At 46.4% G+C, this 57,671-nt stretch carries 53 protein-coding genes, 1 tRNA gene and 1 riboswitch (2 of these 55 cut by a window edge); of the genes, 10 read left to right on the top strand and 44 right to left on the bottom strand.

All coding sequences use genetic code 11. The annotated features are described in order from the left end of the window. The 5 genes from dat to QRD89_RS05100 all read right to left on the bottom strand — a co-directional run. Positions 1-40 carry the beginning of a D-amino-acid transaminase gene (gene dat / locus QRD89_RS05120; RefSeq protein WP_286096442.1) on the bottom strand. 851 nt of this gene lie to the left of the window's left edge, so 40 of the gene's 891 nt are visible here — the first part of the coding sequence; its start codon is at positions 38-40; its stop codon lies off the left edge, out of view. 169 nt (positions 41-209) lie between these two features. Then, positions 210-929 carry a hypothetical protein gene (locus QRD89_RS05115; RefSeq protein ID WP_062512807.1) on the bottom strand — a complete coding sequence of 240 codons (720 nt, stop codon included), beginning with the start codon at positions 927-929 and terminating at the stop codon, positions 210-212. A 15-nt stretch (positions 930-944) separates the two neighbouring features. Further along, positions 945-2,354 carry a SpoVR family protein gene (locus QRD89_RS05110; protein WP_008634638.1) on the bottom strand — a complete coding sequence of 470 codons (1,410 nt, stop codon included), beginning with the start codon at positions 2,352-2,354 and terminating at the stop codon, positions 945-947. Positions 2,355-2,578: 224 nt separating this feature from the next. Further along, complete coding sequence (locus tag QRD89_RS05105) at positions 2,579-3,124, bottom strand: YhcN/YlaJ family sporulation lipoprotein (RefSeq protein WP_008634629.1); 546 nt, start codon at positions 3,122-3,124, stop codon at positions 2,579-2,581. Positions 3,125-3,236: 112 nt separating this feature from the next. After that, the gene (locus QRD89_RS05100; protein WP_062512803.1) at positions 3,237-3,704 is read right to left on the bottom strand and encodes a hypothetical protein; all 468 of its coding nucleotides are present in this window, start codon (positions 3,702-3,704) and stop codon (positions 3,237-3,239) included. A 186-nt stretch (positions 3,705-3,890) separates the two neighbouring features. Between QRD89_RS05100 and QRD89_RS05095 the strand changes: the two genes are divergently transcribed. Further along, positions 3,891-4,124, top strand: coding sequence for a YhdB family protein (locus tag QRD89_RS05095; RefSeq protein WP_008634626.1), 234 nt, complete (start codon positions 3,891-3,893; stop codon positions 4,122-4,124). A 41-nt stretch (positions 4,125-4,165) separates the two neighbouring features. Here QRD89_RS05095 and QRD89_RS05090 read toward each other — a convergent pair whose 3' ends face one another. Further along, entirely contained in the window at positions 4,166-5,713 is a 1,548-nt protein-coding gene (locus QRD89_RS05090) for a GNAT family N-acetyltransferase (protein ID WP_008634622.1), read from the bottom strand. 158 nt (positions 5,714-5,871) lie between these two features. On the opposite strand from QRD89_RS05090, the gene QRD89_RS05085 reads away from it, so the two are divergent. Continuing rightward, the gene (locus QRD89_RS05085; protein WP_286096441.1) at positions 5,872-6,474 is read left to right on the top strand and encodes a TetR/AcrR family transcriptional regulator; all 603 of its coding nucleotides are present in this window, start codon (positions 5,872-5,874) and stop codon (positions 6,472-6,474) included. Positions 6,475-6,549: 75 nt separating this feature from the next. Here QRD89_RS05085 and QRD89_RS05080 read toward each other — a convergent pair whose 3' ends face one another. The 4 genes from QRD89_RS05080 to sigI form a co-directional block, all read right to left on the bottom strand. Beyond that, positions 6,550-7,971 carry a dihydrolipoyl dehydrogenase family protein gene (locus QRD89_RS05080; protein ID WP_286096440.1) on the bottom strand — a complete coding sequence of 474 codons (1,422 nt, stop codon included), beginning with the start codon at positions 7,969-7,971 and terminating at the stop codon, positions 6,550-6,552. Then, a complete protein-coding gene (locus tag QRD89_RS05075; RefSeq protein ID WP_008634618.1) occupies positions 7,968-8,363 on the bottom strand; it encodes a DUF1499 domain-containing protein in 396 nt (131 codons plus the stop codon). Before QRD89_RS05075 ends, QRD89_RS05080 begins: the two co-directional genes overlap by 4 nt. 72 nt (positions 8,364-8,435) lie before the next feature. Beyond that, on the bottom strand, positions 8,436-9,596 hold the full coding sequence (locus QRD89_RS05070) for an anti-sigma-I factor RsgI family protein (protein WP_286096439.1): 1,161 nt from the start codon (positions 9,594-9,596) through the stop codon (positions 8,436-8,438). Further along, positions 9,593-10,333, bottom strand: coding sequence for an RNA polymerase sigma factor SigI (sigI, locus tag QRD89_RS05065; RefSeq protein ID WP_008634616.1), 741 nt, complete (start codon positions 10,331-10,333; stop codon positions 9,593-9,595). Before sigI ends, QRD89_RS05070 begins: the two co-directional genes overlap by 4 nt. Before the next feature lie 424 nt (positions 10,334-10,757). On the opposite strand from sigI, the gene QRD89_RS05060 reads away from it, so the two are divergent. After that, on the top strand, positions 10,758-11,351 hold the full coding sequence (locus QRD89_RS05060) for a flavodoxin family protein (protein WP_008634615.1): 594 nt from the start codon (positions 10,758-10,760) through the stop codon (positions 11,349-11,351). 46 nt (positions 11,352-11,397) lie between these two features. On the opposite strand, the gene QRD89_RS05055 is transcribed toward QRD89_RS05060, so the two are convergent. After that, positions 11,398-12,222: a S1C family serine protease gene (locus tag QRD89_RS05055; protein WP_062512799.1), complete on the bottom strand. Its 825-nt coding sequence runs from the start codon at positions 12,220-12,222 to the stop codon at positions 11,398-11,400. Between the two features lie 157 nt (positions 12,223-12,379). Next, the gene (locus QRD89_RS05050; protein ID WP_286096438.1) at positions 12,380-13,396 is read right to left on the bottom strand and encodes a TIGR00341 family protein; all 1,017 of its coding nucleotides are present in this window, start codon (positions 13,394-13,396) and stop codon (positions 12,380-12,382) included. Between the two features lie 96 nt (positions 13,397-13,492). Between QRD89_RS05050 and QRD89_RS05045 the strand changes: the two genes are divergently transcribed. The 3 genes from QRD89_RS05045 to QRD89_RS05035 are packed head-to-tail and all read left to right on the top strand — an operon-like array spanning position 13,493 to position 17,203. Then, complete coding sequence (locus tag QRD89_RS05045) at positions 13,493-14,971, top strand: spore germination protein (protein WP_286096437.1); 1,479 nt, start codon at positions 13,493-13,495, stop codon at positions 14,969-14,971. After that, entirely contained in the window at positions 14,968-16,092 is a 1,125-nt protein-coding gene (locus QRD89_RS05040; RefSeq protein ID WP_286096436.1) for a GerAB/ArcD/ProY family transporter, read from the top strand. The genes QRD89_RS05045 and QRD89_RS05040 overlap by 4 nt, the downstream gene beginning before the upstream one ends. Continuing rightward, positions 16,070-17,203: a Ger(x)C family spore germination protein gene (locus QRD89_RS05035; RefSeq protein WP_286096435.1), complete on the top strand. Its 1,134-nt coding sequence runs from the start codon at positions 16,070-16,072 to the stop codon at positions 17,201-17,203. The genes QRD89_RS05040 and QRD89_RS05035 overlap by 23 nt, the downstream gene beginning before the upstream one ends. A gap of 41 nt (positions 17,204-17,244) precedes the next feature. Here the strand turns inward: QRD89_RS05035 and QRD89_RS05030 are convergent, their stop codons facing one another. The 5 genes from QRD89_RS05030 to murG all read right to left on the bottom strand — a co-directional run bounded on the left by QRD89_RS05030 (position 17,245) and on the right by murG (position 21,152). After that, positions 17,245-17,595, bottom strand: a complete 351-nt coding sequence (locus QRD89_RS05030) for a hypothetical protein (protein WP_286096434.1) — start codon at positions 17,593-17,595, stop codon at positions 17,245-17,247. 7 nt (positions 17,596-17,602) lie between these two features. Further along, a complete protein-coding gene (locus QRD89_RS05025) occupies positions 17,603-18,025 on the bottom strand; it encodes an ATP-binding protein (protein WP_062512789.1) in 423 nt (140 codons plus the stop codon). Positions 18,026-18,170: 145 nt separating this feature from the next. After that, positions 18,171-18,473: an STAS domain-containing protein gene (locus QRD89_RS05020; protein ID WP_008634600.1), complete on the bottom strand. Its 303-nt coding sequence runs from the start codon at positions 18,471-18,473 to the stop codon at positions 18,171-18,173. Continuing rightward, positions 18,448-19,857 (bottom strand): methyl-accepting chemotaxis protein, encoded by a 1,410-nt coding sequence (locus QRD89_RS05015; protein ID WP_286096433.1) that lies wholly within the window; start codon positions 19,855-19,857, stop codon positions 18,448-18,450. Before QRD89_RS05015 ends, QRD89_RS05020 begins: the two co-directional genes overlap by 26 nt. Before the next feature lie 218 nt (positions 19,858-20,075). Further along, entirely contained in the window at positions 20,076-21,152 is a 1,077-nt protein-coding gene (murG, locus tag QRD89_RS05010) for an undecaprenyldiphospho-muramoylpentapeptide beta-N-acetylglucosaminyltransferase (protein ID WP_286096432.1), read from the bottom strand. A 111-nt stretch (positions 21,153-21,263) separates the two neighbouring features. Here murG and QRD89_RS05005 point away from each other — a divergent pair, with 111 nt between their 5' ends. After that, positions 21,264-22,625 carry an MATE family efflux transporter gene (locus QRD89_RS05005; protein ID WP_026578311.1) on the top strand — a complete coding sequence of 454 codons (1,362 nt, stop codon included), beginning with the start codon at positions 21,264-21,266 and terminating at the stop codon, positions 22,623-22,625. Between the two features lie 52 nt (positions 22,626-22,677). On the opposite strand, the gene QRD89_RS05000 is transcribed toward QRD89_RS05005, so the two are convergent. From QRD89_RS05000 to QRD89_RS04920, 17 genes are all read right to left on the bottom strand, one after another. After that, positions 22,678-23,865, bottom strand: coding sequence for a NupC/NupG family nucleoside CNT transporter (locus tag QRD89_RS05000; RefSeq protein WP_062512784.1), 1,188 nt, complete (start codon positions 23,863-23,865; stop codon positions 22,678-22,680). 415 nt (positions 23,866-24,280) lie between these two features. After that, positions 24,281-25,399 carry a Ger(x)C family spore germination protein gene (locus QRD89_RS04995; protein WP_286096431.1) on the bottom strand — a complete coding sequence of 373 codons (1,119 nt, stop codon included), beginning with the start codon at positions 25,397-25,399 and terminating at the stop codon, positions 24,281-24,283. A 4-nt stretch (positions 25,400-25,403) separates the two neighbouring features. Beyond that, positions 25,404-26,555, bottom strand: a complete 1,152-nt coding sequence (locus QRD89_RS04990) for a GerAB/ArcD/ProY family transporter (protein ID WP_286096430.1) — start codon at positions 26,553-26,555, stop codon at positions 25,404-25,406. Further along, complete coding sequence (locus QRD89_RS04985) at positions 26,494-28,068, bottom strand: spore germination protein (RefSeq protein WP_286096429.1); 1,575 nt, start codon at positions 28,066-28,068, stop codon at positions 26,494-26,496. Before QRD89_RS04985 ends, QRD89_RS04990 begins: the two co-directional genes overlap by 62 nt. A 107-nt stretch (positions 28,069-28,175) precedes the next feature. After that, the gene (locus QRD89_RS04980) at positions 28,176-29,468 is read right to left on the bottom strand and encodes an NCS2 family permease (protein ID WP_286096428.1); all 1,293 of its coding nucleotides are present in this window, start codon (positions 29,466-29,468) and stop codon (positions 28,176-28,178) included. Between the two features lie 139 nt (positions 29,469-29,607). Continuing rightward, positions 29,608-31,068: a PH domain-containing protein gene (locus tag QRD89_RS04975; RefSeq protein ID WP_026578307.1), complete on the bottom strand. Its 1,461-nt coding sequence runs from the start codon at positions 31,066-31,068 to the stop codon at positions 29,608-29,610. Continuing rightward, complete coding sequence (locus QRD89_RS04970; protein WP_008634584.1) at positions 31,058-31,537, bottom strand: PH domain-containing protein; 480 nt, start codon at positions 31,535-31,537, stop codon at positions 31,058-31,060. Before QRD89_RS04970 ends, QRD89_RS04975 begins: the two co-directional genes overlap by 11 nt. 58 nt (positions 31,538-31,595) lie before the next feature. Continuing rightward, positions 31,596-32,408 (bottom strand): pyrroline-5-carboxylate reductase, encoded by an 813-nt coding sequence (gene proC, locus QRD89_RS04965; RefSeq protein WP_008634582.1) that lies wholly within the window; start codon positions 32,406-32,408, stop codon positions 31,596-31,598. Between the two features lie 281 nt (positions 32,409-32,689). Continuing rightward, the gene (gene yhbH / locus QRD89_RS04960; protein WP_008634580.1) at positions 32,690-33,847 is read right to left on the bottom strand and encodes a sporulation protein YhbH; all 1,158 of its coding nucleotides are present in this window, start codon (positions 33,845-33,847) and stop codon (positions 32,690-32,692) included. Positions 33,848-34,020: 173 nt separating this feature from the next. Then, positions 34,021-34,764, bottom strand: coding sequence for a membrane protein insertase YidC (yidC, locus tag QRD89_RS04955; protein WP_026578305.1), 744 nt, complete (start codon positions 34,762-34,764; stop codon positions 34,021-34,023). A 33-nt stretch (positions 34,765-34,797) separates the two neighbouring features. Continuing rightward, the gene (locus QRD89_RS04950) at positions 34,798-35,085 is read right to left on the bottom strand and encodes a hypothetical protein (RefSeq protein WP_008634576.1); all 288 of its coding nucleotides are present in this window, start codon (positions 35,083-35,085) and stop codon (positions 34,798-34,800) included. A gap of 188 nt (positions 35,086-35,273) precedes the next feature. After that, the gene (odhB, locus tag QRD89_RS04945) at positions 35,274-36,560 is read right to left on the bottom strand and encodes a 2-oxoglutarate dehydrogenase complex dihydrolipoyllysine-residue succinyltransferase (protein ID WP_008634575.1); all 1,287 of its coding nucleotides are present in this window, start codon (positions 36,558-36,560) and stop codon (positions 35,274-35,276) included. After that, entirely contained in the window at positions 36,557-39,367 is a 2,811-nt protein-coding gene (locus QRD89_RS04940) for a 2-oxoglutarate dehydrogenase E1 component (RefSeq protein ID WP_051348973.1), read from the bottom strand. Before QRD89_RS04940 ends, odhB begins: the two co-directional genes overlap by 4 nt. Positions 39,368-39,621: 254 nt before the next feature. Continuing rightward, positions 39,622-41,721 (bottom strand): RNA degradosome polyphosphate kinase, encoded by a 2,100-nt coding sequence (locus tag QRD89_RS04935; RefSeq protein ID WP_286096427.1) that lies wholly within the window; start codon positions 41,719-41,721, stop codon positions 39,622-39,624. A 31-nt stretch (positions 41,722-41,752) separates the two neighbouring features. After that, entirely contained in the window at positions 41,753-43,285 is a 1,533-nt protein-coding gene (locus QRD89_RS04930) for a Ppx/GppA family phosphatase (protein ID WP_286096426.1), read from the bottom strand. Between the two features lie 85 nt (positions 43,286-43,370). Continuing rightward, a complete protein-coding gene (locus QRD89_RS04925; protein ID WP_008634571.1) occupies positions 43,371-45,266 on the bottom strand; it encodes a PrkA family serine protein kinase in 1,896 nt (631 codons plus the stop codon). 212 nt (positions 45,267-45,478) lie between these two features. Further along, positions 45,479-45,658 (bottom strand): hypothetical protein, encoded by a 180-nt coding sequence (locus QRD89_RS04920; RefSeq protein WP_026578302.1) that lies wholly within the window; start codon positions 45,656-45,658, stop codon positions 45,479-45,481. 200 nt (positions 45,659-45,858) lie between these two features. Between QRD89_RS04920 and lipM the strand changes: the two genes are divergently transcribed. Further along, positions 45,859-46,674 carry an octanoyltransferase LipM gene (gene lipM, locus QRD89_RS04915; RefSeq protein WP_008634570.1) on the top strand — a complete coding sequence of 272 codons (816 nt, stop codon included), beginning with the start codon at positions 45,859-45,861 and terminating at the stop codon, positions 46,672-46,674. A 17-nt stretch (positions 46,675-46,691) separates the two neighbouring features. Continuing rightward, positions 46,692-47,636, top strand: coding sequence for a lipoyl synthase (lipA, locus tag QRD89_RS04910; RefSeq protein ID WP_008634569.1), 945 nt, complete (start codon positions 46,692-46,694; stop codon positions 47,634-47,636). A gap of 41 nt (positions 47,637-47,677) precedes the next feature. On the opposite strand, the gene QRD89_RS04905 is transcribed toward lipA, so the two are convergent. From QRD89_RS04905 to QRD89_RS04860, 10 genes are all read right to left on the bottom strand, one after another. Continuing rightward, positions 47,678-47,905 carry a hypothetical protein gene (locus QRD89_RS04905; protein ID WP_008634568.1) on the bottom strand — a complete coding sequence of 76 codons (228 nt, stop codon included), beginning with the start codon at positions 47,903-47,905 and terminating at the stop codon, positions 47,678-47,680. Positions 47,906-48,228: 323 nt separating this feature from the next. Continuing rightward, positions 48,229-48,705: a tRNA (uridine(34)/cytosine(34)/5-carboxymethylaminomethyluridine(34)-2'-O)-methyltransferase TrmL gene (gene trmL, locus QRD89_RS04900; protein WP_008634566.1), complete on the bottom strand. Its 477-nt coding sequence runs from the start codon at positions 48,703-48,705 to the stop codon at positions 48,229-48,231. A gap of 51 nt (positions 48,706-48,756) precedes the next feature. Further along, positions 48,757-49,620, bottom strand: coding sequence for an amidase domain-containing protein (locus QRD89_RS04895; RefSeq protein WP_286096425.1), 864 nt, complete (start codon positions 49,618-49,620; stop codon positions 48,757-48,759). Between the two features lie 75 nt (positions 49,621-49,695). Then, positions 49,696-50,250 carry a methylated-DNA--[protein]-cysteine S-methyltransferase gene (locus QRD89_RS04890; RefSeq protein WP_008634562.1) on the bottom strand — a complete coding sequence of 185 codons (555 nt, stop codon included), beginning with the start codon at positions 50,248-50,250 and terminating at the stop codon, positions 49,696-49,698. 73 nt (positions 50,251-50,323) lie between these two features. After that, positions 50,324-51,457, bottom strand: coding sequence for a tRNA epoxyqueuosine(34) reductase QueG (queG, locus tag QRD89_RS04885; RefSeq protein WP_286096424.1), 1,134 nt, complete (start codon positions 51,455-51,457; stop codon positions 50,324-50,326). Between the two features lie 16 nt (positions 51,458-51,473). Continuing rightward, positions 51,474-53,183, bottom strand: a complete 1,710-nt coding sequence (locus QRD89_RS04880) for an ABC-ATPase domain-containing protein (RefSeq protein WP_286096423.1) — start codon at positions 53,181-53,183, stop codon at positions 51,474-51,476. A 131-nt stretch (positions 53,184-53,314) separates the two neighbouring features. Next, positions 53,315-53,388 (bottom strand) — tRNA-Gly (locus tag QRD89_RS04875). 185 nt (positions 53,389-53,573) lie between these two features. Further along, positions 53,574-54,026, bottom strand: coding sequence for a hypothetical protein (locus QRD89_RS04870; protein WP_008634557.1), 453 nt, complete (start codon positions 54,024-54,026; stop codon positions 53,574-53,576). Positions 54,027-54,196: 170 nt separating this feature from the next. Next, positions 54,197-54,700 (bottom strand): hypothetical protein, encoded by a 504-nt coding sequence (locus QRD89_RS04865; RefSeq protein ID WP_008634555.1) that lies wholly within the window; start codon positions 54,698-54,700, stop codon positions 54,197-54,199. Between the two features lie 177 nt (positions 54,701-54,877). Further along, positions 54,878-56,050 (bottom strand): TraB/GumN family protein, encoded by a 1,173-nt coding sequence (locus QRD89_RS04860; RefSeq protein WP_286096422.1) that lies wholly within the window; start codon positions 56,048-56,050, stop codon positions 54,878-54,880. A gap of 133 nt (positions 56,051-56,183) precedes the next feature. Then, a riboswitch (purine riboswitch) is annotated at positions 56,184-56,285 on the top strand. A 94-nt stretch (positions 56,286-56,379) separates the two neighbouring features. On the opposite strand from QRD89_RS04860, the gene ade reads away from it, so the two are divergent. Next, a protein-coding gene (ade, locus tag QRD89_RS04855) for an adenine deaminase (RefSeq protein ID WP_286096421.1) crosses the window boundary here: on the top strand, positions 56,380-57,671 show its 5' portion. Its footprint extends 454 nt past the window's final position; only the first 1,292 of its 1,746 coding nucleotides appear in the window; its start codon is at positions 56,380-56,382; its stop codon lies beyond the right edge, outside the window.

The raw sequence follows: 57,671 nt of genomic DNA, 5'->3' as shown, positions 1-57,671 counted from the left end.
CAAAGCCGCCTTCTGTCAAAACATGGTCATAGATCGTCATGAATAAGCATCCTCCACTCCTAATATCGATTAACGAATAGTGTATCAGAAAACAGAGAAGTTAGGGACATTATTTACGAAATATTTGCACAAACAGCATTTCCGATACCAGTCCGTCTCCGTCCTCCGTCTTAAACTAACCTATGCAGGAGGAAGCCATTCCTTGCTCGTTACTCTACCGGAATCGATGTTTCCAGCCACGCATGGGGATAGGGCTCCTTTCCTTCCTCCCCTTCCATCAATGGGTAGAAAGCGAGGGTGATGGACTCCAGTTCATCATCATAATGGAAATCATCGAACTTCACATACCGGAATGTGGAGAAAGTGCCTCGGATCACACCATTCATTTCACCGTTGAAGGTTGTTCCGTTCGTATCCACGGCCTGTACAAGAAAATCGATTTCCCCGTCTTCCATCAGCCAGTCGTTTTCAGCAGCATTCATTTTATTATTACCCTTTCCATACCAGATGCCCATAAAAAGCCCTTTAGAAGCATTGGTACTGTACAGTCTCGTTACGTGGATTCCCGTATTCCCTATATCTACCGACGACGCTGTCAGCGGCTGTGGATGCTGTGTAGGTTCGCCTGCCATAGGATACAACTCATCACCAGCCAATTGATTTAACTTACGATTATCGAAATAAAAGAAACAGCAGATGATCAGAAGGACAACGAGACCTGCAATCGCCAAACGAACACGTTTCAAATTCCACGCCTCCCCCGAATGGTAACGTTTACCGCCATTATAGCAGAGAAACCCTTCTGATAGAGCGATCGTTGAACGTGAAAATCCGACGGCATCCTCCTCCTTGAACCCGCTTTCCCCAAGCGTCGGATCAGATGCTGTCGTTTGGAAGTCTCTTATGTAAAAAAACGACGGCCCTTTCACAGGGCCGTCCGGTACTTACAAGTATTTCTTTTGAATCTTTTTTCCTCCATAGCTGAACACGACGTCCCGTCCTTCTATGAGTGTTTCCATATGGACAGGGCGGCCCCAGAGCTGATGAATGTATGGGAGCGTCTTCTCCAAGTACCCAACATCAAGCTCCACCTCTTCAAAATGATGCTTAATATATAACTCGCCGCTCTTCATATAATCACCGTCCTGGACGGTAAGATAAGGAAACCCTCCATTGACACGCATCGTTACGAGCTGATCTCTTACCGATTCATGATCTTTATCGGTTATTTTATATTTCTGTCCCTGCTTTTGAAAAAGATATAAATCCTCCTGACGCACCAATTCCTTCGTTAAATAGTTCCGGATGAAGCTCTGATCGGACTCGATCTCCCGTACTTCGTACATCTTCTCTCGACCGCTTCCGGGCTCAATACCGTGTTTCCTCATTTCTGCTGTCGGATTATTATAACGCTCTTCTATGTCTTCAAAAATTTTCAGTCCGAGGTAATAAGGGTTCAACTGTGTCTTCGACGGCTGGACAACACTGGCATTCAACTTGGCGAATTCAATCGCTTCGTCACTTGTCAGGTCCATTTCTCTGATAATACGGGCATGCCAGAAGGACGCCCACCCTTCGTTCATAATTTTCGTTTCCAGTTGAGGCCAGAAATAGAGCATTTCTTCACGCATCATCGTCAGAATATCCCGCTGCCAGTCCTCGAGATCCCTGCTGTATTGTTCAATAAACAACAGCAAGTCCTTTTCTGGACGAGGCGGAAACTTCTTTTTCTTACGGAAGGCTGGCTGCTCTTCAGAGGAAGATTCATCCATTTTCCACAGATCATCGTAAACCGTACGCGGGGCCTTCTCTTCACTTTCCTCTTCATCCAAAGACCAGGCGAGTTTCGGCCTTACGAGCGAAGGATCGATATGTTCCTGTATAGCCAGAACAGCATCCAGGAAAGATTCCACTTCTTCCTTACCATATAATCGGTCGTATGCAGCAATCCTTTCGGCCGTTGCCGCCATGCTCTCGACCATATCCCTCTTCGTATTCTGAAACCTGGCGTTATTTTTGAAGAAGTCACAGTGTGCAAGAACGTGGGCAACAATCAACTTGTTCTGGATCAGGCTGTTGGAATTGAGCAGAAACGCGTAGCAGGGATTCGAATTAATGACAAGTTCATATATTTTACTCAGTCCTAAATCATACTGAAGCTTCATTTTATAGTACTGCTTACCAAAGCTCCAATGAGAGAATCGCGTCGGCATGCCGTATGCGCCGAATGTATAAATGATATCATCAGGACAGACCTCATACCGCATCGGATAGAAATCCAGTCCGAAACCTTTAGCAATCTCTGTTATTTCCCTGATGGCATATTCCAGTTTTTTTTGGTCATCTGGCTTCAAAGATGCCCCCTCCTTCAATTTCGCTTACTTAACTATATGAAAGGGGGACCGTGAACATGAAGGAATGAGCCAAGTTAGAACATCGACACGCATCCTTCTATCTGTTTTAAGTTTCTATGTACATGAGTATATCCTGCTCTTTCAGACTGCAGTGAAAATTTAGAGGACCCGCCCCTATGCAAAAAAAGAATGCCCAAGACCCACGAAGGGCCTTGGGGTTTTGCTTACGAGCGTTGGTCCGGGAAAACCCGGTCAACCATTTCTCCGAATTCACGGAAGAAACCACGTACAGGTTGTCCGTTTTCTACATCCTGTACATAGTTGTTCGTCAAATCAACGAAGTCCGGATTCGTGGAAATATAGACATTGTTAATATCCTGATCCGAATCCTTCACCGCTTTTTTGATCTGCTTCTCCATTTCATCGGAAACTTCGTTCTTGTCTCCGGTTGGATTATCAAGCTCTGCCGCTACATAGGCATTGTCACGTGTTTTCAACACATAAACATTCTTGACGCCTTTGACATTTTTCTCGATACGGTTTGCTGCATCTTTAGCTACATGGTAATTCGTATTATGCTGCATTCCGCGGTCATTGTCATACTGATTGGCATTGTTACCTTCTTCATACATATTGTCGGCGGAGCGTTCAAACCTTGTGTTCTGAACACCGTCATAATTGGCATCGTTATCTCTCGCTTCCTGTTCTGCTTGACAGGCTACAAGCGACGTTGCTGCCAACAGTCCGATAGCAAGTGCTTTTATTTTCATGCGTCTACCTCCTTCCATGGATTTATGGGTAGTATGTGTGGGTACCTTCTAAATATGCGACAGCAAACAGAGGCAAAAAAACCCGGCCTTCCGAAGAAGACCGGGGGTCGGCTTAAGAACCGAATGGCAGCAGCCACCATAGTTGAAGAAAAAGAAGGTAAACCAGCAGGATTCCGTTCACAAATAGAAGGACTGCCGGAATTAATTGATAAACACCGTGCATTTTAAAATAAAGCATGCGGATCAGGATGAAGCCCGCAATCAACAGAAGGTACAAACCGATAAACCAGGCCCAGACGTAAGGTGTCGATGCATCGAAACCGATCTCATGCCCGAGTGCATACAAAAGCCATGGGGCAAAAAAATACAATATAGATAATGGCACGAAACGGTGCTCATCTTTTAAGTAAACCAAAGAAATACCCGCCAATAGTATGGAAGCACCTCCAACACATTCCGTAATCGTCACCCATGTCTGGTGCGTTCCTTCCGCTTCCATCGTTGCAAAACTTATGAACAGACTGATGACGAATAAAGCGGTGATTCCTGTGTTTATGTACAGCATTACTCGATTATTCATTTACCCGACTCTCCCCCATCACAGCAAAACTTTTCCACTCCATCATAACAAATTTCGCTTTATTTTGCGGAAGAAATACGTAACAATGTGTCGGCATTCCCATAAATGTGACGAACTCACTCGAGTTAACACTCCCGGACAGGAGATAATAATCGTAAGCTTCATTAAACAGAGGATGTGTCCATCATGAATTACGATTATGACAAAGCACTTCACTTCATGATTTGGGGACAATGGGATGACTTACTTGTTTTGATGGTCCGCACACGAGACCAGTTCTTATCAAAAAAGATCGAATCATTCCTGCATTCCTGTTATTACCCGAGTGATCAAAGTGAAATGCTCGAAGCCCATGAAGCGTTATTGAGTTATATCGACCACGCCCAGACGAAGACGCTGGAGCCGAGTTTCACCATATAAATAAAGCTCTCCGGAGAAATCCGGAGAGCTTTCTTCTTACCTTATTCTGTTTCCACATTATACTCCAATCGGAACAGGTCGCGCCTGCGATCCCGAAGCTGACGGACCGTCCCGGACTTTCGCTGTCGGCGCAGAATCTCTAAATCAACATCACCGACGACAACCGTCTCTACATTGGCGTTACATTCCCCGATAATGCCATCACGTGCAAATTCAAAATCTGATGGTGTGAAGATACCAGACTGGGCATATTGAATATCCATGTTCTCCACCTGCGTCAAGTTTCCGACTGTCCCTGCAATGACGGTGTAAACCTGATTCTCAACGGCACGTGCCTGCGCACAGTAACGGACTCGTAAATATCCCTGGCGGTCATCCGTACAAAATGGAACAAAAATAATATTCGCACCCTGATCAACGGCATAACGCGCCAATTCAGGAAATTGGATGTCGTAACAGATCTGAATGGCAATCTTTCCACAATCGGTATCGAACACCTTGATGGCATCTCCCGGCTGGATACCCCACCACGTCCGCTCATTCGGCGTTACGTGAATTTTATACTGCTTTTCAATCGTTCCATCCCTGCGGAACAGGTACGATATATTGTAGATCTGTTCATCTTCTTCGACGAAATGCGAGCCGCCGATAATATTAACATTGTATTTTACCGCCAAGTCGGTGAACATTTCAATATAATCTTCCGTGAATTCACTCAGTTTGCGGACAGCTTTGGAAGGCACCTTTTCTTCCAGGAATGACATCAACTGTGTCGTGAATATCTCTGGAAATACGGCGAAATCCGAGCCGTAATCCGCTGCAACATCAACGTAATATTCACATTGCTTAGCGAACTCCTCGAAGGAATCAATATTTTTCATCATGTATTGAATGACCATGATCCGAACCGGGTGACTTGTCTTGAAATAACGTTTTGTTCTGGCACGGTAATCAATATTGTTCCATTCCATCAACGTCGCATATTTCATGGAAGCCCTGTCATCCGGAAGGTAGTCAGGGTTGATCCGCATAACCGTAAAACCATTCATCACCTGGAAAGTGAGGACCGGGTCGTAAATGTTCTGATTCCTTACTTCTTCTACGTACTCTCTCGGACTCAGCTCATTTTCATACTGGTGATAATTCGGAATTCTCCCTCCGATAATAATACTTTTCAAGTTGAGCTCTCTGGCCAGGTCTTTACGTGCCTCATAAAGTCTGCGGCCGATTTTCATCCCACGGTACTCCGGATGGACCATTACTTCAATTCCATATAAGTTATACCCATCAGGGTCGTGATTGGTGATATACCCTTCATCCGTAATATCATCCCACGTATGTTTATCGTCATATTCATCGAAATTGACAATCAGACTGGAACAGCTCCCGATGATTTTCCCCTCGTATTCGACGACAAACTGTCCTTCAGGAAAATGCTTCAAATGGCTTTCCAAATGCTCCCGCTTCCACGGATCCATCCCTGGGAAACACACCTGCTGCAATTCAAAAATCTGCTCTATATCTTTTTCCTGCATCGTTCTTACGATAATTTTCTTCTCGTATTGGGTCAGGTCTAACTCCTTCGACATCGTATATCGTCCCTTTCTAATCGATCTCTTGTCCACTTAATCGTACTCAACAGACATAACCCCTGTCTAGTCTGGAAGCGTTGAAGATAAATAAATGAAACCATTGAATTGAACCGTTTCAAAACCTCATGTATGATGGATGGGAAGAGGTGTAGCGAATGAATGGCTTTGAAAAACGAAAAGAACGAAAGAAACAGGCAATCCTCCATACCGCCCTCCGTTTATTCAGCGAATCCGGAGTTCAGAAGGTGAGTATTAAAGAAATTGCAGCGAAAGCCCAAGTATCTCAAGTAACGATTTACAATTATTTTGGCGGCAAAGACGAGCTCTTATTCGAAGCTGTCCAAATGTTTATAAAGGATCAAACCGAACAATTCCGTGCTACCGTTCAGAACACCGACCAATCGTTTCGTGATAAAATCCACAAACTTTTACAAGACAAAAAAGAGAACATGCTGCATCTGCACCAGGATTTCCTGCAAGCAGTGACCGGCAGTCATCCTGAGCTGAAAGATTGGGTCGACCGTTTTACAGCCCGGGAAACGATACCGATCCTGACGGAGTTGATTGAACAGGGGAAAGCGGAAGGATCCGTCCGTGCCAGCCTTTCCTTCCAGTCCATCCTGCTCTATATCGATATGTACTACAAAGCACTGCGGACGAATGCTGACTTCTTCACCGCTTCTCCTGAATCGCTCAGTGAAGAATGGTCGGACTTGTTTTTTTATGGTTTAGCAGGAATGGACAAGGATCACATATAAAAGTAACAAAAGGAAGAGACCCGGTATCGCCGGCGTTTCTTCCTTTTTAAATTTATCCTAATAAGAGGAAATTCATTAACGCAGTTTTCTTACATACCAGCGGATGACATCGTTGATGCGGCTGCCGAACAGCTTCTCTCTCCAATATAGATCCGCCGTCTGTGAAACGACGTTATTTCGTGCCGGATAAGGGTGGAGAACATTAGAAATGGACTGGAACTTCTTGTTCAGTGCCTGAACCGTCCCTACTTCCTGCATCCACTCCCCGGCACCGGCACCGATGGCATGGGCACCGACGATCTTACCACTCTCCGTAGTCAAAATTTTAACAAGGCCGTCTTTTCTGCGCTCGGCCATAAACCGATCGTTGTCGGCCAGTTTCATTTTAAACGTCAAAAGTTTATCTCCATATTGTTCTTTTGCTTCCGATTCTGTAAGTCCCAAATGGTATATTTCCGGATCGGTATAGACGACCCACGGCACCTTCGCATACGATGCTTTCCGCGAAAGTCCCAACACGGCATTCGAGACGGCAAGCTTCCCTTCCATCCCTGCGACGTGGGTAAACGGCATCGAGCCATTGCAGTCGCCGACGGCATAGATATGCTTGGCAGAGGTTCTCATTGCATGATCCACATCTATGTGTCCTTCCACTACATTCACTCCCGCTTTAGGCAGACTGAGCTTCTCTATATTCGCTTGCCGACCTGCAGCAACCAAAAGCGCTTCGGACTCAACCCTGAGGGTCCGGCCGTCTTTCCTGTAATGCACAATCGTTTTTCCATCTGCCTGCTCCACACGCTCAATCTTTGCGCCGGTAAGGACGGTCAATTCTTCCTCCATGATCCGGCAGGCTGTTTGGGAGATTTCTTTGTCCTCTTTGGACAAAATCTGATCCGCTCCTTCGATGATGGTAACATCAATACCGAGACGGCTCATAGCTTGTGCCAGCTCGGCGCCGATTACCCCACCACCGATCACGACTAGAGAATCCGGCCGTGTCTTAAGGGAGAAAATGGTCTCGTTCGTCAGATAGTCCACCGCATGCAACCCGTCTATCGGTGGAACGGCCGGTGAAGACCCGGTGGCGATGACAAAACGCTTGGCCGTTATTTTCTGATCTCCCACGCGCAGAGTATGTTCATCTTCAAACGCAGCCTCTGCTTCAAATATATCAATGCCGAGATCGATGAATCGTTCTTTGGAATCATGCTGCTGTACATCCTCCACCGCTTCGGACACACGGTCCATCACCTTTTTGAAAAGACGATCATACTCATTCGGTGTGAGTTCTTTGAAACGGGAATGGTCGTAGACCTCTTTGGCTGCCTGGATCAATGCTTTCGACGGCATACAGCCGTAATGTAGACAATCTCCTCCAAGCTCTGTCTTCCTCTCGATCAAAGCGACATCAGCTCCGAAGTTCGCTGCACCTGCAGCTACCGTTAATCCACCGGACCCTCCACCGATGACCGCAACCTGATAATCGAATGTCATAACTCCTGTCTCCTTACCTGCTCATATTTCTTTGATATCTCCTGCATCCGTTTCTTATTGACACCGAAGTCTGAGTACCCGACCCTCGATGCAGAGCGGAAATGGATGACACGTTCATCCGGATCGAAGTAAAATTCCACGTCATCCTTGAACTTTAATACCTTGGTAGTTACAACCGTATGAATGTAGTGGTCCTCCTCTATTTCCACCTTCGTCCGGTCCATATCCCCAAGGACATTCATGATATGTTTTTTTGATGTCTCTAAATCACGGGTGAACGGCAGCGGACTCATCCGTTTCTCTTCCTGATCCGCCTGGGTGGAAACACAGTTCGGCTTATCCGGGCATGCCGAAAGCCGTCCGCTTTTCACACCAATGTAAGAATCCTTCATTCGTCTTCCTCCTTTTCCAGCAGTTACCTATATATTCACTCAAATCCAAAGAAAAAAACACTCCTGTATAGATCAGGAGTGTTCATCGTTCCGGTTGTTAGGAGCCGGGTCCTTACTTTTCTCTTCTTTTTTCTGTTTTTTCAATTTGTCCGTTTCAGGTGCAGGATCATGGTCGTCTTTCTCCGGCTTCTCAGGATTACCTTCCGGACGATCCGCTTTCCCTTGTTTCCGCTCTGGAGATTTGTCTTTATCCTTCCGATGTTCCACCGAAGGTTCTTTTCTTTCCTTCTCCGGCACATTCGGATTGATGTCACGCCCCTTCACCTTTTCGTCAGGGGGATCTTGCGGTTGCGCGGGATCGGACAATGGTTTGTCAGCATTCATCCCTTCCGGTTCTGTTGGAGAAGTCGCATGAGGATTCTTCTTCTCTACATTCGGAAGTACTGGGATTTCCACAGGGACAACAGACTCTTCGCTGCCTTCAGAAGACTCATCGTCGTTATAAAAGGATTGAATAATTTCTTTATCGTCATCTTCGATGGCTACCGCCTGCGTCTCTGCTTCTTCCTCTGTAGAATCGTCACTCAACCGATCGGCAAGCAGTTCGTTCACCGTCTCTTTGCCTTTCTCTGCCTGACGCCTTAAATCGTCAGGGACAAGGAAAGTCGCTACAGACAAATGTTCTTCCTGCTCTGTTAAGTATTCTTCCATTTCTTCTGCATAATCATGATCATATTCAGACTGTAAATAACTGATTCCAATCAACACTTGATTGGCTTCATTGACATACCCCTTTTCGTGACTTTTATTGATTAAATCAAACGTCACTTCCGAGGCATCTCTCTTCTTCCAATCCCCAAGAGAAGCGACAATCTCTTCCGCTTCTGCATTCTGAGGGGTTATATCCAGCACCTGCATGTGGTCATTCAATTCAAGTTCCACACTCGGATTGATGTCAATATTCATATAGGCATACGCTTGATTGCTTCCGTACCAGGAATAGGCAGGAAACAACGCCAGAAGGAAAATAATAGCAAAAATGGCCACTTTCATATGATTATGACGCTTGACACAGGACCAAAGAACCATTCCCTTTCGAGGTTCCACTACAGAGAATTGGACTTCCATTCCGATCTCAGCGCCAGCCATTTTATGAGCACGATGGAACTGGCCATCTTTTGTCATGACAATCATGTAACGTTTGCTCTGCTCCATGACAATACCTTTTCTCACATACCCACCCCTTTCAGATAATCTTTGAGATAAATGTAATCCCCGTTCAATATGAGTACGAGTGCGATGATGAATTTACGGTTCCTTTCCAACGTTTTCTTGCTGACGTCGACTTGATGCACGAGGTCTTTGATAGGCAGTCGGCCTTTCACAATGACCTGGTTTCTCAAATGCTCATCTTCGAAGACGAGTCGTGCGACCTGGACTGCTGATTCTCTGGCATCCCGGTGCTTCGGCGACACGTCGATCAGTTCATCGAAGGAAAGTTTGTATTTCTTCAATTCTGCTTTGAATTCCAGGATTTCTTCCTTTCGATGCCACGCCTCTGTCTCTAGAATGTACCGATCTTTGGCCGCTGAGATCTCGATAGGATTCTCCATCTGTTCGTCGTCGTGAAAGTCTTCATCCAACGAAGTTACGGAAATCCTTTTCTGTTCATTACGGATATGATCAATAACTTTTCGTTTAATAACGAGACGGGCGAAAGAGAGGAAGGAGCTTCCCTTATCACACGAATAGGACTGGATCGCTTCGTTGAACGCAAGCAGTCCGATACTGAATTCATCATCTCTCGCAGGGTCGATATATCTCTTGCATACTTCAGAAACACTTTTGGCGATGAAAGGTTGATACTGTTTAAGCATTTCGTTCCGCGCTTCGTCATCCCCCTGCTTAGCCGAAGCTACTTGTTCATCCAGGGAGGTGTCGTCATTTTTGGAAAAAAGACGTTTGATCAACCTTTATCACCTCCAGCTACTACTATTTTCGTCTTATTTGTGTCTTTTCTGGGTGTCTCAAACCATTTTTATTTCAATTATGTTACAGCTTTGTATCAACCGGTGTTTCTGAAGTATGCCGTTCGTCAGGCAGGTAAAAAAGTATTGTAAGCAAGCATGACCATTTTACTGAATAAGTGTATGACGTTCCACCACATCTGGTTTACATTTTGTTAAATAAACATTTCAAAAAATAAGTCCTTTGTACCCAATCCACTCCATTATCATCCATGTGAAGAAAGGAATGCACAGCCTGGCATCGCCATTTCCATCCTTGAACACGACTTAACAGTTGGTTTATCTGTGGAAGAACTGGGTTATATCTTAAGTGTATCTATATCGGACATAACAAAAAAAACGACTCATAGAAAGGAGGAATCACTTTATGAGAGCGATACTCTTGAATTGCAGTTTGGAAAAAGGCAGCAAAGAAACCGACACGGAGCAGCTCCTTGATGCAGCGGCACGGATTTTCCAAAAAGAAAAAATTGACGTTGAACGGATTCATCTTCGAGATTTCCACATCGAATTCGGAATTACCCAAAAGCTGGATCAGGAAGAAGACTGGCCGTTCATATTCGAGAAGATCTTAGAAGCAGATATCATCCTGCTTGGGACACCGATTACAATGGGGGACAAGAGCAGCCTTGCCTCCCTCGTGCTTGAAAGACTCCAAGGCTACCATCAAATGACGAACCAGAAAGGCCAGGGGGTCTTCTACAATAAGGTAGGTGGAGCGATTATTGCCGACGGCGGCTACGGAGGATCCCAGGCCGCTGCTCAATCCATCCAGTACTATCTGTCGATGCTAGGTTTCACCCTGCCTCCCCACTCCAGTGCCGTCTGCCAAAAGCACGATCACAGCAAAGACCAAATCGACAAAATGACTTATAACCTCATACACTTCGCCGAAATACTAACCTTCCATCCGATTCCCGTTACAGGGAACCGGATCAGAAAACAGGTAACGGCGGAATAATTACACGGAAAAAAGGAACAGCCGGTTTCTCCTGCTGTTTCTTTTTTCATGGACTTTCCCCTTTTTCCAAATAGTATTCAATGGGAACGGCCAGGCCGACGCGTCCTTCCTCCGGATCATCAAGCGTCGCAAACACGACACCGATGACTTTCCCCTCCTGATTCAAAACCGGGCTACCCGAATTACCTCTGTAGACGGGAGCATCCATCATCCAAACCGGGACTTCCCAATTGGAGAGCTGTGTGTACCCGATCAATACTCCTTCATTCGCTATATTAGTGAAGCTGAGGGGATTGCCGATGAAGGATACCTTCTCATTCGTCCTGCCGGCACCTTCCTCCGCCAGTTCCAAATAAGGAAGCCCGGAGCCTTCGATTCTGAGCAGGGCCAAATCAATGTCCGGGTACCTTTTCACTACTTCCGCTTCAAATAACCCTTCCTCGGTGAATGCAACCGCGATCCGCTTTTCCCCTTCGATTACATGATGATTGGTAAGAATCAGACCTTTTTCTGATACAGCAAAACCAGTACCTCGACTCTCTCCCGCTTCCACGACGACAACCGCTTTCTTTCGGGCGGCAGTATCTTCGTCTGTGGACAATTTCGCTGAGGTGACTAAGAAATCAAGGGCCGGGATCGAGAAAGTATTGGGAAGAACGGCGATGATGTTAATGACCATCACCCCTGCTACCAGCCAGAAAATCCATTTTGGAAACGGACGTTTAGACTGATGGCTTTCTTTTTCCATTCTCGCCTTCTCCCAGGCCTTCCGCTTTTCCTCTTGAACCAGCTCGTACAACTCATCCTCATCTATCTCTTCATATAAATCTTCATCTATAATATCTATTTCATCTTTGTCATGCTCTTTCATGAGACGTCCTCCCATGTGCAGCAGTCAAGGCATTCCTTCCTATCATGGAATGCAAGTATCATTGTACCACGATTTACGAAAAAGACGTGCTCATTTATGCAGCTCTCGAAAATTCGACAAGAATTCAGGGTTTTTTGTATTACCCGGGAAATATGCCTTATCGCATACTCTTCCCGACCAGGATGACAACAGCTAAGAAAAACACGATCATGGAGACAAATACGATGGACAGCAGTCTCGATACATTCGCTCTCTTCACTTCACTCCAGCGCACCGGTCGGATACCGCTTATAGAGAAAATGAGGACAGCAGCAAGCAGAATGGACATAATATTAACCGCTACTAATAAGAAAGCTCCGTACGCAGCTTGAAATGCTCCATCACCAAGAGACATCCCCATTGCGACGGAAGGTGGCAGCAGTGCAACAGCGACCATAACACCGACAAGGTTACCGGACAGTCGATTCAGAAACGCGAGTGCACCTGCCGCTCCGGAAGCTACCCCTAGAAAAATGTCCAGGATTTCCACCTTTGTCCGCTCCAGATACTGAGCATTATGCATCCCCATATCGGTAAAATATCCGAAAGCCACCGATATGACCAATACAATTGCCACCCCGTACAAGGAGGTCAAACCGGAGATAAGAAGACGCTTATAATCTCCCAGGATCGAGCTGAAAGCTACAGCTATGACAGGACCAATCATTGGAGCAATCACCATCGCTCCGATGACCACTGCTTCACTGTCTTTCAGAAACCCAACCGTTGCGACAATGGCTGACAATATGATTAACAAAGTATAATTCAATGTGATTTTACTGCTCTTTTCCACACTATCCATCAGCTCCTGCCGGCTTGCACGAAGGAGAAGGCGTTTCTCCTCCTCCTTCGTCCCCTCATTCTCCCGATCCGCGTCCTCTTCAACTGTTTGCCTGGATATGTAGGTCTGTACGGGAAAAAGCATCGTTTCGAACCCATCAATAACATTGGAAATACTCTCCAAATAATTCAGGATGGACTCGACTTCATTCGTATCCGTCAGCATCCGAATCAGCTTTCTTTCTTCAGGCTCATCGGAAACCCAATAGGAACGGTGTGTATATTCTTTTAATTTCTGATCAACTTTTTGGAAATGACGATCAGGAATATAGGCTTCAATCAGTTGAAGACTCATGAGGAACCACTCTCCGATTTTACATTAATTTCTCATAATGTCCCCCTTATTCCACATACTAATTCCAACTAAGAGGAAGAGGCGGGTGAGTAAGAATTGGAGAAACTTTTGTTAAGCATAGAAGAATATAAGGAAACTATGAAGAAGAAATTCCATAATAGTACGGACCTTATTCAGAAGGTCTTCCACATAAAAGGACAGGCGATCGTCGTCCAGTTCGTTTCTTACCTTGTCGACAGAGAAAGACTGGAACGCGAAATCTTAAATGCCCTTACCTCCTCTCCTAAACGCTGGACAAATGATACCTTGATGAATAAGATACCGATCGCTGCATCGGAATGCGTAAGTTCTGTAGATCAAATTACCCAAAAAGTGCTGCACGGAAGTATATCCGTTTATATCGAAGGGGAAAAGGAAGCCGTAATTTTTGCGTTACCAAAACTGGACGATCGAGGATTGAACCGTGCTGAAACCGAGTCTCTCGTGTTCGGACCTCAAGTCTCTTTTACAGAATCATTGAACACCAATTTGAATGTCGTACGTTGGCGGCTGGACACGGACGATCTCGTTATGGAAAAGCTGATCGTTGGAGAAAGAATTCCTTCCGAAGTCCGCATTGTCTACTTAAAGTCGATGGCAGATAAGGAGAATGTAGCTACCTTCCGGGAAAGAATTAAAAACCTGCAAGTAGATCAGATTGAAGATTCCAGCGTACTGGGGCAGCTGATTGAGGACTCCTCCACCAGCGTCTTTCCTCAATTAATATTTACCGAATTACCGGACCGTTTCTGTAATTCGATCGTAAAAGGAAGAGTCGGGGTGATGGTGGATAAAAGCCCGACGATGCTGGTCGGGCCTATGTCTTTGTTCAGCTTCTTCGAATCGACCGAGGATCTGTATATGAGGTGGAACATGGGATCGTTCATTCGGATGCTGCGTTTTATTGCCATGGCCATATCCATCATCTTGACACCAATGTACGTTGCGGCCCTCACTTATCATTATGAGATCATTCCGAGTACTCTGCTCGTATCGTTAGGACAATCGAGAGCTACGGTTCCATTCCCGCCCGTACTGGAAGCACTACTACTCGAAATTCTCATTGAATTGTTAAGAGAGGCGGGAGCTCGACTGCCGACGAAGGTCGGACAAACCATGGGTATTGTGGGCGGTATTGTCCTTGGCCAGGCTGCCGTCCAGGCAGGGTTCACCAGTAATATCCTTATTATTATCATTGCATTAAGTGCCCTTGCTTCTTTCACCGCACCAAGCTATTTAATGGGGACGGCTGTAAGGATCATACGGTTCCCCATGATCATATTGGCTGGAATGTGGGGTCTCGTTGGAATCGTATTCGCCTTATCCTTCCTTATCATCCATCTCTTAAAACAAAAGTCTCTCGGCCGCCCTTACCTTGCTCCAATCTATCCCTTTCAGTGGAGAGACTTTAATGATTCCTTATTCCGGGTACCTTTCCAGAAGAACAGCCGGCGCCCGGTAAGTACCATGCCGCAGGATCCAACGAGATACAACAGCAGTAAAGCCGAAGAGCATAAAGATGTGAAGTCTCCATGAATATTCATATTCGATTAAATCCAGATAAAGCTGTCCATGCCTTCTACGTCTTTTTCATCATCCATACCTGTCAAATCGGTGCAGGGTTAATGGGTGTTCCAAGAATCTTATTTTTGGAGGCAGGAGTGGATGCCTGGGTTTCGGTACTGGTTACCGGTGCTTATATGCATGTGCTTGTCCTCCTGATGCTGACCATTCTTCGGAATTATGAGAACACAGACTTGATCGGTGTCCAAATGGATCTGTTTGGACGCTGGATCGGCAAAGGCCTCGGCGTCCTCTATATCCTGTATATATTTTTGTTACTGTTGACAGTCATGAAGAATTACATTGAAGTGGTTCAAGTATTTATTTTCCCGCAAATCCCTATATGGCTGATGAGTGCTTTCATGCTGATTCTGATGGTTTACAGCATTCTGGGAGGATTCCGAGTTGTCGTAGGTACCAGCTTTCTCTTCTTTTTCTTAACCATCTGGCTGGTGCTTCCCGTCTATAAACCAGTGACGTTTATGGATTGGAAGCACCTCACCCCTATTTTCATGAGCTCCCCAATGGAGATTCTCGCTGGTGCGAAACAAGTTGCTTATTCTGTATTAGGGCTGGAAATCTTGTTTTTCATCTACCCATACATCCAAAACAAGAAAAAAATTGCAGCGGCAGCTCATGCCGGTGTATTCTTTACGACGATCCTCATTCTGCTGGTGACGGTCGTTTCCATCGGCTACTTCAGTCCGGATGAATTGAAGGAGACGGTATGGGCGACGTTGTCGCTGTTCAAGATCATCAGCTTCTCCATTATTGAGCGTTTCGATTTTCTCGCTGTAGCCCTTTGGATGATGGTAATCATTCCAAATATCGTTCTGTTTGGATGGATCATCATCCACTCTTTGAAGCGGCTGTTCAGCTTCCCCAAGAAGCCGAGCCTCTATATAACCGCTCTGATGCTGTTCTTCTTTTCCGTCCTTATTGAAGAACGTATTGGCATCAACTTCCTTACCTCCATTACCGGAGAGGTTGGATTTTGGGTCGTATTTGTTTATCCTTGGCTGCTCTACGCGGTACTACTTCTAAAGAAAGTATTCAGGAAGGGGAATTCTAATGAAAAAATGGACCCTAATTAGCCTCGCCCTTCTTCTGTTATGCGGATGCATTCCTAAAAGCTATATTGAACAGCTAGGTATTATTACGGCCGTGGGATACGACTTACTTGATGACCAGCGGCTCCGAGGAACGATGGTTATGTATGAATTCGATCCGACGGCTACCGGCACTTCTCAAGTAGTTTCTGCAGAAGCGGAAACATCAAAGGGTTTGCGCGCGGCAACCGATCACATGACAAGTCATAAACTCGTTTCGGGGCAGGTCCGTTTAGAATTGTTCCAAGATAAGCTGGCAGCCAACGGCATGATGAAGTATATGGATACGTTGCAACGGGACGCGAAAATATCCGATATGGGATATTTGGCCGTCAGTACGGTCCCGACAAGCCAACTGCTCCAATCCAACAATTCTGAGGATAAACCTAATACAGGAACGTATATCCAACGCTTAATTGAAAAAAGCATAAAAGACGAAACCATCCCTAATGCTTTAATGACGTTTTTCATGAGGGAATACTACGATGATGGCATCGACCCGGTGCTTCCTGTTTTATCCATGAATCAAAACAAAGCCATTATTCAGGGGGTCGCTTTGTTCCAGGACGACCGCTTTGTTTCTATATTAAATGAAAAAGATGTCTTTTATTTGATGTTGATGAAGAACGAATTCGAATTCGGGGAATTTCAAATAGAGCTGCCGTCCGATTCACTGAATGATCACTTAAAGGAAACGGGAACGATTTCTACGACAAGCGGGAAACTTTTGTTGTCCCTTCATGAATTGGACACCGATAAAAAAGTAAAAGTGACAAAGGGCGATCCCACCCGCTATACGATGGAGCTCGATATGAAAGCACGTCTCCTTGAAATCACAAAAGACATCGATTTAAAAGAGAAAAAAGCGATCGAAGCAATCGAAAAAGAATTGGAACAGGCAATAACAAAACGCTTAAAAGAAACGATGGAGATTTTTAAAGAACTGCAAGTCGATCCTGTAGGCTTTGGAGCAGAATATAATTCCAAAAACCGAACGAACCGTGTGAAGAAAGAAAACTGGAAAGATCAAATTCAAGATTTAAACGTTGAATTCAAGGTTAACTTCCGTTTGGTCCGATACGGGATATCCGAATAATAAAGACCGCTGCCATATGGCAGCGGTCTTCATACTTCACGCTATTTTCGTTTATCATCCGCCAGTTTAGGCAGAGGCATCTCAAAGACGAAATAGGATAAAACACGCAGCAGGATCGGGTACAATGCCAATACACCAAGCAGGTCTCCAATCCCACCAAGTAAGTCCGTTAACAACATAAGTCCAGAAAGAACAGCCATTAAAAGAACGGTAATCAGCCCGACTCGACCATTGATTGGTGTCCACGTTCCTGCGATAGTTTTTGTATCCTGCTCCATTTTTTCAAAACAGCGGTAATGATAAGGGCGGATGCGAAACCAGTTTGACGCCGTTACCAGATCATCCCTATCCCTGATTTCTTTATAGCAGTAGCGACACATGTTTGTTTTCACGAAAGATCTACTCCTGAAATAGATATTTTTTCATCAGCAAACATTCATTGCCACTATCATTATACCGCAAAACATCCATAACTCTAAGCATTAACATTATACCTCGTCCGCTCTGTTCCAAATCGTCAAGCGTCGGAAACCACTGCTTTACATCACCGGCCAGGTGATAAGATCTCCAATCAAATCCGCCTCCATGATCCGATATACGAACAATCAATCGCGTATTCAAAAAGCGCAGGTTTAAATAAATAGGATAATGGCTCTGTTTATCATGGCCGTATGTCCACGCATTCCAAACCGCTTCGCTGATGGAAGCATCCACCAGAAGTTGGTCGTGTCCGTAGAACTTCGCTAGATAGGGATAATACCTTCGCCGGACGGACTTCAACTCTCTCGGATGTCTTATTTTCGCTTCTATTGATGTCTTCATAATTCAACCTCTCCTCCGCTGAGTCGATGATTGTAAATTAGACCTGAATGATTGGTTCATTCATCTATTCCCTTATCCCCGGGATTTCAAAAGGGGGATTAACGGTTATTTTACAAATATCGGAAGACTCAGCAACAGGAGTGAATCATTGGAAAGTGAATATATCTGACAATCGTGCCTGCACAAATGTCTCCTTCACAGAATTACGGACACCTCTGATGATCAAGTGCCCACCCTTCTCCTGCAAACGTTTATACCCCGTTACCAGAATACCAAGGCCGGCACTGTCCACCACCAGCGTATCTGACATATCTACCGTAAGATAGGTTTCTCCTTTTTCTATCCTATCCAGCATAGCACTGCGAAAGTCAACGATATCTCGAATATCGTCCTTAACAGGGAAACGGATGGCAGCTCCTCGATTAAGAGGCTTGATTGTTCCGTTCATTTAGACGTCCCCTTTCTGTTTCAAATAATGGTGAAACAGTTGCTTCCGTGTGTTTGGACGTTTCAAAAACTCTCAATTCATCCGTCAATTCTGTTGCCATCCGGCTCATATGGTCGGATGTTCCGACGATATTGGCGATGGAAGTATTAATTTCCTTCGTACGAAGGTCCATTTCCCTGGAGGAGATGGCAGTTTCGTCGAGAAAATGACCAAGGCTTTTGATTAAGGAGAGAATATCGGCACTCGTTGCCACTTTTTCTCCTGTCACTATTTTAATCTCTTTCAACTCTGCTTCCGACTGCTTGAAGGATTCTTCGATCTGCCGGAGGGAGTCGTCCGCTTGTCCAGCAAATTTCACTCCGTCTTCAATGAGCGCTACGCTTCGCTCCATTTCTTTCGATGCATCGGCGGTCGTATCGGTCACCTGTTTAACAACATCAGCGATTTCTGCAGCTTCCTTCGTGGACTCTTCCGCAAGCTTCCTCACTTCATCGGCAACAACAGCAAATCCTCTACCGGAGTCTCCAGCCCTTGCCGCTTCAATCGCCGCATTCAATGCAAGCAGATTCGTCTGCTCAGCAATGTTTGAAATCGTATCTACCATTCGGTTAATCTTGCTGGAGAAATGATGAAGGTTCTCAATCTCTACTTTCGTTCTGGCATTTTGATTCTTGATCCCATGCATCGTCTCAAGGACAGTTTGTACGGCGCTCTTCCCCTCCTCCGCAGCTTCCACAGTAGCTTCTGACGATTCTCTTGCCAACTCTGCCCTTTGTTTTGCAATTTGGATCAGGGAGGAAAGCTCCAAAAGACTACGCGATACCTCTCTTACTGTCACCTCCCCCTTTTCCGCTAGTTTTTGCAGCATATCCCCCTGTACCATCACCCGCTTGGACTGTTCCTCTACTTCATCTGCGGATGCTGCATTCTCTTCTGATGTCGCTGCTACCGATTCACTGGACTCTTTAAACGTCTGCACGACATTACGAAGCGTAGCGTTTAATCGATTAAAGGTCGCAGCCAGCCTGCCAAACTCATCCTTCGTCCTTATATCCATATCCTTTGATAAATCGATGGTCGACCCGTTCATGGATTTCATATGGGCCTCCAGTTCCTTCATCGGCTTCGAGATAACCTTCCGTATGCCGTAATACACAAAAGCCACCATAATAAACAGGTTGATGAGAATAGTAAAATAGGTTTGAATAAATGCGACGGCCGTTGGACCGAGAGCTTCTGCAAGCTCTGACTGCAGCAGAAAACGCTGGACATACGAAATCGGCGTCCCCATAAGCAGACTGAAGACGGTTGCTGCAACGACAACCAGCATAAGCTTCTTCGCTATACTCCATTGGGTGAATGCCGAACTACTTTTCTCATTCATATGATCAACTCCTCCTAAGACTTATGACTCATTTCCATTATAATAATAAACAAATACCCTATCTTCCTGCAGACAAACCACTTTTATCTAAAAATTCATAAAATTAAAAAAATAACCCTTCACACCTTTTGGTGCAAAGGGTTATCGGTTATGATTAAACGATAACTTATGATTCATGGATATAGTTTGGTTCTGGATAAGAGGTATCCCTCTATAATTTATCTTCTCTGTTGTTCCTTAATTCTTGTCATCACTTTTTCTTTTGCTTCCTCACTTTGATAACTCTCCATAGCTGAGCGGATCGCTCGTTCTTCCTTCATCAATTTCTGCAGTTCTGCAAGAAAACGCTCGCTCGTCAATTCTTCCTCTTCCAGTTTTAACGCATAGCCCTGTTTTACGAAGGAGTCGGCATTTAAAATTTGGTCCCCTCTGCTCGCTGCTCTGGATAACGGAATGAGGAGCATCGGTTTCTTTAAAGCCAGAAACTCGAAGATGGCATTGGAACCTGCGCGGGAAACGACATAATCCGAAGCGGCGAATAGGTGCTTCAATTCATCTTGCACATACTCGAACTGGGCATATCCCTGTCTATGGATAGTGGAATCTTCGTTTCCTTTTCCACAGATATGGATGATTTGTACGTCCTTCAGCAAGTCGTCTAAGTTTTCACGGATGGCATCATTGATCCGCTTCGATCCCATACTGCCTCCCATGACCATAACGACCGGCTTCTGTTTATGGAATCCACACATCGATAACCCCTTCAAACGGTCACCGGTGAACAATTCTTCACGCACGACGGCTCCAATGAACTCGCCTTTCCCTTCCGGCAGATGCTGCATCGTTTCCGGAAAAGTCGCAAGGATTTTCTTCGCAAACGGGAACGACAGCTTGTTGGCAAGTCCTGGAGTATAGTCCGATTCGTGAATAACCGTCGGGACATTTTTAATTTTTCCCGCCATGACAACGGGAACAGAAACGAATCCACCTTTGGAAAAGATGACATCCGGCTTCCGCTTCGAAAGAATCCGGAGGGACTGCATCAATCCTTTCAATACTTTAAACGGATCCTTAAAATTTTCCTTCGACATATACCTGCGCAGTTTACCGGTGGATATTCCATGATACGTTACGCCCTCCAACGGCTCGATCAGCTGACGCTCAATTCCTTCATAAGATCCAATATAGTCTACATCATATCCTTGTTTTTGGAATTCCGGAATGAGGGCCAGGTTCACAATCACGTGCCCTGCTGTTCCACCACCGGTAAATAAAATCCTTTTATTACGGTTCATATTTCGTTCAACGTCCTTTCTGAGGTACTCAAAAGGTAGGCTGTTCAGCCCCGATATGCTATAATCCTCATGTTTCCTCTAAAAGAATTGTAACAGAAAAGAAGGGGTCCTATGTATGAAACAAAGACTTTAAAAGAAAAAATGAAATTGTTCTTCACGATTCTGGTACCCATCCTGATCACTCAAATCGGTTTGTATGCCATGAACTTCTTCGACACGATCATGGCAGGGAAAGCAGGTCCTGACCAACTGGCCGGAGTTGCGATCGGGTCAAGCATATGGGTGCCTGTCTTCACTGGTTTGAACGGAATTCTGATGGCTGTGTCCCCCATCGTTGCCCAGTTGAAAGGCGCTGGAAAATCAGGGGAAATCACCCATTCTGTCAAGCAAGGGATTTACCTTGCCATCGCCCTTGCCGTCACGGTTGCCTGTGTCGGATTCTTCCTGCTCGATCCTGTTCTTTCTCTCATGGATATCGAGCCAGAAGTGAATCGTGTCGCTAAATATTATTTGATTGCTCTCAGTGCCGGCATCATTCCTTTATTCATTTTTAACTTATTGCGTTCCTTTGTAGACGCGCTCGGAATGACGAAGATATCCATGCTGGTCATTCTGTTGACGCTTCCGACAAATGTCTTCTTCAATTACCTCTTCATTTTCGGTAAGTTCGGTGCTCCGGAGCTCGGCGGTGTCGGGGCAGGAGTAGCAAGTGCCATAACATACTGGGTCTCTCTCGGTGTAATCGTTATGCTTATACATAAGCTGCCGTCTATAAAAAAGTACGGGATATTCAGAAATCCTGTCCTCCCGGTTATGAAAGAATGGGCTGCTCAACTGAAAATCGGCATTCCCATCGGTTTTTCCATCTTTTTTGAAACGAGCATTTTCGCAGCTGTCACCCTGTTTATGACGGCCTATGATACGAACACAATTGCGGCGCACCAGGCAGCGATCAACTTTGCTTCCTTCCTTTACATGATTCCATTGAGCATCGCCTTTACCTTGACGATTGCGGTGGGATTTGAAATAGGAGGAGGGCGGCACCAGGCGGCACGCGCGTATTCCTATCTGGGTATTACGTTTGCCGTTATGATGAGTATCGTCGCTGGTGTCATCTTGTTCACTTTTGATGATACGGTGGCTCGTCTATACAGCTCTGATGAGAAAGTGATCGAACTGACCAAGAATTTCATCTTCTTTGCTATTTTCTTTCAGTTATCCGATGGTTTCGGTGCACCTCTTCAAGGTATCCTGCGCGGGTACAAAGACGTGAACATAACGCTCATCATGGCATTCATCTCTTACTGGGGCATTGGTCTCCCGAGCGGTTATCTACTGGCGAACTACACAAGCTTCGGTCCCTACGGATATTGGATCAGCCTGACCCTTGGGTTGACAGCCGGTGCTGTTACCCTGCTTCTGCGCATGCTGCATATACAGCGCAGAGAAAGAAAAACCGCTCTTTCTACATAAGAAAGACAAAAAAAGCCGGCTCAGGATATGATCCTCAGTCGGCTTTTTTCTATTAAATGAACAATCCGGCAATCGTCGCAGACAACATAGAAGCAAGTGTGGCACCGATCAACAGTTTCATACCGAAACCGGAAACGCGCGCACCCTTCTCTGCATCAATTCCCTGTACCGTACCTGCAATGATACCGATAGAGGAGAAGTTGGCAAAGCTTGTCAAGAACACAGTGACGATACCAATCGTCTTCTCAGACACAGCGTCAAGCATACCTTGGAATTGAAGCATAGCGACAAATTCGTTCGTCACGATCTTCGTCCCCATGATCGCTCCTGCATCGACTACTTCACTCATCGGTATACCCATAAGGATACCCAGCGGCGAAATGATGTATCCAAGCAGTTCCTGAAGGGTAAATCCATTGAAGACAGCTCCAAATACCGCGTTCACAAGCTCCAGGGAAGCGATGAAGGCGATCAGCATAGCTGCAACAATCAAGGCAATCTTACCACCATCAAGGGCACCGTTACCCATCGCTTCGAAGAAGCTCTTGGCATTTGATACGTCTTTCACGTCTACCTTGTCCTCTTCTTTAGGAACCTTGACCGGTGCAATCATCGAGGAGACGATCAATGCACTGAACATGTTAAGCGGCAGTGCCACAAGGATATATTGTGGAGGAAGCATCCCGAGATATGCTCCGACGATGGATGCGGAAACAGATCCCATCGCTGATGCACTGACAATGTACAGCCGGTTATCATTCAAATTATGGAACTGAGACTTGATGGCAATCAACGCTTCCGATTGGCCGAAGAAGATACTGTTGACAGCGTTAAATGATTCTACTTTCGGAAGACCTGTAATTTTGGAAAGACCCCAACCGAGATACTTAATGATGAATGGCAAAATCTTCAAATATGTCAGCACAGACAAAATAGTAGCGAAGAATATGATGATCAACAGGACATTGAAGAAAAACACGCCGCCCTCTCCGATTTCAAAACCGCCGAGGACGAAAGCGACCCCTTCGGATCCGTAACCGATCAGCTTGTTGAAGCCGGTAGAGATCCCGTCAATGATGATTCTCCCGATTTCCGTATTAAACATAAACCACGTGATGATCAACTGAACGGCGATCATAATCACGATGCCCTTATAATTAATGTTCTTACGATCATTGGACATTAAAAAAGCGATCCCGAGAATGACCGCAACAGCAAGAATACCTAAAAGAATATCCACAATAAATCCTCCCCTGATGTTGTTGTTTTGACCCTTATGAAAATGCTTACACAAAGTAATTCTATTATGGATTTTATCAGGTTGTCAGACGTCATGCAAGGCTTATTCGCAAGAAAAAAATATGGAAACGCTGACAAGTGTCTAGTCACATCTTAATATGTCTAAATTCGCAGATGTCATTCTTACATTTGTATAATAAAGGAATAAAGTCCTCCCATTTTCTACAAAATAAAATACCCCCGCCGATGGTCAGTCGACGGGGGCTATACCTTAGGGGAGGTATAGTGATGTATGAATGAATGGCAGGGGTCCGTCATTTGGCACTGGATGAGAGCCCCTCCCGGTCCATTTCTTCCTTTGTGCTTCTCTATACAGACGAGCGAGCTTGAACAAAGGTTTCACTTTTTGCATATTTCTAATTGATGATCCCGTGTTGGACAACCTTCACCTTGATATGGGGTTCGATGGATATCTTAGGATACTCTTCTTCCCAATTCAGCTTCTTCCACTCTTTGTTGTGATAAGCTCTTAACCGTCTTCCAATACCCAGGACGTCGCTGTTAGCCTCTTGAATGGTGGAAAAAATGCCTTTCGACTTCTCAGTCAACACTTTTTCAAGCTCTTTCTCAACCTTTCCGATTTTTCCTTTGATATAAAGGTGATCAGAAGGGTATTCCACGATCTTTACCGATAAATTCAAATTCACCTTGACCTTCACCTCTCCGTCCACTACATCTATTTTCATCTTCCGGTCATTCTTCAAGACGTGAACGGTGACATAATTAAGCAGGTCATCATCTTCCCCGTCGGTTATTTTTTCTGTAAGCCTGGCCACATTTCCCATTTTTCCTTCGAGAAGCATGTAAAGAACCGTCAAAGAAGAGTCGATTTTCTTCCCTGTGTAACGCTTTCCATGAAAGAGTCCCATTCCGGTAATGATCAACAGCTGCCTGTTTTCATCCACGGACATCGTCGGCACTGAGAAGTCGACGCCCGGTTCCAGAATTTCAGCGTTCAGCATCTGTAGATTTTCACCGGTCGTATGGGTGGCGGCAACCCCTGCTTCAATAATCCCGCTTAAATAATTGCTGATCCTCATTTCATTTTCATTCTTCACATTCAGAATTTCTTCCGCGGTCGTACCATCAGCTATGATTAAAGCGGCATTCAAATTACTGTTCGGATTACGATAAAGCTCGTCTAAAGCGGGATACATATTTTCCTTCGCCAGTTCTTCTCCGAGCACAATCACCCGCAGCTTGGAGGGATCGAACGATTCCGAAATCATCTGGTCGATTTTATCCCGACCATCCCTAGGTGTATGAGCATCAGTGGAAATGATTTGCACCTTTTCTGCTCCTGGCCCTTCCAACCCTCTCTCTACAGTAGGAATGGAAACGGTCTGGCGGATTTCCTGCTCTTCCCCTTTATCCAAACCCATGGAAAGGACCAGCTTCATATTTTTAAACTGACGTTCATCCCAACAGCCCGTCAGCAGCAGCAGACACGCGAGTGCTATGATACATCGTTTCATGGATTCAGCCCTTTCCTTTCTTCCGTTTTTTCGCAAGATAACTGAATGGGAGCATAATAAATGGAAGCATAAGAGAGAAGAAATATCCGGCATAGACCACCCACTTATTAAAGGTTTCTACTTTAGTGATGTCAAACCCCATATACATCGTAATGACAAAAATGACGATACTGATCGATACAATATGCCGGACATTTCCTTTCTTCATGAACGTATGCTTCAGTCCAAGGCTTCCCATATAAATATAGGTGGCAAAGGATGTAGCTACACTGATGATCCAAATGGATATGAAGAATAGGTCAATCCTTGCGATGATTGGCAGTTCAAAAGATTTCAACATATATAAGAGCGGTTCCGGAATGGTCGTCAATTCCATTGAGCTGAAGAAAGTAAAGCTTGCGAAAACGGTAAACAGGTAAAACCCGGTGACAAACCAGTGCGCCTTCACCATCGTCTTCAGTCGCTGCTTCGGTGTTCCTTCCACCTTCGGAAATATAACAAGGGAAACGATAAATCCAAAAAAGGAAAGGACGGCTTTATCCACCCCTTTGAGAACCCTTCCGACACCTTCTTCAAAAACGGGGAGAATATACATGAGATTCATTTCTTTCATGGAATAAATAACAAGCGCAATCAAAATGATAAGCAGGAAGGACAGCATCGTATAAAGTCTGGCAACAACAAGCAGCCCACCCGCTACCAAATAGCCGCAAATAAGGATCATCAACAATGACAGCACCCATAGCGGGGTGTTGGGAAGGACCCACACACTGATCATCCGCCCATACAAGAGAATGATCAACGTTCCGACAGCAAGGAAATAGAGTACATAGAGAAAGCTGAGCCCTTTACCGATCCATTTGGAGAAGATAAGTTCGTTGATTTGAAACAAGTTGTCCTCCGGATGGTTTCTTGCTGTCAGCCAGATGACAAATACCACGATTTGTATAAGAATCGCGGCAATAATCAAGGAAATCCACCCGTCCTGTTTGGCCGCATTATGAAGCTCATGGGGAACAGACAGCACACCGACCCCGATTTGGGTTTGAATGATCATGAAAAAGAACTGTCGCTGCGACAGTTTCTGCTCCGGTTTAGGATTCGCCTGACTCTGAGGTATCGTTTGCTCTTGCTTGCTCTTCTTTTTCGTGCTCAATTTGCTTCCACTCCCTAGACGATTTAAAGGCGACAGGATCAATCGAGTGAGCGTCTTTCGGTCTTCGTTTCATCATCGGCAAAGGTACGCGTACGAACGTATCTTTGAGGTCTACGATACTTAAAGGGGCCAGCGGCGCAAAGTAAGGTACGCCGAAGGAGTGAAGTCTCGTCAGATGGACGAGGATGAACAGCATTCCGAAGACGATGCCGATAAATCCGAGTGTTCCTGCAAGCAGGATCAACGGAAACGTCAACAGGCGCAGCGTCGTACTGAGTTCATTTGACGGGACGACGAAGGATGCGATGGCCGTCAACGCAACGACGATGACCATCAGATTGGAAACAAGGCCGGCCCGGACGACCGCGTCTCCAATGACGAGACCGCCGACGATGCCGATCGTCTGTCCGATCGGCTGCGGCAGCCTGATCCCCGCTTCCCGTATCAGCTCGATGATGATGACCATCACCAATGCTTCCATAATCGGCGGATAGGCTATTTCATTGATCGATGACTTGACGGGGATGATGAGCTCATCCGGAATCACTTCAAAATGAAAACTGACGACAGCGATATAAAAAGCAGGCAGCGTCACAGCTATGACAAAACTGAATAAACGGATCAAGCGAATAAATGTGCCCGTAAACCACCGCATGTTGTAGTCATCCGGCGATTGATAAAACATGAAGAAGGTAGAAGGTGCAATCAAGGCCGTAGGACTTCCCTCAGCCATGATGACGACCCTCCCTTCCATCAAATTGGCCACTACCCGATCAGGACGTTCGGTATTAAGCATTTGCGGGAATGGAGAAACGGTCTGGTCTTCAATGAATTCCTCCACATACCCCGGACTGTGCACCATGTCTGTGTGGATGGTTTTCATCCGTTTTTCGATTTCTTCTACAATCGTGGGATCCGTGATCCCATCCATATATAAAAGACCGACATTGGTGTTGGTTTTCTTTCCGAGCTTGTAGTATTTAACCGTCAAATCCCTATGCTCGATCCTCTTCCTGACAAGGTTAATATTGATCATCATGTTCTCGACGAAGCCATCGTGCGATCCGCGTACTACTTTCTCATTGGCCGGCTCTTCAGGACTTCTATTGAAGGATGAGGTTACGTTAAACATCGAAATACGGCGGCTGCCATCTTCCAAATAAATGGCATGTCCCCTAAGCAGCGTAACGATCGCTTCTTCAAGGTTATTGGTATGTTTACAATCCGGAATTTCTGCTATGCTGTCGACATTACCAAGTTGAACCGGCTCGAAGATCTTCTCATGAATCTTTTCCTGCTCACTCATGGATTCGAAGTACATTAAAGCCGCATTTCCCTTATGCATCACCCGTATTTTCAGGTCATTCGTTTCGTGGAAGGCATTCAAAATGTACTCCACATTTTCAGCGAGCTTCATTGTACTGAGCTGGACCGGCTCATCGGCTTGATCAGCAATTTTCCTATCTGAAATTTTCGTATGATCTCCGAAAAATAATCGTTTTAAAAATCCCATATGCATCACCTGCACTTAGATTGCCACCGCCATGGTAAAACTATACTGTCCTACGGGAAAATAGCAGGTATAAAAAAAAAGCAACCACAGAAGTGGTTGCTTTAGAATCAATGACCCGGGAAGAAGGCCAGTTGAAGGATGAAAATAATGGCGAACATATAAAGAATCCAGTGTACTTCTTTTCCTTTTCCGACTACAAGCTTCAGGATCGGATACGTGATGAAACCGAAGGAAATTCCTGTCGCAATGCTGGATGTAAGAGGCATGGACAATATAATGATGAAAGCCGGGAAAGCATCATCGAATGAACCCCAATTGACCTTGGCAAGTCCTTCCATCATGAAGCACCCGACGATGATCAAGACCGGCGCCGTAATTGCCGGAAGCCCGGATACAGCTCCGACGATCGGAGAGAAGAACATCGACAATAGGAACAGAGCAGCCACGACAAGCGTCGTCAGCCCTGTACGACCACCTGCTGCGACTCCAGAAGAAGACTCTACATAAGCAGAAGACGGACTCGTCCCGAACATGGCACCCACCGTAGTTGCAGAAGCATCTGCCATCAATGCGGCACGGGCACGCGGCAGGCTGCCGTCCGGTTTAATGAATCCTGCCTGCTCGGCCACTCCGACCATCGTACCTGTCGTATCGAAGATTGTAACGAGCAGAAAAGCGAATACGACGGTGTATAAACCGTTGCTGAATACGGCCCCAATATCCATATCCCAAAAAACCGGAGCAGGCGGCGTATCCACAAATCCGTTGATTTCAAGCTGACCAGTGAAAAAGCCGACAAGACCTGTCAGGAACATTCCGATGAACAGACCTCCTGTCACATTTCGTGCGATGAGGATCAACGTGACAATCAGTCCGAAGACGGTAAGCAGCTGTCCCGGCGCCGTCAGGTCACCAAGAGTCACTAACGTGGATTCGCTCGGCTCGATGATCCCGCTCATGCGCAGCCCGAGAAACGCGATAAATAAGCCGATTCCTGATGTAATTCCATATTTCAAAGAAGGAGGAATCGCCTTAATCAATGTCTTGCGCAGACTCGTCATACTCAAGATAACGAAAAGAATACCGGAAACGAATACCGCACCGAACATAACGGAGTAGCTGACATCCTGCTGCACCACTTCCGTCACGAAGTATGCGTTCAATCCCATTCCGGGAGCTATGGCGATTGGATAATTGGCAGCAAAGGACATGATCAGCGTTCCGATCACAGCAGCAAGAATCGTAGCCATGAACACTTGCTGGAACGGCACATCCGCACCCGACAGGATGACGGGGTTGACTACTATAATATAGGCCATCGTCAAGAACGTCGTAATTCCCGCAAGAATTTCCGTTTTGACGTTGGTCTGGTTTTGATCTAATTTAAAAAAACGTTTCATAGTCATGAACACCTGACTTTCTTTTATGATGACAACGTTCCCTATCATATACTTTTCACGAACAAAAATCAACATTAAAATTGTTAATGTTCGTGTTTAGCTTACAAGCAGTAAAAAAACCGGCAGAGCCTTCCTCCTTCTACCGGTTTTCGTTATGATATCCAGGTTTGTACCATGTCAGGATCTCTTCTGCCGTGTCCTTATCCAAATGGAAGCAACGCGCTACTGCCGGCCCTTGTCCAGAAGGGAGTGTACACCTTACACTGCCGAGATCTGCATTCTTTTGAAAAATGGTTTGTGTTATACGGGCAGACTGTATCCGGTGTTTCTTCATCAGAAACGTATGCCTGCTCCATGACCGGCTGCGCAGAGTCAGCTGCTGATTATCGATCCGCCACCCGGCATCACGGAAAGCCAGGTCGCCCAGTACGAGAAACAGAGGAAAGGAAATCATAGATAACAGACCGTATGGAAAGAAGAAAATACTCACAGCAGCGGAGCCGATCAGCGGGAACAAGGTATAAGTAATCAGGTACCTTCTTCTCCCCCGTTTCGGCGCCTTATTGTACACATCGTTCCATTGATACTCCGGCAGCACACTTTTCAATACCGCGGGCATATCTTTCTTCTTAATCAAAGGAAACAGATTCCACTTATGTTCTGATCCTTTATCAACTGTCCCGCCTGCACTAATCAGTGTCACACTGACATAGCCGATGGGCTGTCTGAGCATATTCTCGTCCACCCGGATCCCCTGTATTCGATTGATTGGAACAGTAATCTGTTTCTTCTCGAGAAGCCCTCTCGTTATGATGACATCCTCCCCCTCCAAAGAAACGGAAAAGCCGGCATAACGGATGAATGCAAGGAGAATGGAAAAGCCATATGCAAACACGAAGACACCGAAAACAAGAAGGGCTGCAAGAAAGAATCCGAAGCGGATCCACTGGATGAGCTGATCATACATCCAGCCCATAGGAAGTATGTCTGTCGCTTGGGACAAAAATACGGCAACGCCGGAAAGTACCACACCCGCTCCCCCGGAGGTTACAGCCATCAGCATAATGTCCTTCGTGTCCATTCGGAACAGATAGTTCCTCTTCTCCTCGTGACCTTGGATTAGAAGCGACTCCGATTCTTCCTTATGCGCTTGTACCAATAACGCTTCCAGTTCAAGCGCTTCGGACAATCGAATGGCAGTTAATTCCGCTTCCGCATTCCCAACGCTGGAAGCCGCTGTCTCTATGGACAGCTTTACTAAGCCGAAAGGTCGATGAACGATTCCCTCGGAATGATCGAGACTTTGAATCCGCTCCAAAGGTATGTACCGTTTCTTCCGGAAAATTAACCCGTATTCGATTCTAAGCTCCCCTTCTTCCACTCGATACGTGAAGCGCCACCACCTTATAAGCCCGGAAACAAACACGAGCCCAAAAATGCCGCCCCCGATAAGCAGAGGCATCCATCCCATATTACCCTTAACAATATTTCCGCCATTCAAGAAAAGAATAACGATTAAAGGAAAAAACGCATTTTTCAACAGGCCCCCGACATGAAGGAGAGCGGATAAAGGATGAAGGCGTCTCTTTTTAAACATCATCTTCGGCCACCCTTGCCAGCGCAGAAATGGACAACCTCAGCCTTTCCGCTTCCTTTTGATCAAGCGCCGGAATTTTATGAACGGTGGCGGCTGTCGAAATCCGAATGGTGGAAACCCCGAACTTCCTCAATAACGGCCCCTGTTCTGTATCGACATGCTGCACACGTACCATAGGTATAAGCGTTCGAGTCACAATAAAAATACCATGTTGGATATCAATATCCTTTTCGCTGACATGGTATTTCCAGCGCCGCCAACGCCAAACAGGAATCAGCCAGATCATAAGCACTACGTGCAGGAGCAATGTTCCTGCACCCGTGAAGACGAGCCAGACCGGCCATTGCCAAAGATAAACAGCAGTCGAAAGTGCAATGCAGATCAGGAAAAGAAGAAAAGCCTGAATTCCTCCATGAATTCTCCAGATAAACAAAGCTTTTTCAGATATGACCCGCCGCAGTTGCTGCTCCATCTCTCCACCTCCTCAAACGGTTTAAAAAAACCGGACATTTCGTCCGGTTTTTTCCCCTTTACTTTCCTTTAGATAATTCTTTAGACTTCTCTGTACATGCGTACATCCCTTGGATGATCGCATTTCGAAGACCTGCTTCTTCTAATTTCGTTACTCCGGCTATGGTCGTCCCCCCGGGGGTACAGACAGCATCCTTCAGTTCACCAGGATGTTTACCAGTTTCCCGTACCATCCGGGCGGAGCCTTCCACCGTCTGGGTAACCATCTTATACGCTTTATCCCTTGGAAATCCTTGAGCGACAGCTGCATCAGCCATGGCTTCTATAAGCATATAAATAAAGGCCGGTGCCGACCCGCTTACGGACGGGACAGCGTCCATCAGCTTCTCGGGAACGATTTCGGCTTCTCCAAAGCTCTCAAACACTTCCATTACGTCCGCCAACTCTTCTTTTGAAACGAGTTCATTCGGACATAAGGCACTCATCCCGGCACCTACCAAGGAAGGCGTATTAGGCATCGAGCGTATCACTTTGACATCACGGCCGAACGCATCCCTCATCGCCTGCAGAGTGATACCGGCGGCAATGGTAACGACCACTGTATCCGCCGGTACATCGTCTTTTATTTCTTTTATCACATCTTCATACACATATGGCTTGATAGCAAGAAACAGCAGGTCACATTCTCTGGCCAGTTGTTTATTGTCATGATTGATCTGAATCCCGTACTCATCGGTTACGAAGTCAATCGTTTCATCCGACAGGGCCGTTGCGGCTATCTCCTCCGCCTGGACGAGACCCGCATCAATCATGCCCTGAATCATCGCACGCCCCATTTGTCCGCAACCAATGAACCCAATCCGCTTATTCACCGTACATTCCCCCTTCATCTTTCCTTATTGTATAGGAAGAAGGTCGACTGTACAATTCCTTTCGGGTTGTTGTAAGTTTCTAGTAAAAATTACATATTTTCTAGAAGAGAGGTTTACAAACTGTTCTGGATTACCTATAATAGAAACTGTATTCTTCATATCATAGTGAAACGCCCAAAATATCATAGCTGCTACGAAAAAAGCTGAGCTGCCCTAAGCTCAGCTTTTTTCGTGTAGACAAACGAAACCGGATGGCCTTGGGGCCATCCGGTTGAAAAGATTCATTTAACAACTTCTCCCTGCTCATTAAAAAAGTGCTTCATGGCATGGAACACATCCGCTTTCCTCCGAAGAATATAGTGCCTGAACTTCGGATGATCAATCGTTTTGTACGCCTGCATGAGACTCGAAGAGCGGTTATACTGATTTACTTCTCCATAACCGAACATCTGGGAAACTTCAATCAGCTGATCAATTAACCCGAGGCAGCGTTTGTTGTCTGATGTTAAATTATCGCCGTCCGAGAAGTGGAACGGATAGATATTATAGCGATCCGGTGAATATTTCGTCTCTATCAATTCCAACGCTTTGCGGTAGGCCGAAGAACAAATCGTTCCACCACTTTCGCCTTTCGAGAAGAAATCTTCCTCACTGACTACTTTCGCCTGTGTATGGTGCGCAACAAACTCTACTTCGACTGTCTCATAATTCTTCCCTAGAAAACGATTCATCCAGAAGAAGAAACTGCGCGCCATATATTTTTCCCACTGTCCCATCGAGCCGCTCGTATCCATCATGGCAAGAACGACAGCTTTTGATTCCGGCTTTGTTTTTTCATTCCACGTTTTAAAACGGATATCTTCCGGATAAATCGGTGCAAAAGCCGCATCCCCGCTCAATGCATTCCGCTTATACGCCTCCAACATTGTACGCTTCTTGTCAATGTTTCCTGTCAATCCGGTCTTCCGAATATCGCTGAACTCAATATCGGTCTGAATAATATTGTCTTTTTCTTTTTCATCAAGGTTGGGAAGCGTCAGCTCCTTGAACAAGGCTTCCTCCAACTCTGCAAGGGAAATTTCCGCTTCATAGTAGTCTTCTCCTGCCTGATCACCTGCTCCATCACCGTCTCCAGGCTTTCCTTTTGACTGAGGAGCCTGGGCCACTACATCTCCGACCTGGCTGTCCCCGTCTCCTTGTCCTGCATGCTTATTCTTCTCGTAGTTGTATCGAATCTTATATTCATCAAGGGAACGTATAGGAATCTTTACGACTCGTTTTCCATTCGACATCACAATATTCTCTTCTGTAATAAGATCAGGAAGCTGCTTGTTCATGGCGTCTTTTACTTTTTCCTGATGTCGCCGTTGATCGTCGTAGCCTTTCCGATGGAGGGACCAGTCGTCTTCGGCGATTACGAAACTTTTCTCTTCATCCATATTTTTTCCCTCCTAATCGAGTATTACTTTATCGTATGCAGGTCCACGTCAATGGATGAAACTTATTAAGAGAGGAATGGATAATTTCATATAAAAACCTGCCCTATCCCACCTAAACGCTATCCTCGAACAAACAGAAAAGCACAGTCCTATTAATAGGACTGTGCTTTTCATCAGCTTTGTTGAACAGGATATAGTTTTTTAGAAATTAATGTCTGAATGATCAGGAACAGTCCTCCGACTGCCCAATAAAGAGGCAGCGCGGATGGGGCATTAAAGGAAATGATCAGAATCATGATCGGAGACAGAAGACCAATCACTTTCATCTGCTTTTGCTGCTGTTCCGGTATTCCAATCAAGGTAACGCGGTATTGAATGAAATACAACAATCCAGCTATTAACGCCATCGCAATATCTGATTGACCGAGATCGAACCAGAGGAATGAATGGGTTGCAATCTCTTCAGAGCTTCGAATAGCATAGTACACACCCATAAATATAGGCATTTGAATGAGAATCGGCAGACAGCCCATGTTCATCGGATTGATGTCGTGTTTACGATACAGTTCCATCATTTCCGCCTGAGCCTTTTGCTTTTCTTCTGGTGTCTTCGCCTTCTTCATCTTATCCTGAACAAGGGTCATCTCCGGTTTGACGGTATTCATCTTCACACGCATCTGCTGACTGTTCTTGTAAGTTCTCAGCATGATCGGCATCAGAATGAAGCGGACACCGAGCGTAATGATAATGATAGCCAGTCCATAGTTATCATGAAACAATCCTGCAAGGAACTGAATCGCCTGAATGAACGGCTCTACGAAATAGGTGTGGAAGAAGCCTCCCCCTTGTTGATCAGATGGCGAACACCCGGCAAGCAGCAATGTCAATAAACCGAAAATGGATAATAAACGTTTCAATTATAATTCCTCCTCATTATTCGTGTATATCTGTTAACGAATAATGAGGGAATAGTCGCTTTCGTCCGAAGCCTCCTGCCTCCAAACCGTACGGCGGAGCCAATGGATTAACGGTTGTACGAACACTGCCCCCGTACTTTCACCGATCTGCCCCGTATCAGCTGTCATTAATTCAATGGATCGATCCTCTATCCACGATGAAGAGTCATTAATGAAGTGGGACCACAGCGATTGAAGCGCCATACCGGTAAGGGCGGTTACGTATATAGACAGGAACAGCAAATCATAAGATCCGTCCAGCCATTCCATTATTGGGAACATAAGCATCTCTTTTCTATGCGGTAGTAATAATGATACGAATCAAGCAGAAGAAACGTTTCATCATTTTCTCCTTCTATATTAACACAGATGACGGGAAAGACTAAACCGCCTTCTCTTCTGGTAAAGAAAAAGGCTGTGCCTCCCCCCTGTCCCAGGGAAGATGCACAGCCTTTATTTCCGTGAATAACTCAGCCTTCCAATAGAAGATCAAACGGATCTTCAATCATTTCTTTGATACGCTTCAGGAATTGAACAGCATCTTTACCATCTACGATTCTATGATCATAGGAAAGGGCAATATACATCATTGGACGCACCTGAATCGAATCATCAGGCATAACTTTTGCACGCTTCTCAATGTTATGAAGACCGAGGATCCCGACCTGTGGAGCATTCAGTATCGGTGTAGAAAGCATGGAACCGAAGATACCTCCATTAGTGATCGTGAACGACCCGCCCTGCAAGTCTTCCAAACCAAGTTCTTTGTTTCGTGCTTTTGTCGCCAAATCAGCAATACCTTTCTCAATACCTGCAAAATCAAGACGATCGGCGTCACGGACGACCGGTACGACCAAACCTTCTTCTGTAGATACGGCCATTCCAATATCATAGAATTTCTTCTTAATGATTTCATTGCCTTGAATCTCTGCATTGATAAGCGGGAACTCTTTCAAAGCACCGACAGCCGCTTTGGTGAAGAAGGACATGAACCCAAGCTTAATATCATGTTTCTTCTGGAAGGATTCCTTCCGTTCACTACGAAGCTTCATGACATTCGTCATGTCGACCTCGTTGAACGTTGTAAGCATAGCGGATGTCTGCTGTGCTTCGACGAGACGCTTGGCAATTGTCTGACGGCGTCGGGACATCTTGATTCGTTCCACCGGCTTATCGAAATCACTGGAATCTGAGCTGTTCTGTTTCTCTTTCTCTTTGGAAGAGGAGGAAGCTTTCGGCTGTTCCTGCTTGTTTCCGCTGCCTTTTGCTGCTGCGTCGACATCTTCCGGACGGATGCGGCCAAGTGGATCGCGTGCGGAAACTTCGCTAAGGTCGATTCCGAGCTCACGGGCGCGTTTGCGGGCAGCAGGTGTCGCAATGACGTCTTTGGACCCATTGCTTTCTTCCGGCTGCTTCTCTTCCGTTTTCTGTGCAGGCTCTTCTTTTTCCTGTTTTTCGTTAGATGGTGCCGGTTCTTCCTTGGCGGAACCTTCTACTTCCGAACTGCCGCCACCTGCTTCACCGTTCTCATCCACTTTGGCGATGACGTCTCCGACTTCGACGTCATCCCCTTCCCCGGCAAGCAGCTCGGCAATGATGCCGCTTGCGTCCGCATTTACTTCTACGTTTACTTTATCCGTTTCCAATTCAAGAATCGGGTCGCCTTTTTCCACCTGATCCCCTTTTTTCACTAACCACTCTGCGATCGTACCTTCTGTTATGGATTCAGCTAATTCAGGAACTTTTATTTCCTTCATTTCGTATTTCCTCCTTTAGAAATCTGTAGCGCTTCGTGAATAATGCGATTTTGCTCTGTTTTATGGATGTTCGGTTCTCCGACAGAAGGAGATGCGCGATGAGGTCGTCCAACATAACGGTGGATCTGTCCCTCTTTCAACAGCTTATAAAGGATTCCTTCTACGAAATACCAGCTACCCATGTTCTGCGGTTCTTCTTGGACCCATACGAGTTCTTCTAAATTCGGATACGTTTCCAGCATCTCTGCCAGGTGTTTTTCAGGGAATGGATAAATCTGTTCAATTCTTACAGCATCGATCGTTTCAAAACTCTCGTCACTGTTCTCCACTTTATCCTCAATATCAACCATGATCTTTCCGCTTCCAAGGAGAAGCGTTTTCACTTTCTTCTTATCCTTGTTCTCTGAAAGCAGCGGCTGTTTCATAATTGATTGGAAATGACCGTCAACGAACTGCTGACTCCCTACGGCTACACGCTGGTTACGGAGCAGACTCTTCGGTGTCATCAAGACAAGCGGACGCGCTTCTTCTTCATTGCTGATCGCCGCCTGCCTGCGCAGCAAGTGGAAATACTGAGCGGATGAGGTAACATTAGCGACCGTCCAGTTGTTCTCAGCAGCCAGCTGCAAGAAACGCTCTAAACGTGCGCTTGAGTGTTCCGGCCCCTGTCCTTCATATCCGTGCGGCAGAAGAAAGACCATACTGGACTTCTCGCCCCATTTGGCACGGCCGGCGGAAATGAACTGGTCAAAGATGACCTGTCCGGCGTTGGCGAAATCACCGAACTGCGCCTCCCAAAGGACGAGCGCTTCCGGAGCCTGTACACTGTAGCCGTACTCAAAACCGATCACTCCGGCTTCCGACAGCGGACTGTTATGAATATCAAAGGAGGCTTTTGCCTGTTCCAGTCCGTGCAGCGGGCAATAGGTCTCTCCTGTTTCCACGTCGTGCAGGACGAGGTGACGGTGGGCAAATGTCCCCCGCTCGGTATCCTGTCCGGTAATACGGATCGGCGTGCCGTCTTCGAGAATCGAAGCAAAAGCAAGCGCTTCCGCTGTAGCCCAGTCCACTTTCTGACCATCATCCAGCATTTTGGCACGGCGCTGCAAAATCTTTTCAAGTTTTTTGAACCCGTTGAAGCCTTCCGGGCGTTTCAACAATCCCTCATTAAGGCTTGTAAGGCGATCGCGGCCGATAGCCGTTTGGATCTCATCAAGATCACGCTCCACCCCGCTTGGACGATCTTTCACATCCGGCGAAGTTGTTTCGTGTTCTCCCATATTGTTGTAAATATCACGGAGTTTCTGTTCAAATTCTTCCTTCATCCCGGCAAGCGTTCCTTCTTCCACGATTGCCTCACCCTGAAGCTGCTTTTCAAAGATTTCCGCGACCGTTGCATGATCGTCAATCTCTTTATAGAGCTTCGGCTGTGTTGATCTCGGCTCGTCCATTTCGTTATGTCCAAAGCGACGATAGCCGACCAGGTCAATCAGGAAGTCTTTATGAAACTTCTTGCGGTATTCATAGGCGAACGTCATCGCAGACAAGCAGGCGATCGGATCATCCGCATTGACATGGACGACAGGTATCTCAAAACCTTTCGCCAAGTCACTGGCATACCTTGTAGAGCGACCGTCTTTTCTGTTCGTCGTAAACCCGATCAAGTTGTTTGCTATAATGTGAACGGTTCCTCCGGTACGATAACCCGGAAGGTCACTCATGTTCAATGTTTCAGCGACAACACCTTCTCCAATGAAGGCAGCGTCTCCATGAATAAGCAGACCGACAGCTTCATCCTGGTCCATCTCCGGATAGCCAGGTTCCGAGCGATCATCCTGAGCTGCTCTTGTGAATCCTTCTACCACCGGATTAACATATTCCAAGTGGGAAGGGTTGTGGCTCAACGTTACACGTGTCGCCGATTGTTCCCCGTTCTCGATTTCTCTTCTCGCACCAAAGTGGTACTTCACATCTCCTGTCCAGCCGTAGTTGATTCCCATGGAACCTTCCGAAGGCATCAATTCTTTATCCGGAGAGTGATGAAACTCGGAAAAGATCTTGTCGTACGGCTTACCGAGAATGTGCGCAAGGACGTTCAAACGTCCACGGTGGGCCATACCCATCATGATATTTTTAATACGATCAAGGGAGGCAGACTGGATAATATGGTCAAGCATCGGAACCATAACGTCCAAACCTTCAATGGAGAATCGCTTCTGCGCCACAAAGGTTTTCGCAAGGAAGTTTTCAAAACCCTCCACCTCTGCAAGCCGGTGAAGCAGCTGTTTCTTCTCTTCCTTACTCAAAGATGCCTGATAGGAACCGGTATCCACTTTATCAAGTAGCCATTTTCTTTCATCTTCATTGTTCACATGGCCGAATTCAAACGAAATAGTACCTGCATACCTTTCTTTCAAGGTACGGACGACCTGAAGGGCGTTATCCAGCTTGATAGGCGAATCAGGCCATACCCATTCTGCAGGCATCTCCTTGAGATCCTGCTCTTTCAGGCCATATGTTTCTAGTTCAAGTAAATTTGTTGATGGTCGTTCATCGCTTCCCACGGCATATATGTTAGCGTGAAGATGACCATGACGACGAATAGCCTCAACAAGTTTCAACGCTGAGGAGATCTTTGCAACGTCCAGCCCTGAAGGCGCCGCCTTTCCGTTCGTCTCTACTGCAGACGCCGGTGCGCTTTCCATCCAGTCCGGTGCCCCGTGCTCTTCGAAAATCTCCCGCAAGGAAGGATCGACAGCACTAGGATCGTTCTCATATTGTTCGAATTGTTCTTCAATATACCCCATGTTGGGGCCATGGAAAATTTCCCAAAAGCTTTGATTGGAGCCTTGTTTAGACACGTAAAATACCCCCAAGTAATTGTTGGCTATCGTTTCCTCGAAAACGTTTCCAAGTCCAAGTACTATTATAGAATTGAAACGCTTACTTATTCAACAAATTTCACTGTTTTTTTTCAAAATATCAACAAGACCATTATAACAAGAAAGGCGACCGCATGGGTACGCCTTTTTCACTTTTTTCCAAATAATCTGTTGGACGCTCATTCTTCATCTTCCAGCACGCGGTAAGCCATGTCATACAGAAGCCGCTGGCTGTCAATCTGCTCCTGCCCGTGGTCCCGCTTCACATACACATAACTGCCGTCGTTCCTCTGCTCCCTCGCCTTCACATTATCGCTAAGCATGATAGACAGAATCTTATTCAGCCTGAGCTTAATCGCAGGTTCAACCACAGGAAACAGGAGTTCCACCCGTTTGACCATGTTCCTTGTCATCATATCTGCAGAAGACAGAAAGAGTTTATCCTGTCCGTGGTGGTGGAAATAATAGATCCGGCTGTGCTCAAGAAGCCGTCCGACAATACTGATGACACGGATGTTCTGACTCACCCCTTGGATACCCGGACGCAGACAGCAGATGCCGCGGACGATCAGATCGATGTGAACGCCCGCTCGGGAAGCTTCATAGAGCTTCATAATCAAATACTTATCCGTCAGTGAATTCATCTTTGCAATGATCCGGCCGTTCCCATATTCTTCATGAAAACGGATTTCCTGTTCTATGCAGCGGATAAAATCATTACGGATATCGAACGGAGCCATGGAAAGATAATGAAATTGCGGTTTTTCTGTGTAGCCGCTCAAATAATTGAAGAAATCGGTCGCATCCGTTCCGAATGGATCGTCAGCGGTGAAGATGCCCATATCGGTGTATAACGATGCCGTCTGGTCATTATAGTTCCCTGTGCCTAAATGCACGTACCGCTCAATCTTTTTTTCTTTCTTCCGGACGATGAGAGTAATTTTGCTGTGGGTCTTGAGGTATGTCATCCCGTAAATGACATGACAGCCTGCCTTTTCCAATTCTTTTGCCCATTGAACGTTGTTTTCTTCGTCAAACCGGGCCTTCAGCTCCACTAACACCGTCACTTGCTTGCCGTTTTCTGCTGCTCGTTTCAAAGCATCGATAATGGGAGAGTCGCCGCTCACCCGGTAGAGCGTCTGCTTGATCGCAAGGACGTATGGGTCATCCGCTGCGTCGGAAACGAAGTCGACGACCGGCGCGAATGATTCGTACGGATGATGGAGGAAGATATCCTTCTCTTCGATCGCTTGAAAGATATCTTCTCTTCCTTCCAGATCCTTCGGGGGCTGGGGAATCAATGTTTCATAGTATAAATGCTCCTTTTCTTTCTCCAATGCACCATGAAACGCGAACAAAAAAGTAAGATCCAAAGGTCCGTCATTCACATAAATATCGGCTTTTTCTACTTCCAATACCTTACGGAGAAAATGGATAACGTTCTCATCATATTTGCCTTCCCGGACTTCCAGACGGACGGCAGCTCCCCATTTCCTCTTTTTTAATTCTTTCTCAATTTCTTTCAGTAGATCACGAGCACCTTCTTCGTGAATGGTCATATCAGCATTTCTCGTTATTCTGAATTCCGTTATCGATTCTACTTCATACCCTTTGAAGAGCTTTCCGATGAAGTGACCGATGACTTCTTCGAGGAGAATAAACGGATAGTCTGTCTGATGATCCAGTTGAATGAAACGGTCGAGCACCGAAGGCACCTGGACAATAGCTGTTTTCTTAGATTGTTCCGGATCCAGAACATCTCGTATGACAATTGCCAGATTGATCGATTTATTCAAGAGCATGGGAAATGGCCGGTACGCATCTACAGCCATTGGAGTAAGAACAGGAAAGATCTCTTCATCGAAATATTTTTCCAGTAACGCTTTTTCTGCATTGGAGAGGTCCGCCATGTTCATTAAGTCGATCCCTTCCTCTTTCAGCTCCGCCTTCATAGAGCGGAAAGAGTCGTATTGCCTGTCAACAATCCGGTGGTTGGTATCCGCAATCCTCTTTAACTGCTGCTTTGGAGTCAGACCTGCTTTATTCTCCGGTTTGTTAAACCCAGCCTTCACCTGATCTTTCAGACCCGCTACGCGGACCATGAAGAATTCGTCCAGGTTGGAGGAACCGATGGCAAGAAATTTCAACCGTTCCATCAAGGGATTATCCAAATCGAGCGCCTCAGCGAGCACCCTCTCATTAAACGCGAGCCAGCTGAGCTCACGGTTGTTATAATAATCCGGCCGCCCCAGCACCGCCTTCTCATCTTCCATGGACATGGTGATCACCCTTTATCTCGTATTCGCTTCGTTATCTCTTTTCCACAAACTGCATCGTAATAGACCTCTTGATCGACTTTTCCAAATGCTTTTTATGCTTTTCCGCCTGGTATTCCTCCGCCATCCACGCTCCTTTACAATGGCAGATGAGCAGGACTTCCTCCGAAGTCACCTCAACTTCCAACTTCTCCACAGCCTGCCTCCTCGTACTGTCGAGACTGTAGCATAATTTCAGAAGTGCCCCCATCAGACGGAGTTTTTTCCGTTCTTCTTTTAAAAACCATTCCTTGAAAGGAGACAGGAACTGTTTAAACACCGTTTTATTTTTAAAAGAAGCGAGCAGAGCGAGACGCAGCCTGTCCGTATGCATCAGTCCGTCGATCGTACGATTCGCAAGCAGATAAAAAGTGTGTTGAGAACTCGATTCCCCGTCAATATATTCTCCTAAATTAAACACGTGGCCGGCACGTTTCACTTCGAGCCAGTCTTCCTTATTCAAAGACCCGATTCCCTTCTCCTGAAGGGCACGGAAGAGATCGCCAGCCAAGTGCTGGACATGATGAATCTGCTTAAGGTTCAAGTCATAGTCACTGACGAGTTCCTGGATGCTTTCTTCCAGTACATTCGGAAACACATCTGTCCCCATATCTTTCGTCAACTGTTCATAAAAGATTCCGTCCCTCAACCCTTTACGGCTGAGGATAAAGCTGGTCGCCGCTGTCCGGTCGTATAGACAGTGAAAAACCTCGGTAGCCGGTAAGATGATATCGGCACGATCTTTCGATAACCCTTCTACTTTCTGCAGTTTTTCCATAGACAGGGTGTGCAGATAATTCTTAATGAAAGCAAGGTCATTTTCCTTCATTCTGTATTGATGCAGTCCCGCAAGCGGGTATTCCTTCATATTCTGATCGATTTGGACAAGGTTCCTGGCTCCTCCGCCGATTCCGATAACAGGAACACGGCGGTCCTTCAACCATGGGAGCGTGCCGAACTGCTCAAGCAGATACCTGCGGAGCTCTCCCAGCTCTTCTTCTGATGGAAGATCGTCTGCAAAGAAATCCTGCTTTAAGGTCAAGGCACCGAAGGGGAAGCTGTGAGAGTCGATCAGCTGACGGTCTTTGAAATATGTAACTTCCGTACTGCCTCCTCCGATGTCAATCGTGATCCCTTCCTCGACAGGTGTGGAATTAACGACAGCAAGGTAACCATAATAGGCTTCCTCCTGCTCTGTAAGAATCCTCATATCAAACCCTGTCTCATCGGATACAGCACGTATGATATCCTCCTGGTTCCCAGCCTGACGGATGGTAGCCGTAGCGACACAAATGAGCTCTTCCAGACGATAGGAGAGAACAACCTCGCTGAATCCTTTCAACGTTCTTAAAAGGGTATCCATACCTGCGTTGGACAGAGTACCGTCATCCTGCAGGTGACTTCTAAGGCGGGCCACCGCCTTTACGTTTTCAATTTCACGGAAACGCCCGCCATTGTCTCTCCTGTAAATGACCAAACGCATGGTATTGGAACCGACATCGATGATGGCATAATATTTCTTCGGCATCGTCTCTCCCCACTCCCTTCATTTTCCGACATTATACCATAGAAAAACCCCCGCCTTCGCTCTCGAAGGCGGGGGTACGACAAGTTTATCGGTTTAAAAGACTTCCTACATATTTAAGCAATTCATTAGCGGAGCTGGAGTTGTATCCATGCTCATCCACGAGAGTCGCCACCACTTCATTGATCTTCTTAAGCTGCTGTTCATCCGGTGTTTTCGTAGACGTCGTAATTTTCACTACGTCTTTCAAGTCGGCAAACAGCTTCTTCTGAATGGCTTCTCTAAGCCGTTCATGAGATTGGTAATCGAACTTCTTCCCTTTACGGGCATAGGCGGAGATACGAATCAAGATTTCTTCCCGGAACGCTTTCTTCGCGTTTTCAGAAACACCGATCTGCTCTTCAATGGAACGCATCAAACGTTCATCCGGATTCAACTCCTCTCCTGTCAGAGGGTCACGAAGTTTCGCTTTGTTGCAATAAGCTTCGACATTATCCAGGTAGTTATCCATCAAAGTGACAGCTGACTCTTCATAAGAATAGACGAACGCTTTCTGAACTTCTTTCTTAGCGATCTCATCGTATTCCTTCCGTGCAAGGGATATGAAATCCAAGTAACGCTCCTTATCATCACTGGAAATGGAGGCATGGCTTCCAAGGCCGTCCTTCAACGACCGGAGAACGTCCAGCGCATTGATGGAAGTCAACTCCTTCTTGATGATGGTGGATGAAATCCGGTTAATGACATAACGAGGATCAATTCCGCTCATTCCCTCATCTGCATGCTCCTTCTTCAACTCCTCGACATCCACATCACTGAAGCCCTCCAGGATTTCTCCATCGTACAGACGCATCTTCTTCAATACATCAATGGAAGCTTTCTTCGACTCCTTAAGCCTTGTCAATATCGTGAACATCGCCGCAACCCGCAGCGTATGTGGTGCGATGTGCACGTCTCTTATATCGCTTTCCCGGATCATCTTCTCATAGATTTTCTCTTCCTGACTCACTTTCAAGTTATAAGGGACCGGCATCACGATCATACGGGAGTGGAGAGCTTCGTTCTTCTTATTAGCAATGAAAGACCGATACTCCGCTTCGTTCGTATGGGCGATGATCAATTCATCTGCAGATATTAGCGCGAATCTACCGGCTTTGAAATTCCCTTCCTGCGTCAAACTGAGCAGGTGCCACAGGAATTTCTCATCACACTTCAGCATCTCCTGGAATTCCATGATGCCGCGGTTCGCTTTATTCAATTCCCCGTCAAACCGGTACGCACGAGGGTCCGATTCCGAACCAAACTGGGCGATAGTAGAAAAGTCGATCGATCCTGTCAAATCGGCGATATCCTGAGATTTCGGATCAGATGGACTGAATGTTCCAATGCCTGTACGCTTATCTTCGGAGAAAAAGATACGCTCTACTTGAACGTCCTCAATCCGGCCGTCATATTCTGTCTCGACCCGCATGGTATTCAAAGGTGACAAACTGCCCTCTATACGAATTCCATACTCCTCCTGGAATTCTTTCCTCAAATGGTTAGGTATTAAATGCAGGGGATCTTCATGCATCGGGCATCCTTTAATGGCAAAGACCGCGCCTTCCGCTGTGTGGGTGTATTCTTCCATTCCCCGCTTCAACAAGTTGACAAGCGTCGATTTACCGCCACTGACCGGTCCCATTAATAAAAGGATCCGCTTCCTGACATCCAACCGCCTTGCCGCAGGGTGGAAGTACTCCTCTACCAGTTTCTCCATCGCTTCATCAAGACCATAAATATCCTCATCGAAGAATTTATACCGCTTATGGTCATGTTCTTCTGCAACCCCCGCATTCTTGATCATATTGTAAACGCGGGAATGTGCGGATTGAGCTAAATACGGACGTTCTTTCAATAGATCCAAATATTCTGCGAATGTACCTTCCCATTTGAGTTCCTCTTCGTGTTCCCGGTGGTCTTGTATTTTCTTTAAAATGTCCACTTCGCGACCTCCCCCGTCGTAAGAGACGAATTTTAATACATCCTATGCTTGGATTATCGAAAACATGTGTGACTGACTCGTAATTAAGGATGCAGGCGGACACCAGAGACCGTTAGAAGGTCCATCCCCTTAAGCACCTGAGCTGTCCACCTTCTTCATGCCTATGCCGCCCCGCTTCAAATCTTGACCATAAAAAAAGAAGACTGGAAATTTCAGTCTTCTTCATAATCCCTTCGTTCCTGATACCGGCGCCTCTTCGCCAGTCCGATTACCAGAAAAGTAATAAAAAGAAAAAAATTGAGGAGTCGGAATTCTTCATAAATGATTGCTAGCAATGCCCAAATGAAAGCGCTGATCAAAAAAAGCACACTGGATATCAAAGACTGATTCACAAGGCATCCCCTCCTGTTTCAATTATAAAACAATTCTGTACTTATGTATGCCACCAACCATTGTAACTGGGTAATTCAACCTATAAAACAAGGACATTTACATCCTTTGCAAATTTTGACACATTCCATTGCCCTTGTTAGAATGATTGTGGTTATTTTAATGTGATAAAGTGCTTAACTGACAGAAAGAAGGATTGCATATGGAAACATGGTACTTTGTCGATTCCGGTCACTGTACTCCTGCCATGAACATGGCACTGGATGAAGCTTTGATGAATTGGCACAGAGCCGGAGAAATTCCGCCTGTCCTCCGATTCTACGGCTGGGCACCAGCCGGCTTATCCGTAGGGTACTTTCAGAAAGTGAACGGGAAGATAGACATGGATGGCGTGAAAAAACACGGCTACGAGCTTGTCCGTCGCCAAACCGGCGGCCGGGCTGTTCTGCACGACAAAGAACTGACATACAGTGTTATCGTCTCAGAACAACATGAAGCGATGCCGGCTTCCGTGAAAGAAGCCTATTTGGTAATTTCCAAAGGACTCCTAGAAGGGTTTCGCAACCTGGGAATCCAAGCTGATTTTGCTGTACCGGAAGGTAAACTTGGCGTGACAGGCTCTGCCGTATGTTTTGAAGAGCCGTCCTGGTATGAACTGATTGTAGAAGGAAAGAAGGCCGCTGGCAGTGCCCAGACACGCAAAAAGGGAATCATCCTGCAGCACGGATCGATCCCGATTGATGTAGATGATGTCAAGCTTTTCGATATGTTCCTATATAAAAATGAACGGGTGAAAGAACGCGCGCGAAAAGCATTCGGAGACAAAGCGGTTGCCATCAACCAACTGCTCGATAAGCCCGTTGATTTCAACGAGACAAAACATGCGTTTAAGAGTGGATTTGAAAAAGGGATGGACATAACGCTTGAACCTTTCGAACTCTCTGATGATCAATGGAAAACAGTAGAGAAAATCGCCGCAGAACGATATCAATCGGATGAGTGGAACTTTTCCCGATAATTAAAGGAGTGGACAACATGGCTAAAGACCAAGAGTACATAAGAAAGCCGGATTGGCTTAAAATCAAAATCAACACGAACAAATCCTACACCGGGCTGAAAAAGCTGATGAGGGAGAAGAAACTGAACACGGTTTGTGAGGAAGCACGCTGCCCGAATATTCACGAATGCTGGAGCGAACGCAAAACGGCAACCTTTATGATCCTTGGGGATACGTGCACACGCGGGTGCCGCTTCTGCGCGGTAAAAACCGGACTTCCGAACGAATTGGACTGGGGAGAGCCGGAACGCGTGGCTGAATCTGTCGAAATCATGGGACTGAAACACGTAGTGGTCACAGCTGTCGCCCGTGACGATCTGAATGACGGTGGTGCAGCCGTTTTCGCGGAAACGGTAAAAGCGATTCGCCGACGTGTCCCTGGATGCACGGTGGAAATCCTTCCTTCTGACATGAAAGGTGATTACGAGAGCCTTCACACACTTATGGCTGGAGAGCCGGACATCTTCAATCACAACATCGAAACCGTACGTCGACTTACTAAGAAAGTCCGCGCTCGTGCGATGTACGACCGTTCTCTGGAATTGCTGCGCCGCGTTAAGGAAATCCGCCCTAACACACCGACAAAATCAAGCATCATGGTCGGCCTCGGGGAAACGAAAGAAGAAATTATTCAAGCGATGGACGACCTGCTGGAAAACAATGTCGATATCATGACAATCGGCCAATATTTGCAGCCGACGAAAAAACACTTGAATGTGGAACGCTATTACCATCCGGATGAGTTCGAAGAGCTGAAACAAATCGCTCTGGATAAAGGCTTCCGACACTGTGAAGCCGGTCCGATGGTCCGTTCTTCTTACCACGCAGATGAACAAGTCAATTCCACATCCGCTCAGCGCCGAATCAAATACATGAAAGGCTATGAGTCTCAAGGAAAAGAATTGGATACAACAAACTTCTAACTTAAACGAAAAGGCCCCTCCATTCGAGGGGCCTTTTCCATTTACCAGAAACCGCCGTATGGGGGACGTCCGTAGTATCCGCCATAGTACGGAGGCGGCGGTGGCGGATACCCTCCACCAAAACCTCCGTAGAAACCTGGAGCAAGTGCACCTCCGAGAAAACCGCCGAGCAGTCCGCCGGCGAACGGCCCTAAAAAGAAGAACCGTTCATCTTCATCGCGGAAGCCATCCTGCATGTGATTCGGGTAGTAATACGAATATTGATTCATTCCTACTCCTCCAATCCAACCTTGGTTATTCACCTACTCTTCACTCTATGTAAACGCCCGGTGAGGCGTATAGGCATCTGTCATCCGAGAAAGGATAAAATTAGCAGGACAAGCCATTTCCTTCAATTTGGAAGTGAGGTATAATAAAGACCAGAACGACTTGTCTGGCTAATAAAGGAGGATGGACGATGAATCTAACTTTGATCATTCTTGTAAGCGTTGCATTTCTTACGGCCATTTTCACTGCCGGCTACAACACGAAGGCTGGATCACCTAAGAAATAAGGAAAAGAGTGCCTCCCTTTGCGGACGCACTCTTTTTTGTCATTTGATCAAGTTTGGATAGCCTTGCTGCTTCAACGCATCGTATAAAATGATGGAGGCGGTGTTCGATAAATTCAAAGAACGAACTTCCCCTGTCATAGGGATGCGCAGGCAGCGATCTTCCAATCCCTCAAGGAGGTCTTTCGGTATGCCTGTCGTTTCTTTCCCGAATACGAACATCCAATCTTTCTCCGGACTGCTGAAATCGAAATCGGCATACGACTTCGTTCCGAAATTTTCAATGTAATAAAATTCCGCTTCCGGATAAGCCTCGTACAATTCTTTAATGGAATCATGATAGTGGACGTTCACCTTATGCCAGTAGTCCAAACCGGCCCGGCGAAGCATCTTATCATCTGTTGAGAAACCAAGCGGACGGATCAAATGAAGTTCTGTATTTGTCGCTAAGCAGGTCCTTGCAATATTACCGGTATTAGCCGGAATCTCCGGTTCAAATAAAACAATATGGTTCGGCATGTCTTTCACCTCAGTCTAGTCATAATCAACCAGACCATTATAACATACCGTTCATCCGTCAATTCGGAAAAATTTGTACTGGATTGACGGGGTATAGGCGGTAGAATCTTCATAGGCCCAGTAGCGATGTCGGCTGTTGGATGTATGGGCATTGACGAGCGGCATACCGCTCGCATCCTTCCTTGTTACGATCGTATTATGATCAAAGCGCCCGTTCCCCTGGAAATCATAGCAGATGATATCCCCCGGCGACAGCTGATCGGCTGATGATACTTCCGTAGCCGTCAATCCTTTCCGCGCACCACTCATATACCAGCGCAGCGCATGAGCGACCGTCCAGCTGTAGCTCCATGTCCCACTTCCATACCACCATCCCTTACTTCTTGCAGGCGAGCCATGCATAGGGGCACCACCGGCCCGCAGACACTGAGATACATAATTGGTGCAATCGACATCAAAGTGCCGGTAAGCCGGGTTATAGCTGTCCCACCACCTGTCCGCGTAGCGCACGGCTGCTCTTCTGTCGTACGTAAAACGGCTCTCCTCCCTCTCCCTTGAATGACTGAATTCCAAAGCGGATGTTAAGGAATCCGTACCCGGGCGCTCCGTTCGGATTCGATGATCCAGCCACTCCCCTTTAGAGAATCTGCTTCTTCCCTCGTATATTCCTTCTTCCAAGTAAGTTCGCGGTCCGTCCTTCACCAACATGGAGACGTGCAGCAAATAATCAAGACAGACCTCCTTGTCGTAGGCGGTCCGGTGGTACGGTTTCAGTTCAAATGTAACCCGTCGCAGCGACTTCCCACCCGCTTCTAATGCGTCGACTTTCTTTCTCAGCCACTCTTCTTCGTTCTGGTCAAACAGGCGATCCATGATTCTCTCCCAGTACCGCTGTAATAAATGAACAGCACTCATCCGTCTCCCCTCCCCACCTTCATATCTATGAAAAAGGATAGGAATACATGAAAAAAACGGCTCATCCAAACAGGATCAGCCGCTTCTATGTTCCGTTACGGAATGGTGCTCTCGTTCGAGCTCTAATAACTTCTCTTTCTTATCTATTCCACCCGCATACCCTACGAGTTTCCCGTTACTTCCAATGACCCGGTGACACGGGACCACGATAGAAAATGGATTTTGGTTAACAGCACCTCCGACAGCCCGGATCGCTTTCGGGGCGTGGATATAGGAGGCGATGTCCTTGTAGGAACGTGTTTCTCCATAAGGGATCTGGTGGTGCAGCGTCCGCCAGACCTGCCGTTGAAAGTCCGTACCGTAACATTGGAGAGGTACCTGGAATTCCGAACGCCTGCCTGCAAAATATTCCTGGAGTTCCTCCCTCGTCTGTGCCACATATGTTTGCTCAGGGTCGTAGACCAACTCCCCTTTGAGAAAGTGCTTCCTTTTCCAAGTTTGATAGAATGCGGTCCGATCTTCGTATTTGCCATAATCAATGCGGCAGACCCCTTCATCATTCGCAAGTACTGTAACAGCACCTAAAGGAGTCTCGAATGTGTCATGATATAAGAAAGACTGATGGTTCATGGTCAACCCCTTCTTCAATTAACATTATTTTCTATTATACAAGAGCTGTAGATAGATGAAAAGGTACAGGCGCTTATAGTTTCTCAAATTGGAGCCCTTTCTCCATTTCCACCCGTACCTGATCGTTCTCTTCTTTCTCCATTGCCTTAAGGATCTCTTCCCTGCCGTCCTCTGTTCCAATCTTGCCGAGTGCCCAGGCAGATGTCCCCCGGATCACCGGACGTGGATCTTCCTTCATCAATCGGATCAACTCCGGAACGGCCGTCTCATCCCGGTAATGGGCGAGCGCGAGGATAGCATTACGCTGAATAGGTTTTTTACCTCTCCAGGATCCTGATATAGAACCATAGGTATCCTTGAATTCTCGATTGGAAATGGATAAGAGCGGAACCAATTTTGGTTTCACAACTTCAGGGTCCGGCTCGAATTCTTCATGGTTATGAAAATCTTTCTTTCTGTTCTTCGGACAGACCGTCTGACAGGTATCGCATCCATAGAGGCGATTGCCGATCACTGTTCGGAATTCATCCGGAAGAAAATCCTTCGTCTGCGTAAGGAAAGCGATACACCGCTGGGCATTCAACTGCCCGCCCTGCACGAGAGCATCGGTCGGACATGCATCCACGCAGATGGAACAGTCCCCGCAGCTGTCGTCCACCGGTTCATCCGGGGCAAAAGGGATATTAGTAACTATTTCTCCTAAATATACATATGAGCCGAACTCCGGAGTGATGACGGCGCAGTTCTTCCCGCTGAAGCCTATACCGGCCCGCTCTGCCACAGCCCTGTCGGAAAGTTCCCCCGTATCCACCATCATCTTCAGTTCGGCGTCGGGCACTTTCTGTTTAAGGAATTCCCCCAACTTCTGCAGGCGGTCGCGCAGTACATCATGGTAATCCTGTCCCCAGGAGGCGCGGCAGAAAAGGCCTCTTCGCTCTCCCTTTCTGCTTTTCGGAGCGTCTTTCATTTTGGAAGGATAGGCCAGGGCGATCGACAGGATCGATTGTGCCCCCGGGAGAAGGCGACTCGGTTCCGTCCGCTCTTCTGCGCTTCCTTTCTCAAATCCGGACTGATAGCCGAGCTCTTCCTGACGGATCAGGCGTGCCTTCAGTTCGCCGAACACGTCTGCTGCAGCGAAGCCGATTTTATCAATGCCTATTTCTTTGCTGTATGCGATGACTTCGTCTTTCAGCTGTTGATAATCCACCCTGGTCCTCTCCTTTCTATCGTAAGTCTTTAACTTTAGCTGTCCGTATGCGGTTGAGTACCGCTGCTATTTCCATCATTCGTGGTCTGGCAAGCTCCCCGGGATGCTGGTTTTTGAAAGGTGCAAAAGATGCCAGCCCCTCTTCGTTCATTTGTTTCTCAATCATGGAGAGTATTTCCGATACACTCCGTTCTTCTTTCCAGATGCCTCTCTTCTCCAAATGAAGCAGAATATCGGCAATCATTCTCGTCTGGGACGAATCGATCAACTGCTCGATCCCGTCCAACTCTATATCGGTATGCCCCATGAGAATTCTTTTCAACCCTTTCGCCTGCATCTTTTCCTTCCTGCCTTTTTGTGCCTGGATAGTACTCGGAAGGAACGCCCGCTTCGGCAGGGTTCCAAAAGCCGCTTGCTCCTGGGTCGTACGTCCGGTCGGATACGCTTCAGCAATTTGCTTTGCCTTCTTCGTGACATCATAAGGAATGTATTGATCCATCATAATGACGTCGTCGGCCACCTGGAAATAGTCTCCGGATCCGCCCATCACGAGGAGCGTAGAGATTCCCAAGCCATCTCTGAGCTGCTTGACTTTATCAAGGAAAGGAGTGATTGGTTCCTTCTCCTGTACAACAAGCTGCTGCATCCGTTCATCACGGATCATGAAGTTCGTAGCACTCGTGTCTTCATCGACGAGAAGCGTCGTAGCACCTGCTTCCAGAGCTTCTATTACATTCGCGGCCTGTGACGTGCTGCCGCTGGCGTTTTCTGTGGAGAAAGTCGTCGTATCTGCACCATGAGGAAGATTTTTGATGAATGGGGAAATATCGACATTCGTCACCTGACGGCCATCCTCCGCACGAACTTTGACTGCACCGGGGTCCGTCAGCACATACTCCCTTCCATCCCCTTGAATATGAGGATACACACCCCGCTCCATTGCATTCAAGAGGGTACTTTTACCATGATAACCTCCACCGACAATCAATACAATTCCTTTGTTCAGAGCCATCCCCGTCAACGGTTCCTCTCTGTGTGGAATGGAGAAGGACACCCGCTTCTCCTCCGGGCTCCGGAACGGTACCGCGTCCTTCATAGGGCGCTGACTGATGCCGCTCTCCCTTGGAAGGACTGAACCGTCTGCTATAAACGAAATCCAATCGTTCTTCTTCATTTCACGGAGAATCGCTTCATGCTGATCGGCAAGCTGGCAGGCTGCTTCCAATTCTTCATCCTTGATTTTAAAAATCGACTGTTTCATGATTTCCGGTAATATAGAGAAGAACAGTTTCTCTGCCTGTTTCCCATTGATCCGTCTCCCATTCGCAGGCAGACCTACCGTAAGACAAACGACCACAGAATCGTTCTCCAACTGAACAGCCGTCCGCTCCAATATTTCCTGACCGGGACGATCGACAGAAACGATTCCGCTTTTGCCGCTCCCTTTCACACTCGTCTGGGTTTTACTTATCCTTTTTGCCACGGCTCTTGTCAATCTGTCTTCCGTGTAATACTTCCGTCTGCTCCCGTCTTTCCAACTCGCTTTCATTTCCCGCTGTTTATCCGGGATTCGGATTCTGATTTTGGACGGGGATGCAAACGGATCCCCCTGGACATAATCCAAGAATAAATCGTAATTCGGGAAACGATAATTCCCCTGAAGCTGCTTGTATGCTTTATAACTTTTACCATCTATCTGTTTCAGTTGCTGCTGTAACCGGTTCATAGTGGATTCCTCCTGATTTGTAGTTCTACTATAGGATGTATCCATTTTTCCTCAAGAAAAAACGCAATGCTTCGTTATCCATTTAACGAAACACTGCGTTGGTTCACATAAGTATAAAAAATAATAGCTTTTGGAGCGGGTGAAGGGAATCGAACCCTCATCATCAGCTTGGAAGGCTGAGGTTTTACCACTAAACTACACCCGCATGTCTCCCTCATCGGAAGTACATTTGCTATTATAACAATCGTTTTTTAACCATGCAACAATTAATTTGCAATTTCTTGTCGAATATTGTTTTTTCATGACAGGATCGTGTTAAGCGTGTTTCAATACACAATGTCCAAACAAAAGACGACCCGCATCCGTGGATGCGGGCCGTCTCTTTTCTTTTTACAGAATTACGGTATTCTTTAATGCTGCAATCAGATTCTCAAACTCCTCTTGGACCTGCCGGGCGATTTCAGGCTTTTTGTACATCTCGGCCTTCTCACCGGAGAGATCCGGTTCGATCAACAGGGTCCGTCCCCCATCAAAAACGACTTCGATCTTCCGGGGAGCTGTATTCTCATTCATGCTGTAATCCTCGAAGTATTCTTTCATGGAAATGATCCGATCTGTAAAGAGTGTTTCCTTCTTCAGCGACATGTCCTTGGACATACTGAGCACTGTCAACGTACGATCGTTCCGATTGACAATAAATAATTGATCCAGGTCTGAATCGGCAGCTTCGAGCGAGCAATAGTTATCAGACTCAAACAGGTCTTCCGTAAATTCCAGTACAGCGGCTCTTTGCAGGTGACCCAGTTCTTCCGTACTTAGTCTTTCCTTCAGTGTTTGGGACATGAATAGAAAACCTCCTTTATTTGCTTTCTCTGTTCAAGTCCCCGTTTCAAGAGCTGCTAAAACGAATGCTGGCAAATATAAACAATATTTACCAATCACGATACTTCAAGGGGTTTCGAAAGTTCGATAGTTTCGACATCGTTCCCTTCTTTTCCCGTTGACGTCATTTCTCATAACTGCTCGGAGATGTAATGGAAGAGCTCTACCGTTTCTATGTATTCGGCTGCCTGTTTGCTATCCAATGCACGTTCCAGCTTATGATTGGCCTTTTTTGCGAATTCTTCCACAATATCATTGTCCGATAAGCCCGTTAATTTATCCAACAACTGCATTTTTTCCTTACTATCTTTCTCAATATCAGACCACTTCGGCTCTTCCTTTCCTTCTGGTTCACCGACGCCTTCCACTAATACCTTTACTTCCTTTTGCTTCTCCACCGCTTCCTTGAAGGATCTGACTGTCCGTGCATCCACAGGCGCTCGTACGGATACCTTCTGTTCTTCCGCTTCTTCTTTGTCAATGTGTATCCTCTGATAAGTTTGTGAATGCTCGCTGATGGTTTCCTTTGGACTTGCTTCTATATTCGCTTGACTATCCTGCTGACTTAACTGCCACACTCCAAAGCTGATTGCTGCAATTCCCAGTATGGACGTGACTTTCACAAACCTGCTCATTTACCCCGTTCCTTCCTTATCCCTCTGAACAAAAGGAATTTTTCGACACTTTGTAACATGATTGTAACATTACAAAAAATTACTGTAAACGGATGTCAGAAAAAAACAAAAGAATATAAAAAAGAACATCGCCTCCCTCCACAGGGAAGCAATGTCCAAAGATTACCCATTCTCCACTTATAAATTTCGGATAAACAAGCGAATGACGTCTGCGCCACCGATAAACGTACCTAATGAACTTCCGAGGTTGGCAAGAACGACTACGAGAAGGATCCGTGTCACTTTGTTATTCCAAAAGCCTTTCACACTCGTCACATCATCCGACAGCGTATCGAAGTCTCCTACATTCGGACGTCGGAAGTACGCCTGGACAATACCCGCGAACCAGCCTGCTGCAATCAGCGGATTCAACGAAGTGATCGGCGCCATGATAAAGGCCGTCACAACTGCCAGCGGATGAGCTAAGGCGACAGCGGTTCCTAAGGCCGAAAAAGATCCGTTCCAAAGGATCCAGCTGATGGTCTGCTGCGTCCCTGCGGCAGGGTTGGAGAAGAACGTATAGACAATGACCGACAATATCAATAAAGGAATCGTCCAACCGATGATCTTCGGCGCTTTTGATTTCTTCGGCCGCTCCGTCAATTTCTTCAAGTCATGCTCTTTATGGATCTCTTCTTTGATCCCCGGAACGTGGGCAGCTCCCAAAACAGCGACCACTTTATTCCCCGGAGCATGCTTGATGGAATGCGACAAGTACTGATCACGCTCATCGATCAACGGCTTCTTCAACGTAGGGAAACTATCCGTCATATCCTGGAGCATACCATCCAGCATATCCTGTGTTTTCAGCTTCTCCAACTCTTCCTCTGATATCTCCTCTTTACTGAAGATCCCGTAAATGATTGAGAGAAGCAGCTTCGCCTTTCCCTTGAAACCGATATTTCCCCAAATCCTTGCAAAAGTAATTTGGATGTTACGGTCGGCAAGAACCAGTTCCGCTCCCGTTTTCTCAGCTGATTCGATTCCCTGGATCATTTCCTGACCCGCCTGGATCCCGAATTGCTTCGCCATCTTCTTCTGAAACGAAGAGATCGCCAGGTTGACGAGCAGCAACGACGCTTTTTTACTTTTGATCACTTCAAATATATCTGTATTCTTCCATCGGTCCCCGTCACGGATCGATTCAAAACGCTGCTCATCGAGCTCGACACAAACAGAGTCCGGCCGTTCCGCTTCGATGACTTCCTTCACCTGTTCTGCGCTCTGCTTCGACACGTGGGCAGTACCGATAAGAATGAATTCCTTCTCACCAATATGTATTCTTGTTATATTCTCTTCCATTATAGACATCAAAAACCTTCCTTTGTCTTAAGTCAGAAATTTACCTCTCTTCTACCATATTAAACTAGATTCCCTTAAAAGAGAATCCTTTCCCCTGATTTATCCCGGGCGTTGACAAACGGAAAGGAGAAAGATAAAATCTCTATAATAAATCCATACAGCTCGTATATATTTGGAAATAGGGTCCAAACGTTTCTACCGAACTACCGTAAATGGTTTGACTACGAGAGGGATAGGCTGCATGTGCATGTACGACACACAGCCTGTCCTTCTTTTGTACCCTCTAGTTTTAGAAAAAATGCTAGGGGGTTTTTTCATCAAAAGGAGGAGATTCCATTATGACAGCCAATACACCCAAAGATATACTAACGAAACGCATCCGGACAGCAAATAAGGATGTTCCCGCTGATGTCGTCATTAAGAACGGGCGCATCATCGATGTTTTCAATATGGAAGTCCTGGAAGCAGATATAGCCATCACAGAAGGCACGATTGCAGGAATCGGCGAATACGATGGAAACGAAGTAATCGATGCCCATGGGAAGTACATTGCTCCTGCCTTCATCGACGGACATGTCCACATCGAATCCTCTATGGTTCCTCCCGAAGAATTCGCGAGAGTCGTTCTTCCCCACGGCGTGACGACGATCGTTACAGACCCACATGAAGTAGCCAACGTCTGTGGAAACCGCGGCATCCAGTTCATGCTCGATCAGGCGAAGGATACCTGTATGGATATGCATTTCATGCTGCCATCCTGTGTCCCCGCCACGCCGTTCGAAAACGCAGGTGCCCGTCTCATGGATGAAGATCTTCGTCCCTACTATGACCATCCCCAAGTACTTGGCCTGGCAGAAGTGATGGACTACCCCTCCCTCCGGAGCGCCGCACCCGATCTCATCGGCAAGTTGACGTCCACGACCCTGGAAGGGAAAAAGATTGACGGTCACCTGGCAGGTCTGGACCCGCACGCCATTAACATCTACAGAGCTGCCGGTGTCCTGACGGATCATGAGTGCAACACGCCGGGAGACGCCCTTGAACGTATCAGGAGAGGGATGTATGTCATGATGCGGGAAGGATCGGTTGCCAAAGACCTGCTTGCCCTGCTTCCAGCAGTAAAGCCTCACAATTCACGGCGCTTCTTCTTCTGCACCGATGATAAACATATCGATGATCTGCTTCGAAACGGCAGCATCGATCATCATGTCCGTCTGGCCATAGCAAACGGGACAGATCCGATGACGGCCATCCAGATGGCATCCCTGAATGCTGCAGAATGTTACGGACTGACTGATAAAGGGGCTGTCGCTCCCGGATATAAAGCCGATTTGATCTTGTTTGACGACTTGAATGATCCTGTAATCTCAGATGTCTATAAGGAAGGAAAGCATGTTGCCAAAAATGGTTCCTACATCGGACCTGCTCCGGGCAGGAAGGACCTTGCATCAGCGATTACCAACACTGTCCACCTGCCGGAACTGTCGGAAGTTTCACTGAAAATCCCGATGGAATCCTCCAAAGCTAACGTCATAAAAATCAATCCTAACAGCCTGAGAACCGACCACAACGTGGAACATGTCCAGGTAGAGAACGGCTCTTTCCTTCCTTCTGTGGAAGAAGATCAGTT

Source organism: Halobacillus sp. ACCC02827 (assembly GCF_030291935.1).
Lineage (GTDB): Bacteria > Bacillota > Bacilli > Bacillales > Halobacillaceae > Halobacillus.
This window is presented reverse-complemented; position numbering and strand designations above follow the sequence as displayed.

Coding starts and splice junctions, on each gene's coding strand:
- QRD89_RS05105 (WP_008634629.1), bottom strand. CDS start 3,124: ATGAAAATAAAAGCACTTGCTATCGGACTGTTGGCAGCAACGTCGCTT.
- QRD89_RS05100 (WP_062512803.1), bottom strand. CDS start 3,704: ATGAATAATCGAGTAATGCTGTACATAAACACAGGAATCACCGCTTTA.
- QRD89_RS05095 (WP_008634626.1), top strand. CDS start 3,891: ATGAATTACGATTATGACAAAGCACTTCACTTCATGATTTGGGGACAA.
- QRD89_RS05090 (WP_008634622.1), bottom strand. CDS start 5,713: ATGTCGAAGGAGTTAGACCTGACCCAATACGAGAAGAAAATTATCGTA.
- QRD89_RS05085 (WP_286096441.1), top strand. CDS start 5,872: ATGAATGGCTTTGAAAAACGAAAAGAACGAAAGAAACAGGCAATCCTC.
- QRD89_RS05080 (WP_286096440.1), bottom strand. CDS start 7,971: ATGACATTCGATTATCAGGTTGCGGTCATCGGTGGAGGGTCCGGTGGA.
- QRD89_RS05075 (WP_008634618.1), bottom strand. CDS start 8,363: ATGAAGGATTCTTACATTGGTGTGAAAAGCGGACGGCTTTCGGCATGC.
- QRD89_RS05060 (WP_008634615.1), top strand. CDS start 10,758: ATGAGAGCGATACTCTTGAATTGCAGTTTGGAAAAAGGCAGCAAAGAA.
- QRD89_RS05055 (WP_062512799.1), bottom strand. CDS start 12,222: ATGAAAGAGCATGACAAAGATGAAATAGATATTATAGATGAAGATTTA.
- QRD89_RS05050 (WP_286096438.1), bottom strand. CDS start 13,396: ATGAGTCTTCAACTGATTGAAGCCTATATTCCTGATCGTCATTTCCAA.
- QRD89_RS05040 (WP_286096436.1), top strand. CDS start 14,968: ATGAATATTCATATTCGATTAAATCCAGATAAAGCTGTCCATGCCTTC.
- QRD89_RS05035 (WP_286096435.1), top strand. CDS start 16,070: ATGAAAAAATGGACCCTAATTAGCCTCGCCCTTCTTCTGTTATGCGGA.
- QRD89_RS05025 (WP_062512789.1), bottom strand. CDS start 18,025: ATGAAGACATCAATAGAAGCGAAAATAAGACATCCGAGAGAGTTGAAG.
- QRD89_RS05020 (WP_008634600.1), bottom strand. CDS start 18,473: ATGAACGGAACAATCAAGCCTCTTAATCGAGGAGCTGCCATCCGTTTC.
- QRD89_RS05015 (WP_286096433.1), bottom strand. CDS start 19,857: ATGAATGAGAAAAGTAGTTCGGCATTCACCCAATGGAGTATAGCGAAG.
- murG (WP_286096432.1), bottom strand. CDS start 21,152: ATGAACCGTAATAAAAGGATTTTATTTACCGGTGGTGGAACAGCAGGG.
- QRD89_RS05005 (WP_026578311.1), top strand. CDS start 21,264: ATGTATGAAACAAAGACTTTAAAAGAAAAAATGAAATTGTTCTTCACG.
- QRD89_RS04995 (WP_286096431.1), bottom strand. CDS start 25,399: ATGAAACGATGTATCATAGCACTCGCGTGTCTGCTGCTGCTGACGGGC.
- QRD89_RS04985 (WP_286096429.1), bottom strand. CDS start 28,068: ATGGGATTTTTAAAACGATTATTTTTCGGAGATCATACGAAAATTTCA.
- QRD89_RS04980 (WP_286096428.1), bottom strand. CDS start 29,468: ATGAAACGTTTTTTTAAATTAGATCAAAACCAGACCAACGTCAAAACG.
- QRD89_RS04975 (WP_026578307.1), bottom strand. CDS start 31,068: ATGATGTTTAAAAAGAGACGCCTTCATCCTTTATCCGCTCTCCTTCAT.
- QRD89_RS04970 (WP_008634584.1), bottom strand. CDS start 31,537: ATGGAGCAGCAACTGCGGCGGGTCATATCTGAAAAAGCTTTGTTTATC.
- yhbH (WP_008634580.1), bottom strand. CDS start 33,847: ATGGATGAAGAGAAAAGTTTCGTAATCGCCGAAGACGACTGGTCCCTC.
- QRD89_RS04950 (WP_008634576.1), bottom strand. CDS start 35,085: ATGTTCCCAATAATGGAATGGCTGGACGGATCTTATGATTTGCTGTTC.
- odhB (WP_008634575.1), bottom strand. CDS start 36,560: ATGAAGGAAATAAAAGTTCCTGAATTAGCTGAATCCATAACAGAAGGT.
- QRD89_RS04940 (WP_051348973.1), bottom strand. CDS start 39,367: ATGGGGTATATTGAAGAACAATTCGAACAATATGAGAACGATCCTAGT.
- QRD89_RS04935 (WP_286096427.1), bottom strand. CDS start 41,721: ATGTCCATGGAAGATGAGAAGGCGGTGCTGGGGCGGCCGGATTATTAT.
- QRD89_RS04930 (WP_286096426.1), bottom strand. CDS start 43,285: ATGCCGAAGAAATATTATGCCATCATCGATGTCGGTTCCAATACCATG.
- lipM (WP_008634570.1), top strand. CDS start 45,859: ATGGAAACATGGTACTTTGTCGATTCCGGTCACTGTACTCCTGCCATG.
- lipA (WP_008634569.1), top strand. CDS start 46,692: ATGGCTAAAGACCAAGAGTACATAAGAAAGCCGGATTGGCTTAAAATC.
- QRD89_RS04905 (WP_008634568.1), bottom strand. CDS start 47,905: ATGAATCAATATTCGTATTACTACCCGAATCACATGCAGGATGGCTTC.
- trmL (WP_008634566.1), bottom strand. CDS start 48,705: ATGCCGAACCATATTGTTTTATTTGAACCGGAGATTCCGGCTAATACC.
- QRD89_RS04895 (WP_286096425.1), bottom strand. CDS start 49,620: ATGAGTGCTGTTCATTTATTACAGCGGTACTGGGAGAGAATCATGGAT.
- QRD89_RS04890 (WP_008634562.1), bottom strand. CDS start 50,250: ATGAACCATCAGTCTTTCTTATATCATGACACATTCGAGACTCCTTTA.
- QRD89_RS04880 (WP_286096423.1), bottom strand. CDS start 53,183: ATGAACCGGTTACAGCAGCAACTGAAACAGATAGATGGTAAAAGTTAT.
- QRD89_RS04870 (WP_008634557.1), bottom strand. CDS start 54,026: ATGTCCCAAACACTGAAGGAAAGACTAAGTACGGAAGAACTGGGTCAC.
- QRD89_RS04865 (WP_008634555.1), bottom strand. CDS start 54,700: ATGAGCAGGTTTGTGAAAGTCACGTCCATACTGGGAATTGCAGCAATC.
- QRD89_RS04860 (WP_286096422.1), bottom strand. CDS start 56,050: ATGTCTATAATGGAAGAGAATATAACAAGAATACATATTGGTGAGAAG.